55 protein-coding genes and 1 pseudogene (1 of these 56 cut by a window edge) are annotated in these 55,750 nt (G+C 69.6%); 27 read left to right on the forward strand and 29 right to left on the reverse strand.

From position 1 onward, the window contains the following. Nucleotides 1-169: 169 nt before the first annotated feature. On the reverse strand, nt 170-331 hold the full coding sequence (locus tag FFS56_RS20505) for a hypothetical protein (RefSeq protein WP_164734123.1): 162 nt from the start codon (nt 329-331) through the stop codon (nt 170-172). A gap of 85 nt (nt 332-416) precedes the next feature. Between FFS56_RS20505 and FFS56_RS08865 the strand changes: the two genes are divergently transcribed. Next, nucleotides 417-1,391 carry a helix-turn-helix domain-containing protein gene (locus FFS56_RS08865; RefSeq protein ID WP_046748727.1) on the forward strand — a complete coding sequence of 325 codons (975 nt, stop codon included), beginning with the start codon at nt 417-419 and terminating at the stop codon, nt 1,389-1,391. A 116-nt stretch (nt 1,392-1,507) separates the two neighbouring features. Here FFS56_RS08865 and FFS56_RS08870 read toward each other — a convergent pair whose 3' ends face one another. Continuing rightward, nucleotides 1,508-2,212 carry an NRDE family protein gene (locus tag FFS56_RS08870; protein WP_113680457.1) on the reverse strand — a complete coding sequence of 235 codons (705 nt, stop codon included), beginning with the start codon at nt 2,210-2,212 and terminating at the stop codon, nt 1,508-1,510. 68 nt (nt 2,213-2,280) lie between these two features. Between FFS56_RS08870 and coaBC the strand changes: the two genes are divergently transcribed. Then, a complete protein-coding gene (gene coaBC / locus FFS56_RS08875; protein ID WP_046748729.1) occupies nt 2,281-3,480 on the forward strand; it encodes a bifunctional phosphopantothenoylcysteine decarboxylase/phosphopantothenate--cysteine ligase CoaBC in 1,200 nt (399 codons plus the stop codon). 128 nt (nt 3,481-3,608) lie between these two features. After that, nucleotides 3,609-5,837 (forward strand): AAA family ATPase, encoded by a 2,229-nt coding sequence (locus tag FFS56_RS08880; protein ID WP_082108686.1) that lies wholly within the window; start codon nt 3,609-3,611, stop codon nt 5,835-5,837. Between the two features lie 137 nt (nt 5,838-5,974). On the opposite strand, the gene FFS56_RS08885 is transcribed toward FFS56_RS08880, so the two are convergent. From FFS56_RS08885 to FFS56_RS08895, 5 genes and pseudogenes are all read right to left on the reverse strand, one after another. Continuing rightward, nucleotides 5,975-7,822, reverse strand: coding sequence for an ATP-binding cassette domain-containing protein (locus FFS56_RS08885; RefSeq protein ID WP_233437341.1), 1,848 nt, complete (start codon nt 7,820-7,822; stop codon nt 5,975-5,977). Next, nucleotides 7,795-8,250: a hypothetical protein gene (locus FFS56_RS20775; protein ID WP_233437340.1), complete on the reverse strand. Its 456-nt coding sequence runs from the start codon at nt 8,248-8,250 to the stop codon at nt 7,795-7,797. Before FFS56_RS20775 ends, FFS56_RS08885 begins: the two co-directional genes overlap by 28 nt. 64 nt (nt 8,251-8,314) lie before the next feature. Continuing rightward, on the reverse strand, nt 8,315-8,902 hold the full coding sequence (locus FFS56_RS20780) for a nitroreductase family protein (RefSeq protein ID WP_046748778.1): 588 nt from the start codon (nt 8,900-8,902) through the stop codon (nt 8,315-8,317). A gap of 138 nt (nt 8,903-9,040) precedes the next feature. Beyond that, a pseudogene (locus FFS56_RS20785) lies at nt 9,041-9,961 on the reverse strand (transporter); the annotation flags it as partial. A 77-nt stretch (nt 9,962-10,038) separates the two neighbouring features. Next, nucleotides 10,039-10,947, reverse strand: coding sequence for a LysR substrate-binding domain-containing protein (locus tag FFS56_RS08895; RefSeq protein ID WP_046748730.1), 909 nt, complete (start codon nt 10,945-10,947; stop codon nt 10,039-10,041). Nucleotides 10,948-11,094: 147 nt separating this feature from the next. Here FFS56_RS08895 and FFS56_RS08900 point away from each other — a divergent pair, with 147 nt between their 5' ends. Then, nucleotides 11,095-14,565, forward strand: coding sequence for a bifunctional proline dehydrogenase/L-glutamate gamma-semialdehyde dehydrogenase (locus FFS56_RS08900; protein ID WP_127012752.1), 3,471 nt, complete (start codon nt 11,095-11,097; stop codon nt 14,563-14,565). A 108-nt stretch (nt 14,566-14,673) separates the two neighbouring features. On the opposite strand, the gene FFS56_RS08905 is transcribed toward FFS56_RS08900, so the two are convergent. The 5 genes from FFS56_RS08905 to FFS56_RS08925 form a co-directional block, all read right to left on the reverse strand. Next, nucleotides 14,674-15,762: an ABC transporter permease gene (locus FFS56_RS08905; protein WP_058631739.1), complete on the reverse strand. Its 1,089-nt coding sequence runs from the start codon at nt 15,760-15,762 to the stop codon at nt 14,674-14,676. Next, nucleotides 15,759-16,643, reverse strand: a complete 885-nt coding sequence (locus FFS56_RS08910) for an ATP-binding cassette domain-containing protein (RefSeq protein ID WP_127013021.1) — start codon at nt 16,641-16,643, stop codon at nt 15,759-15,761. The genes FFS56_RS08905 and FFS56_RS08910 overlap by 4 nt, the downstream gene beginning before the upstream one ends. 97 nt (nt 16,644-16,740) lie before the next feature. Beyond that, complete coding sequence (locus tag FFS56_RS08915) at nt 16,741-17,913, reverse strand: benzoate/H(+) symporter BenE family transporter (protein ID WP_127012751.1); 1,173 nt, start codon at nt 17,911-17,913, stop codon at nt 16,741-16,743. Between the two features lie 38 nt (nt 17,914-17,951). After that, nucleotides 17,952-18,641, reverse strand: coding sequence for a response regulator transcription factor (locus tag FFS56_RS08920; RefSeq protein ID WP_127012750.1), 690 nt, complete (start codon nt 18,639-18,641; stop codon nt 17,952-17,954). Beyond that, complete coding sequence (locus tag FFS56_RS08925) at nt 18,638-19,927, reverse strand: sensor histidine kinase (RefSeq protein ID WP_046746368.1); 1,290 nt, start codon at nt 19,925-19,927, stop codon at nt 18,638-18,640. The genes FFS56_RS08920 and FFS56_RS08925 overlap by 4 nt, the downstream gene beginning before the upstream one ends. Before the next feature lie 149 nt (nt 19,928-20,076). Here FFS56_RS08925 and FFS56_RS08930 point away from each other — a divergent pair, with 149 nt between their 5' ends. The 5 genes from FFS56_RS08930 to FFS56_RS08950 all read left to right on the forward strand — a co-directional run bounded on the left by FFS56_RS08930 (nt 20,077) and on the right by FFS56_RS08950 (nt 24,448). Continuing rightward, the gene (locus FFS56_RS08930; RefSeq protein ID WP_171011015.1) at nt 20,077-20,514 is read left to right on the forward strand and encodes a VOC family protein; all 438 of its coding nucleotides are present in this window, start codon (nt 20,077-20,079) and stop codon (nt 20,512-20,514) included. Nucleotide 20,515: 1 nt separating this feature from the next. Further along, complete coding sequence (locus FFS56_RS08935; protein WP_046746370.1) at nt 20,516-21,208, forward strand: helix-turn-helix domain-containing protein; 693 nt, start codon at nt 20,516-20,518, stop codon at nt 21,206-21,208. A gap of 15 nt (nt 21,209-21,223) precedes the next feature. Beyond that, nucleotides 21,224-21,877, forward strand: coding sequence for a dihydrofolate reductase family protein (locus tag FFS56_RS08940; protein ID WP_127012749.1), 654 nt, complete (start codon nt 21,224-21,226; stop codon nt 21,875-21,877). A 161-nt stretch (nt 21,878-22,038) separates the two neighbouring features. Continuing rightward, nucleotides 22,039-23,655 carry a carboxypeptidase-like regulatory domain-containing protein gene (locus tag FFS56_RS08945; RefSeq protein ID WP_046746372.1) on the forward strand — a complete coding sequence of 539 codons (1,617 nt, stop codon included), beginning with the start codon at nt 22,039-22,041 and terminating at the stop codon, nt 23,653-23,655. Between the two features lie 367 nt (nt 23,656-24,022). Next, complete coding sequence (locus tag FFS56_RS08950) at nt 24,023-24,448, forward strand: hypothetical protein (protein WP_046746373.1); 426 nt, start codon at nt 24,023-24,025, stop codon at nt 24,446-24,448. A gap of 72 nt (nt 24,449-24,520) precedes the next feature. Here FFS56_RS08950 and FFS56_RS08955 read toward each other — a convergent pair whose 3' ends face one another. Then, the gene (locus FFS56_RS08955) at nt 24,521-25,342 is read right to left on the reverse strand and encodes an HAD family hydrolase (protein WP_046746374.1); all 822 of its coding nucleotides are present in this window, start codon (nt 25,340-25,342) and stop codon (nt 24,521-24,523) included. Beyond that, nucleotides 25,342-26,202: an exodeoxyribonuclease III gene (locus tag FFS56_RS08960; protein ID WP_046746375.1), complete on the reverse strand. Its 861-nt coding sequence runs from the start codon at nt 26,200-26,202 to the stop codon at nt 25,342-25,344. Before FFS56_RS08960 ends, FFS56_RS08955 begins: the two co-directional genes overlap by 1 nt. Nucleotides 26,203-26,404: 202 nt before the next feature. Between FFS56_RS08960 and pyrE the strand changes: the two genes are divergently transcribed. After that, nucleotides 26,405-27,007 (forward strand): orotate phosphoribosyltransferase, encoded by a 603-nt coding sequence (gene pyrE / locus FFS56_RS08965; RefSeq protein ID WP_046746376.1) that lies wholly within the window; start codon nt 26,405-26,407, stop codon nt 27,005-27,007. Continuing rightward, nucleotides 27,004-27,906, forward strand: coding sequence for an ROK family protein (locus FFS56_RS08970; RefSeq protein ID WP_046746377.1), 903 nt, complete (start codon nt 27,004-27,006; stop codon nt 27,904-27,906). Before pyrE ends, FFS56_RS08970 begins: the two co-directional genes overlap by 4 nt. A gap of 47 nt (nt 27,907-27,953) precedes the next feature. On the opposite strand, the gene FFS56_RS08975 is transcribed toward FFS56_RS08970, so the two are convergent. The 4 genes from FFS56_RS08975 to FFS56_RS08990 all read right to left on the reverse strand — a co-directional run bounded on the left by FFS56_RS08975 (nt 27,954) and on the right by FFS56_RS08990 (nt 30,754). Then, complete coding sequence (locus tag FFS56_RS08975) at nt 27,954-28,190, reverse strand: hypothetical protein (protein ID WP_127012748.1); 237 nt, start codon at nt 28,188-28,190, stop codon at nt 27,954-27,956. A gap of 4 nt (nt 28,191-28,194) precedes the next feature. Next, nucleotides 28,195-28,587, reverse strand: coding sequence for a hypothetical protein (locus FFS56_RS08980; RefSeq protein ID WP_127012747.1), 393 nt, complete (start codon nt 28,585-28,587; stop codon nt 28,195-28,197). A 119-nt stretch (nt 28,588-28,706) separates the two neighbouring features. After that, nucleotides 28,707-29,855, reverse strand: a complete 1,149-nt coding sequence (locus FFS56_RS08985) for an MFS transporter (RefSeq protein WP_046747450.1) — start codon at nt 29,853-29,855, stop codon at nt 28,707-28,709. Next, nucleotides 29,852-30,754: a MurR/RpiR family transcriptional regulator gene (locus tag FFS56_RS08990; RefSeq protein ID WP_046747451.1), complete on the reverse strand. Its 903-nt coding sequence runs from the start codon at nt 30,752-30,754 to the stop codon at nt 29,852-29,854. The genes FFS56_RS08985 and FFS56_RS08990 overlap by 4 nt, the downstream gene beginning before the upstream one ends. Nucleotides 30,755-30,918: 164 nt before the next feature. Between FFS56_RS08990 and FFS56_RS08995 the strand changes: the two genes are divergently transcribed. From FFS56_RS08995 to FFS56_RS09035, 9 genes are all read left to right on the forward strand, one after another. After that, the gene (locus FFS56_RS08995) at nt 30,919-32,466 is read left to right on the forward strand and encodes an ABC transporter substrate-binding protein (protein ID WP_127012746.1); all 1,548 of its coding nucleotides are present in this window, start codon (nt 30,919-30,921) and stop codon (nt 32,464-32,466) included. Between the two features lie 66 nt (nt 32,467-32,532). Continuing rightward, nucleotides 32,533-33,504, forward strand: coding sequence for an ABC transporter permease (locus FFS56_RS09000; RefSeq protein WP_127012745.1), 972 nt, complete (start codon nt 32,533-32,535; stop codon nt 33,502-33,504). Further along, nucleotides 33,501-34,388 carry an ABC transporter permease gene (locus tag FFS56_RS09005; protein ID WP_046747454.1) on the forward strand — a complete coding sequence of 296 codons (888 nt, stop codon included), beginning with the start codon at nt 33,501-33,503 and terminating at the stop codon, nt 34,386-34,388. Before FFS56_RS09000 ends, FFS56_RS09005 begins: the two co-directional genes overlap by 4 nt. Then, nucleotides 34,385-35,290 (forward strand): N-acetylmuramic acid 6-phosphate etherase, encoded by a 906-nt coding sequence (murQ, locus tag FFS56_RS09010; RefSeq protein ID WP_061015761.1) that lies wholly within the window; start codon nt 34,385-34,387, stop codon nt 35,288-35,290. The genes FFS56_RS09005 and murQ overlap by 4 nt, the downstream gene beginning before the upstream one ends. Then, a complete protein-coding gene (locus FFS56_RS09015; protein ID WP_046747456.1) occupies nt 35,290-36,480 on the forward strand; it encodes an anhydro-N-acetylmuramic acid kinase in 1,191 nt (396 codons plus the stop codon). Before murQ ends, FFS56_RS09015 begins: the two co-directional genes overlap by 1 nt. Further along, complete coding sequence (locus tag FFS56_RS09020; protein WP_127012744.1) at nt 36,477-37,010, forward strand: GNAT family N-acetyltransferase; 534 nt, start codon at nt 36,477-36,479, stop codon at nt 37,008-37,010. The genes FFS56_RS09015 and FFS56_RS09020 overlap by 4 nt, the downstream gene beginning before the upstream one ends. After that, nucleotides 37,007-38,206: an enolase C-terminal domain-like protein gene (locus FFS56_RS09025; protein WP_127012743.1), complete on the forward strand. Its 1,200-nt coding sequence runs from the start codon at nt 37,007-37,009 to the stop codon at nt 38,204-38,206. The genes FFS56_RS09020 and FFS56_RS09025 overlap by 4 nt, the downstream gene beginning before the upstream one ends. Next, nucleotides 38,203-39,342 (forward strand): serine hydrolase domain-containing protein, encoded by a 1,140-nt coding sequence (locus FFS56_RS09030; RefSeq protein ID WP_052748669.1) that lies wholly within the window; start codon nt 38,203-38,205, stop codon nt 39,340-39,342. The genes FFS56_RS09025 and FFS56_RS09030 overlap by 4 nt, the downstream gene beginning before the upstream one ends. After that, a complete protein-coding gene (locus FFS56_RS09035; RefSeq protein WP_127012742.1) occupies nt 39,339-40,967 on the forward strand; it encodes an ABC transporter ATP-binding protein in 1,629 nt (542 codons plus the stop codon). Before FFS56_RS09030 ends, FFS56_RS09035 begins: the two co-directional genes overlap by 4 nt. Before the next feature lie 44 nt (nt 40,968-41,011). Here FFS56_RS09035 and FFS56_RS20510 read toward each other — a convergent pair whose 3' ends face one another. The 5 genes from FFS56_RS20510 to FFS56_RS09055 are packed head-to-tail and all read right to left on the reverse strand — an operon-like array spanning nt 41,012 to nt 43,904. After that, entirely contained in the window at nt 41,012-41,176 is a 165-nt protein-coding gene (locus FFS56_RS20510) for a hypothetical protein (RefSeq protein ID WP_164734122.1), read from the reverse strand. Further along, complete coding sequence (locus FFS56_RS09040; RefSeq protein ID WP_046747459.1) at nt 41,173-41,751, reverse strand: YdeI/OmpD-associated family protein; 579 nt, start codon at nt 41,749-41,751, stop codon at nt 41,173-41,175. Before FFS56_RS09040 ends, FFS56_RS20510 begins: the two co-directional genes overlap by 4 nt. Nucleotides 41,752-41,754: 3 nt before the next feature. After that, a complete protein-coding gene (locus tag FFS56_RS09045; RefSeq protein WP_046747460.1) occupies nt 41,755-42,576 on the reverse strand; it encodes an HAD-IIA family hydrolase in 822 nt (273 codons plus the stop codon). 32 nt (nt 42,577-42,608) lie between these two features. Next, nucleotides 42,609-43,238, reverse strand: a complete 630-nt coding sequence (locus tag FFS56_RS09050) for a metal-dependent transcriptional regulator (protein WP_046747461.1) — start codon at nt 43,236-43,238, stop codon at nt 42,609-42,611. Between the two features lie 9 nt (nt 43,239-43,247). Further along, a complete protein-coding gene (locus FFS56_RS09055) occupies nt 43,248-43,904 on the reverse strand; it encodes a TetR/AcrR family transcriptional regulator (protein ID WP_046747462.1) in 657 nt (218 codons plus the stop codon). 81 nt (nt 43,905-43,985) lie between these two features. Here FFS56_RS09055 and FFS56_RS09060 point away from each other — a divergent pair, with 81 nt between their 5' ends. Both FFS56_RS09060 and FFS56_RS09065 read left to right on the forward strand, forming a co-directional pair. Beyond that, nucleotides 43,986-45,599, forward strand: coding sequence for an amidohydrolase (locus FFS56_RS09060; RefSeq protein ID WP_127012741.1), 1,614 nt, complete (start codon nt 43,986-43,988; stop codon nt 45,597-45,599). A gap of 62 nt (nt 45,600-45,661) precedes the next feature. Next, nucleotides 45,662-47,107, forward strand: coding sequence for a Na+/H+ antiporter NhaC family protein (locus FFS56_RS09065; protein ID WP_046747464.1), 1,446 nt, complete (start codon nt 45,662-45,664; stop codon nt 47,105-47,107). A 15-nt stretch (nt 47,108-47,122) separates the two neighbouring features. On the opposite strand, the gene FFS56_RS09070 is transcribed toward FFS56_RS09065, so the two are convergent. Next, complete coding sequence (locus tag FFS56_RS09070) at nt 47,123-47,422, reverse strand: hypothetical protein (RefSeq protein WP_046747465.1); 300 nt, start codon at nt 47,420-47,422, stop codon at nt 47,123-47,125. A 19-nt stretch (nt 47,423-47,441) separates the two neighbouring features. Continuing rightward, a complete protein-coding gene (locus FFS56_RS09075; RefSeq protein ID WP_046747466.1) occupies nt 47,442-48,710 on the reverse strand; it encodes an Nramp family divalent metal transporter in 1,269 nt (422 codons plus the stop codon). A 94-nt stretch (nt 48,711-48,804) separates the two neighbouring features. On the opposite strand from FFS56_RS09075, the gene FFS56_RS09080 reads away from it, so the two are divergent. Continuing rightward, nucleotides 48,805-49,443 (forward strand): TrmH family RNA methyltransferase, encoded by a 639-nt coding sequence (locus FFS56_RS09080; protein ID WP_127012740.1) that lies wholly within the window; start codon nt 48,805-48,807, stop codon nt 49,441-49,443. Between the two features lie 19 nt (nt 49,444-49,462). Here the strand turns inward: FFS56_RS09080 and FFS56_RS09085 are convergent, their stop codons facing one another. Together FFS56_RS09085 and FFS56_RS09090 are read right to left on the reverse strand one after the other, a co-directional pair. Continuing rightward, nucleotides 49,463-49,774, reverse strand: coding sequence for a hypothetical protein (locus FFS56_RS09085; protein WP_127012739.1), 312 nt, complete (start codon nt 49,772-49,774; stop codon nt 49,463-49,465). Between the two features lie 118 nt (nt 49,775-49,892). Next, nucleotides 49,893-51,215, reverse strand: coding sequence for an MATE family efflux transporter (locus FFS56_RS09090; protein WP_046747469.1), 1,323 nt, complete (start codon nt 51,213-51,215; stop codon nt 49,893-49,895). A gap of 84 nt (nt 51,216-51,299) precedes the next feature. On the opposite strand from FFS56_RS09090, the gene FFS56_RS09095 reads away from it, so the two are divergent. After that, a complete protein-coding gene (locus FFS56_RS09095) occupies nt 51,300-51,869 on the forward strand; it encodes a DUF1992 domain-containing protein (protein ID WP_061017836.1) in 570 nt (189 codons plus the stop codon). A 66-nt stretch (nt 51,870-51,935) separates the two neighbouring features. Here the strand turns inward: FFS56_RS09095 and FFS56_RS09100 are convergent, their stop codons facing one another. Both FFS56_RS09100 and FFS56_RS09105 read right to left on the reverse strand, forming a co-directional pair. Then, nucleotides 51,936-52,424, reverse strand: a complete 489-nt coding sequence (locus FFS56_RS09100) for a DoxX family membrane protein (RefSeq protein ID WP_127012738.1) — start codon at nt 52,422-52,424, stop codon at nt 51,936-51,938. Further along, nucleotides 52,421-52,876: a DM13 domain-containing protein gene (locus FFS56_RS09105; RefSeq protein ID WP_046747472.1), complete on the reverse strand. Its 456-nt coding sequence runs from the start codon at nt 52,874-52,876 to the stop codon at nt 52,421-52,423. Before FFS56_RS09105 ends, FFS56_RS09100 begins: the two co-directional genes overlap by 4 nt. A gap of 167 nt (nt 52,877-53,043) precedes the next feature. On the opposite strand from FFS56_RS09105, the gene FFS56_RS09110 reads away from it, so the two are divergent. The 3 genes in view from FFS56_RS09110 to FFS56_RS09120 are tightly spaced (at most 10 nt apart) and all read left to right on the forward strand, a layout consistent with a single transcriptional unit that may run on beyond the window. Continuing rightward, the gene (locus FFS56_RS09110; protein ID WP_127012737.1) at nt 53,044-53,778 is read left to right on the forward strand and encodes a response regulator transcription factor; all 735 of its coding nucleotides are present in this window, start codon (nt 53,044-53,046) and stop codon (nt 53,776-53,778) included. Beyond that, nucleotides 53,775-54,929, forward strand: a complete 1,155-nt coding sequence (locus FFS56_RS09115; RefSeq protein ID WP_082738548.1) for a HAMP domain-containing sensor histidine kinase — start codon at nt 53,775-53,777, stop codon at nt 54,927-54,929. The genes FFS56_RS09110 and FFS56_RS09115 overlap by 4 nt, the downstream gene beginning before the upstream one ends. Nucleotides 54,930-54,939: 10 nt before the next feature. Next, nucleotides 54,940-55,750, forward strand: partial view of a M13-type metalloendopeptidase gene (locus FFS56_RS09120; RefSeq protein ID WP_137772109.1) — the start only. 1,154 nt of this gene lie beyond the right edge of the window; only the first 811 of its 1,965 coding nucleotides appear in the window; the start codon lies at nt 54,940-54,942; its stop codon lies off the right edge, out of view.

Below are 55,750 nucleotides of genomic sequence, written 5' to 3' on the forward strand. Positions count from 1 at the left end.
GGGTACTGCGGGGAGGGGTTCTGCGGTGCTGCGGGGTTCTGCGATGCTGCGGGGTTCTGCGATGTCGTCGGGTACTGCGGAGACGCGGGCAGGTGCGGGGCGGGGGGACCGGAAGGTCGCTGAGGCTCGCTCATGACGACGAGCGTAGCCCCCGCGGTCATGGTGCTGGTCAGCGGTAACCGTGCCCCGACTCGGCCTGCTGCCCGACATCGCGTTCTGCGAGGCGCGTCCAGTCGGTCGGGGTGCGACGGTATCCGTCGCGGCGCAGTTCGACGAAGGTGGCGGTCGTGGCCCACGCGGCGAGGGCGAGGAGTGCGATGAGGAGTATCATGGCAGAAACGCTACGTTCGATGCCGAACCGCCACGAGTGGCAGAATAGACTCTGAACGTATGAAAACTGCCAACCGGGAGTGTGTATGAAGACGGTCGCCTGTGTCATCCAGGACGGGTTCGCGCCCTTCGAGTTCGGCGTCGCCTGCGAGGCGTTCGGCCTCGACCGCGCCGATGACGGGGTGCCGAACTTCGACTTCCGCATCGTCGCTCCCCGTGCCGGCGTCGTGACGTCGAAGATCGGCTTCTCGGTGAACGTCGAGCACGATCTGGCCTTCGCCTACGAAGCCGACCTCGTGGTGTTCTGCCCTCTTCCCCGGGAGAACTGGGGCGACGTGGATCCGCTTCTGGTCGACGTCGCCCGCCATGCGGTCGACCGCGGCGCGTGGGTGATGAGCGTGTGCAGTGGATCGTTCATCCTCGCCGCTGCCGGGGTGCTCGACGGTCGACGCGCCACCACGCACTGGATGTACGCGCACGTCATGGCCGACATGTATCCGCAGATCGACATCGACCCCGACGTGCTGTTCGTGCAGGACGGCAAGATCATCACGAGTGCCGGCACCGCGGCGGGCATCGACGCCTGCCTGCATCTGCTCCGGCAGGAGGTGGGTGCCGAGCTCACCAACCGCATCGCCCGCCGGATGGTCGTGCCCCCGCAGCGCGACGGAGGCCAGGCACAGTTCATCGATCGCCCCATCCCCGTCGTCCCCACCGATTCGCTCGCCGCGGTCGCCGACTGGGCTGTCGAGCACCTGCGCGAAGACCTCGGTGTCGACCAGCTGGCGGCCAGGGCCCTCATGTCGCCGCGCACGTTCGCCCGCCGGTTCAAAGCCGAATACGGCGCGACGCCGGCGGCCTGGCTCGCGCGTCAGCGCATCATCCACGCGCAGCGGATGCTGGAGCGCACCGACCTGCCGCTCGAGCACATCGCCGACGAGTGCGGATTCGGTTCAGCGGCTGTGCTGCGGCAGAACTTCGCGAGAGTGCTCGGGCTGACCCCCACCGCCTACCGTGCGCGGTTCTCCTGTGCCGAGGAATCCGCGGTGCCCGCGGCCTGAGCCGGGCGGGTCCATCACGCAGCCGGATTCAGTGTCCAGGCCGGATTCAGTGTCCAGACCGGATTCAGTGTTCAGTCGGGGTCGCTGCTCAGCCAGGGTCAGTGTTCAGGCCGGATTCAGTGTTCAGACCAGTGCGCCGGTGCGGGCAGTGCGACGTCGCGCACCTCGACCCCGTCCTTGGTGACGGCGGCGATGCAGTAGAGCAGGGACTGCGTGGGGTAGCCGTGCGGCCGGTTGTCGCGGATGATCGCCCTGTCGTCTTCCGGAGGGAGCGCGGTCGAAGATGCGAGCAGGGCCGTCCACTCGGCCGTCCAGTCGTCGCTGTCGGCGGTCGGACCCAGGGCGCGGAATTCGGGCAGCCACGCCTGGATCCGCGGAGTCGTCGCATCGTCGAGATCGTCGTGCGCGATCATGTGCGTTCCGGGGTCGATGGGTGTCTCGCGAAGCTCGACGCCGTCCCACGAGAGCACTCTCGCGCCGGCGGGGCCCACCTCGAGCAGGTTGAAGCCGTGCATCGGCAGCGGTGCGACCGGCGATCGGCCCGTCACCGACTCCAGAGCGAGGGCGCCGCGGGACACCGCGTGAGCTGCGGGGAGGTCACGCACGTCCGCGCGGTTCAGCAGCACGGCGAGTCGTCCTTCTGCCGGGTTCGCGGCCAGCCACGCGCCGCCCGCTCGGCGGTCGCGGATACCCACCACGCCCGGGAAGTCGTCCGGCCACCAGGCTCCGAGGGAGTCCCAGGCCCGCAGCGGGTCTTCGTCGCGGACCGCCAGAAGTCGTGCGGATCCGGCATTCTCGACATCGATCACGACCGTGCACACGGCATCAAGTCTAGATCGGCGGAACGATCGTCGGCCCGCGGCGGTGGATGCTGGGGCAGAATCGAGACGTGAACATCGTGGTCGGAGTCACAGGCGGCATCGCCGCGTACAAGACGGTGCATCTGGTGCGCCTGCTCACGAAGGGCGGCCACGACGTGACCGTGGTGCCCACCGCGGATGCGCTGCGCTTCGTCGGGCTGCCTACATGGGAGGCGATCAGTCGTCACCCCGTGACAACGAGCGTGCACGAGGATGTGGCACGGGTGCGGCACGTGGCTCTCGGTCAGGCGGCCGACCTCGTGATCGTGGCGCCGGCGACCGCGAACTCGATCGCGAAGATCACTGCCGGGCTCGCCGACGATCTCCTGGGGACCACCCTGCTCGCGACCGAGGCCCCGGTGCTGATCGCTCCGGCGATGCACGCCGAGATGTGGCGGAACAGGGCGACACAGGCGAACATCGCGACCCTGCGGGAGCGCGGTGTGCACCTGGTGGGTCCTGCCGACGGTGAGCTCGCCGGTGGTGACAGCGGTCCCGGCCGGATGTCGGAACCCGAGGAGATCTTCGCCGCCGCGCAGGCGCTGCTGACTCCCGGTGACCTCGCCGGCGTGCGGGTGGTGGTCTCGGCCGGCGGCACTCGCGAGCCGATCGATCCCGTGCGTTTCCTCGGCAACCGCTCCAGCGGCCGGCAGGGTGCGGCGCTCGCCGCGGAGGCGGCCGCTCGCGGAGCCGAGGTGACCCTGGTGTCGGCGAACATCTCGGGTGACGTGCTCGCCGACGTGCGGCATCCGTCGATCCGCGTCGTCGGCGTGGGCTCCGCGACCCAGCTCGCAGACGCGATGAAGCGTGAGGCCGCAGAGTCGGACGTGATCGTGATGGCCGCCGCGGTCGCCGACTACCGACCGGTCGCGGTCTCGGAGCGCAAGCTCACCAAGGAGGGCGGCGGGGTGCCCGCCATCGAGCTGATCGAGAACGAGGACATCGTCGCAGCCCTGGCCTCTGCACGTCGCCCGGGTCAGCTCGTCGTCGGCTTCGCAGCCGAGACTCCGGAGGACGAGGCCGAACTGCTCGCTCGCGCTCGCGGCAAACAGCAGCGCAAGGGTGTCGACCTGCTGGTGGTGAACGAGGTCGGCTGGGAGCGCGGGTTCGAGAGCGCGGAGAATGCCGTGCACATCCTGGGCCCCGGGGGTGCGGTGGCGGCGACCGTCTCCGGCTCCAAACGCGCTGTCGCGTCCGCGATCTGGGACGCGATCGGACGGGAGCGCTGACGAGGCGGACGGACTGGAGGAGAATCTCGGCGAGTGCTAAACTTGAGTCAATAAGACTCAACTTTGATCCCCGTCCTCCGACTTGGTGGACGGGAGACGACCAGAAGGAGCAACTCCAGGAGGAGCGCATGACCACCCCGCAGACCGGCAACCAGAACCAAGAGCAGCAGTCCGCCCTCGAGCAGTTCGGCATCAACCTCACCGACCGTGCCCGCGAAGGCAAGCTCGACCCCGTGATCGGACGCGACAGCGAGATCCGTCGGGTCAGTCAGGTGCTCACCCGACGCACGAAGAACAACCCCGTGCTGATCGGCGAGCCCGGCGTCGGTAAGACCGCCGTCGTCGAAGGCCTCGCCCAGCGCATCGTCGCCGGCGACGTCGCCGAGTCCCTCAAGGACAAGGAGCTGGTCACGCTCGACATCTCCGCCCTCGTGGCAGGCGCCATGTACCGCGGGCAGTTCGAGGAGCGGCTGAAGCAGGTGCTCAAGGAGATCACCGAGTCCGACGGGCAGGTCATCACGTTCATCGATGAGCTGCACGTGCTGATGGGCGCCGGTGGCGGTGAAGGCTCGGTCGCGGCATCCAACATGCTGAAGCCGATGCTGGCCCGCGGCGAGTTGCGACTGATCGGCGCAACGACCCTCAACGAGTATCGCGAGTTCATCGAGAAGGACGCAGCGCTCGAGCGCCGCTTCCAGCAGGTCTACGTCGGAGAGCCCACGGTCGAGGACACGATCGCGATCCTCCGCGGCCTCAAGGGTCGGTACGAGGCGCACCACGGGGTGACCATCTCCGACAGTGCTCTCGTTGCGGCTGCGGCCCTGTCGAACCGGTACCTGCCCGCGCGTCAGCTGCCCGACAAGGCGATCGACCTGATCGACGAGTCGATGTCGCGGCTCAAGATGGAGATCGACTCGTCTCCGGTCGAGATCGACCAGCTCAAGCGTCAGGTCGACCGGATGAAGCTCGAGGAGCTCGCCCTCAAGCGCGAGAAGGACGCTGCGTCCAAGGAGCGACTGAGCGCCTTGCGCGAGCAGCTCGTCGGCATGGAGCGACAGCTCGCCGAGCTCGAAGCCCGCTGGGCGCGCGAGCGTCAGGGTCTGAACCGGGTGGGCGAGCTCAAGAAGCAGCTCGACGACGCGATCACGCAGCGCGACCTCGCCATGCGCAATGCCGACTACACGAAGGCTTCGAAGCTCGAGTACGAGACGATCAAGCGCCTGGAGCGCGACATCGCGGAGGCCGAGCAGGCGGAGGCCACCGCGTCGAGCGAGCCTCGCATGGTCAACGAGCAGGTGACCGAGGAGGACATCGCGGCCGTGATCGCCGCGTGGACCGGCATCCCCGTCGGCCGGTTGCTGCAGGGCGAGAGCGAGAAGCTGCTGCACCTGGAGAACGAGCTCGGCAAGCGCCTGATCGGGCAGAAGGACGCCGTGAAGGCCGTGTCCGACGCCGTCCGCCGTTCGCGCGCGGGGATCAGCGACCCCGGTCGTCCGACCGGATCGTTCCTGTTCCTCGGCCCGACCGGTGTCGGCAAGACCGAGCTTGCCAAGGCGCTGGCGGAGTTCCTCTTCGACGACGAGCACGCCATGGTGCGCATCGACATGTCGGAGTACGGCGAGAAGCACTCGGTGTCCCGGCTCGTCGGCGCCCCTCCCGGGTACGTCGGCTACGAGCAGGGTGGTCAGCTGACCGAGGCCGTGCGTCGCCGGCCGTACAGTGTGATCCTGCTCGACGAGGTCGAGAAGGCGCACCCCGAGGTGTTCGACGTGCTGCTGCAGGTGCTCGACGACGGTCGGCTGACCGATGGGCAGGGGCGCACGGTCGACTTCTCGAACGTGATCCTGATCCTCACCTCGAACCTGGGCTCGCCCATCCTCATCGACCCCGTGCTCGCACCCGATGAGAAACGCGACCAGGTGATGGCGCTCGTGCGGCAGGCGTTCCGTCCGGAATTCCTGAACCGCCTCGACGACATCGTGATGTTCTCGGCGCTGAGCGAAGACGACCTCGCACAGATCGTGGAGCTCTCGGTCGACCAGCTGCACGACCGGCTGAAGGACCGGCGACTCACCCTCGCGGTCACTCCGGATGCGCGGGCCTGGCTCGCCGAGCGCGGGTACGACCCCATGTTCGGTGCGCGTCCGCTGCGCCGCCTCATCCAGAGCGAGGTGCAGAACAAGCTCGCGACCGCTCTGCTCTCGGGCAACGTGCACGACGGCGACACGGTTCGCGTCGACGTGGCCGCCGACGGGATGGGCCTCGTGCTCACCTCGACGACGCCGGAGCCCGAGGCCGACTCCGACTCCGACTCCGACGAGGATGACGTGATCGAGGCGGAGCTCCTCGAGGACTGACACGCCACGACTGAGCTGAACCGCTCGGACACAGAAGAGGGACCAGCGGGTGATCCGCGGGTCCCTCTTCTCGTGGGGTCTCGGCTTTGACGTGGGGTCTCGGCTTTGACGTGCGGGCTCAGCACTCTCGTGCAGGCTCAGCCGCGCAGACCGGAGGCCGCGGCGAGTGCGCGACCGGTGAGGGAGTCGTCGTCACGCACGATCTCGGACGGCGTCCCGCTGAAGATCAGGCTCCCGCCGTCGGATCCCGCTCCCGGACCGATGTCGATGATGTGATCGGCACGGGCGACCACTCGCAGGTTGTGCTCCACGACCACCAGCGTCGCTCCCTCCTCGAGCAGGTCGTCGAAGAGGAGGTTGATGGTGTCGACGTCGGAGGGGTGCAGGCCGGAGGTCGGCTCGTCGAGGATGATGCGGTCCGCTCGGTCGCGGTGCGGATCGCTGAGGTGGCGGGCCAGCAGCAGACGCTGCTTCTCCCCGCCGGACAGCGTGTCGAGCGACCGGCCGACCGGGATGTATCCCAGTCCGGTGCGTTGCACCCAGGCCAGGGCCTCGACCACGTCGGCATGGGCGGAGAAGAGGGCGCTGACCTCGGCCGGTGGCGCCGCCAGCACGTCGGCGATCGTGGCGCCGTCGACCTGCACGGCCAGAGCGGTCGGGTTGAAGCGCAGCCCGCCGCACGCATCGCAGGGGAGGGACACGTCGTCGAGGAACGCGAGCTCGGTCGTGATGTGGCCGCGGCCGCGACAGGTGGGGCACGCCCCGCGGGAATTGAAGCTGAACCAGGAGGGGTCGAGGCCGGAGGCATCCGCGAACACCGCCCTGACGGTGTCGGCGATGCGAAGGATGCTCAGGGTCGTGGATCGGACGCCGCCGCGCAGCGGTTCCTGTCCGACGACCGTGAAGTCCGGGTGCTGGCGTGGCAGCTCCGCGGTCGCGAACGAGCTCTTGCCGGAACCGGCGACTCCCGTGACGGCCGTGAGCACGCCCAACGGGATGTCGACGTCGAAACCTCGCAGGTTGTGCGAGCGCGCATCCCGCACCGTGATCCGGCCCGACGGTGCCCGTGTCGCTCGACGGATCGGCAACGGCTCGGCGAGCAGGCGCCCCGTCAGTGTGTCGCCGGCGCTGAGCTCGGCCGGCGTCCCCTCGAACTGCACGAGCCCACCGGCAGACCCCGCACCGGGACCGAGGTCGATGATGTGGTCGGCGACCGCGATCACCTGCGGGTGATGCTCGACGACGAGGATCGTGTTCCCGGCATCGCGCAGTCGTTGGAGCAGGGCGACGAGGCGCTGGATGTCGGCGGGGTGCAGCCCGGTGCTCGGCTCGTCGAACACGTAGGTGACGTCGGTGAGCGCGCTGCCGAGGTGTCGCACGATCTTGACGCGCTGCGCCTCGCCGCCGGACAGCGTCGCCGACTCGCGGTCGAGCGCGAGGTAGCCGAGGCCGACCGAGAGCAGGGCGTCGAGCGCATGACGGATCCCCTCGACCGCCGGTGCCACCCGTGGGTCGTCGAACTCCTCGAGCAGCGCGTGCAGCTCGGAGACCGGCATGCGCATCCAGTCCACGATCGAGCGCCCGGCGATGAGGCTGGCCCTCGCGGCTTCGTTCACGCGCGCGCCGCGGCAGTCGGGGCAGGTGTGATGCGTCACGAGTCGGTCGAGCTCTTCGCGCACGGAGGCTGACATCTTCACCGGACGCTGCTTGAGGAACACGTCGCGCATCCGCGTGATGACCCCGTCGAAGCGCGCGCTCTGCGGGAAACGCGGGTCGGGGTCCTCGAGCTTGAGCTTGTCGGCATAGAGGAACTGGTCCATCTCCTCGGCCGTGTAGTCCTTGAGCGGCTTCTCGCGGTCGAACAGTCCACAGTAGGCGAAGCGTTTCCAGCGGTACACGCCTGGACGGAACAGGCTGAACCGCACCGGGCCTTCGTCGATGTTCCTCTCGGGGTCGATCAGTTCATCGATGTCGATGTCGTACACCGTGCCGAGCCCTTCGCAGGTCGGGCACATGCCGGAGGGGTCGTTGAACGAGTACGCGGGGGAGTAGCCGGCCGACGGCTCGCCGACACGGGAGAAGACGAGGCGCACGAGCGAGGCCAGATCGGTCGCGGCGCCACGGTCGAGCGCGCGTTGCCCGTGAACCGACGTTGGTCGATCAGCACCGTGAACGTCAGACCGTCCATCGCCTGCACGTCCGGAGTGGGCAGCTGCGGCAGTCGCGACCGGATGAACGTCGAGTAGGAGTCGTTCACGAGCCGCTGCGCCTCGGCGGCGATCGTGTCGAGCACCAGCGACGACTTGCCCGAACCCGAGACCCCGGTGAAGACGGTCAGCAGCTTCTTGGGGACGACGACGGAGACGTCGCGGAGGTTGTTCGTCCGTGCGCCGGTGATGCGGAGCATATCCATCCGCACACGCTAACGGGGCCCCCGGGCAAACCGGAGACCCCGTTGACAGCGTCGGCGGGAGCGGTCAGGCGCTGAGGACGACCGTCTCGTCGATGGGGCGACGCACGCGCGGGGCGACCTCGCGCTGCTGCAGCACCTCGGGCAGGGCCTCGATGTCGCCGAACTCGCCGACGGCGAAGACCGTGACCGGCACGAACCGGGCCTCGAGGTCCGCGAACTCACGGACCACCTCGGGGTCGAAGCCGCTCATCTGGTGCACGAGCAGGCCGTCGTGGTGGGCCTGCACCGAGAAGTGCGCGACCGCCTGGCCGAGGTCGTAGAGTGCGTGCGTGATCGGGGTGCCGTCGGTGGTGGCGGTCTCCGCGATCGCGACGACGAGCACCGCGGCGTTGCCGGCCCATGCCTGGTTGAAGCCCATCAGGGCATCGACGACCTGGGCGTGGAGTGCAGTGCCGCGACGGGCGACGATGAAGCGCCAGGGCTGGATGTTGTTGGCGGACGGGCTCCAGCGGGCGGCCTCGAGGGCGGTCGCGAGCTTGGCCTCGTCGATCGAGTTCTGCGCGTCGAAGGCGCGGGGGCTCCAGCGGCCGGCGAGGACGTCGAGGACGGGGTGCTCGGTCGGGGCGGTGCGGTCGATCACGGGGGTGCTCACAGAAGTGCCTTTCAGAAGGAGTGGATCGGACTCCTTCGTCCGGGTACACGGGAGCCAACAGATGTATGTGCATGCATATTCCCGGATCGTCCGGATGCCCTCGATGGCCGGATCCCGCAGCGACCGGATGCCGATCGCGGTGACGAACAGCGTGACGGCGATCGCGAGCGCCACGGCCACGGGGCCGGCGGACGACACCTCGGCGACGTCGAGCCAGGAGATCGTGTAGGTCGCGACGGCCGCGACCGGGAAGGTGAACGACCAGAAGCCGAGTGTGAAGGGGAGCCGACGGTAACGCGGAATGGTGGCGACCTGCGCGGCGACGAGGAGCGTCATGAGACCGGCGAACGCGAACGAGAGCGGCGATGCGATGCCGTCGGTCAGGGCGAAGAGCGCGAGTCCGCCGACGGCCGGCGGGGCCATCAGCACCGCCAGGCTGGGGGTGAGCGCATCCGGCAGCGGGGGGCCGGCGACCAGGCGCACGAGCACGAGCGTCGTCATCACGACCCAGAAGAGGCATCCGACGCCGAACGCCGCCCATCCGAGCCCCGGCAGCCCGAGTGCCTCCGCGGCGGTCGCGATGATGAATCCGCCGGCGACCGGCGGCAGGATGTACCCGCCGTGGATCGCGGCGAGCTCGATCCGGCCGGCCATCCAGGTGCTCACCAGCCAGCCCGCCCACACCGCGGTGCTGGTCATCGAGGCGATCACGATCGTCGAGCCCGCGACGGGGAGCGAGGGAAGCAGCCGGATGCCGATGAGCATCCCTACCAGAGGGAGGATCACGGCGAACGGTGCCTGCACGGGGTCGCGGAGCTGCGCGCGCAGAGGTGTGCTGCTGCGCACGCCTCTCACGGTGTGCGCGGCGAGCAGTCCGATCGTCGCCATCGCCGACAGGCCCCAGAAGGCAGGGCCAACGGAAGCGGGCACCGGAGCGACGGCGGTGGCCGCCGACCAGGTCGACGCGACGCCGGCGAGGCCCAGCGCGATCGCCAGGGTGCTCAGCGGGATCCGTGCGGGAGGGTTCCGGCCGGAGCGGGTGCGCGTGGAAGAGGACATGTCGAGGTAACCTCTGACATTTTACTCCGCGGTTCACGAAGGCGGCGCGGATGCCGAAGGCGGCGCAGACCCCGAGGCTAGGCGGCGAGGTCGTGCGAGGCCGCGTCGGCGAGTGCGCTGCGCACGGCGCGGATCGAGGGAGCGTCCGCAGATACACGCCTCGCGGAGGAGAAGATCTCGCGCCGAGGCTCCTGCGGCAGCGGTGCCAGGTCGACCGTCGGGGTGTCACCCGCCCACACGAGCTCCGGCAGCAGTCCCACTGCGAGTCCGGCATGGATCAGCCGCACGTGGGCGGTGAGGTCGGCGATCTCGAAGCGCACATCGGGCTCGAACCCGGCGGTGCGGCACAGCTGCTCCGCCCAGGCGCGCGACGCGGTGCCGGCAGGTTCCAGCACCCAGGGTTCGTCGCGGGTCGACCACAGCGCGGCGACGGCGTCGGGGTGCGCGGGGGTCCCTGGCCGCCGCGCGAGGGCGATCGCGTCGTGTGCGAGCACCACCCGGTCGAGGTCGGCGTGGATCGGGCGTGTGCGGCCCGGGTACTGCTCGGCGAGGATGAGGTCGAAGTCGCGGCTGGACACTCCGACGAGTCCGGTCTCCGGGTCGGACTCCGTGACCTCCACTCGCAGGGCAGGATGACGTTCCTTGAGGGCTTCGAGCCCGCGGGGCAGGAGCGAGTGTGCCGTGGACTGGAAGACCGCGATGCGCACGGTGCCCGTGACCTCGGTCAGGGACTCGGCGACGGCGACCTGGGCGTGCTCGAGCTGGTCGAGGATGCCGATGGCCTCGGCGACGAGCACGTTCCCCTGCGGCGTGAACTGCACCCCGCGCCCGACCCGGCGCAGCAGCGGCACGCCCACGTCGCGCTCCAGCGCACTGAGCTGCTGCGACACCGATGCCTTGCTGTAGGACAGGGCATCGGCGACGGCCGACAGTGTCCCTCGACGCGACAGCTCCACCAGCATCCGCAGTCTGTTCACGTCGAGCACGGCGGGTCCTTCGTTCGGCGCCTATCGTTCAGTGGAACTGAACAGAATCCACGCAAATCGGTTGATAGACGGAGCCTACCGAGCGGCAGGACAATGATCCAGCCGCACACGAAATCCCGGTGTGCGCTCTCTTGGAAGGTCCCACCGATGCCTGTCGCCGCCGACACCACCACCCCCCGCACCGAAGACGTCGCCGCCCTGGTGCAGCGCTGGCTCGCCGAGAGCGAGACCCACCCCGTCGAGCCGGCCGCCCAGCGCCTCTCCGAGGTGCTCAAGGACCCGAACGGACTCGCGTTCACGGTCGGCTTCGTCGACGGCGTCATGCGCCCGGAAGACCTGCGCGTCGCCGGCCGCAAGCTCGCCGAGCTGAGCGACATCACCCCGTCGCTGCTGCCCGGATACCTGCGCGCCGCGATCAAGACCGGCGGCTTCTGGGCGCCGAAGCTCCCCGGCGTTGTCGTGCCGATCTCCCGCCGTGTGTTGCGCGCCATGGTCGGGCACCTCGTGCTCGACGCCACTCCGTCCAAGCTCGGCCCCGCCATCGCGAAGCTGCGCAAGAGCGGCAACCGCCTGAACCTCAACCTGCTCGGCGAGGCCGTGCTCGGAGAGCGGGAAGCCGGACACCGCCTGCAGGGCACCCGTGACTTCCTGGCCCGCGACGACGTCGACTACGTGTCGATCAAGGTCTCCAGCGTCGTGAGCCAGCTGTCGATGTGGTCGTTCGACGAGGCCGTGGCGGACGTCGTGGAGAAGCTCACCCCGCTCTACGAGCTCGCCGCGCGTGCCGAGGCCAAGGGCAAGGCCAAGTTCATCAACCTCGACATGGAGGAGTACCGCGATCTCGACCTGACGATCGCGGCCTTCACGAGCATCCTCGACCAGCCGGGCTTGGAGAACCTCGAAGCCGGCATCGTGCTGCAGGCGTACCTCCCCGACGCGCTCGGCGCGATGCAGCACCTGCAGGAGTGGGCAGCTGCCCGCCGCGCCAAGGGGGGAGCGCCGATCAAGGTGCGCGTCGTCAAGGGCGCGAACCTCGCGATGGAGGAGGTCGACGCCGCGATCCACGGCTGGCCGCTCGCCACCTACGGCACCAAGCAGGACTCGGACACCAACTACAAGCGGGTGCTCGACTGGGCCATGACGCCCGAGCGCCTGGACGCCGTGCGCATCGGGATCGCCGGTCACAACCTCTTCGACATCGCCTACACCTGGCTGCTCGCCCAGGCGCGCGGGGTGGCCGACCCGACCGGCGCCGACCCCCTCGTCGAGTACGAGATGCTGCTGGGCATGGCGACCGGTCAGGCCGAAGCCGTCCGCAAGGACGTCGGCCGTCTGCTGCTCTACACGCCGGTCGTGAACCCGGCGGAGTTCGACGTGGCGATCGCGTACCTGGTGCGCCGCCTCGAGGAGAACGCCAGCCCGGAGAACTTCATGTCGGCGGTGTTCGAACTGGCCTCCAACCCCACGCTCCTCACCCGGGAGCGGGAGCGCTTCGAGCGTTCGCTTGCCGCGCTCGCGAACGACGATCCGCAGTACGTCCCCGCCGCCCATCGGGTGCAGGATCGGACAGCTGAGGCTCCCGCGGGAACGACCACGGGCTTCGCGAACCAGGCCGACACTGACCCCGCCATCGCGGCGAACCGTGCCTGGGGGCGGGAGATCCTCGGCCGCTCGGTCGGATCGACCCTCGGACTCGACACCATCGCGCTCGCCAAGGTCGAGACCGATGCCGAGCTCGATGGCATCTTCTCCGCGGCGACCGCGGCCGCCGAGAAGTGGGCCGCGCTGCCGGCCGCCGACCGTGCCGCCGTGCTGCACCGCGCCGGCGACGAACTCGCCGCGCGTCGCGGTCAGCTGATCGAGATCATGGCCCACGAGGCGGGCAAGACCATCGCCGAGGCCGACCCCGAGATCAGCGAGGCCATCGACTTCGCGCACTACTACGCCGAGCGCGCGAAGGACCTGGAGACCGTCTCCGGTGCCGAGTTCGTGCCGTCGAAGGTCACCGTGGTCACTCCTCCCTGGAACTTCCCGGTCGCGATCCCCGCCGGCGGTGTGCTCGCGGGCCTGGCCTCGGGCTCTGCCGTGATCATCAAGCCGGCCAAGCTCACCCAGCGCTGTGGCGCCGTGATGGTGGAGGCACTGTGGGCCGCCGGGGTGCCTCGGGACCTGCTCGCGCTCGTCGACCTCGCGTCGCGCGACCTGGGCACGCGCCTCGTCGCCGGCCCCGCGGTGGACCGTGTGATCCTCACGGGTGCGTACGAGACGGCGCAGCTGTTCCGCTCGTTCCGCTCCGACTTGCCGCTGCTCGCCGAGACCAGCGGGAAGAACGCGATCATCGTGACCCCGTCCGCCGACCTCGACCTCGCGGCCGCCGATGTGGCCCGAAGTGCGTTCGGCCACGCAGGGCAGAAGTGCTCCGCCGCGTCGCTCGCGATCCTCGTGGGATCCGTCGCCGACTCGAAGCGGTTCGAGCGTCAGCTGGTGGATGCCGTGACCTCGATGCGCGTCGGCCTGCCCGATGACCCCGCCACCCAGATGGGTCCGATCATCGAGCCCGCGAACGGCAAGCTGCTCACGGCGCTCACGAAGCTCGAGAAGGGCGAGCGCTGGCTGGTGAAGCCGCGCAAGCTCGACGACGAGGGCAAGCAGTGGACGCCCGGCGTGAAGACCGGTGTGCGCGAGGGATCGTACTTCCACCTGACCGAGTTCTTCGGGCCGGTGCTCGGCATCATGCACGCCAAGGATCTGGACGAGGCGCTGCGCCTGCAGAACGCGGTCGACTACGGTCTCACGGCCGGCATCCACTCGCTCGACTCCGACGAGGTCGCCACCTGGCTCGACCGTGTCGAAGCCGGCAACCTGTACGTGAACCGCGGCATCACCGGGGCGATCGTGCAGCGTCAGCCGTTCGGCGGCTGGAAGCGCTCGGCCGTCGGCGCCGGAGCCAAGGCCGGTGGCCCGAACTACCTCTTCGGTCTCGGCGAGTGGACGCCGGCCGAGCTCCCGGCCGCGGCGCCGGGTGCGGCCGTCGTCCCCGTCGTGCGGGCACTGCTGGAGGCGGCGTCCTCCGAGGTGGACGCGACCGAGGCCGAGTGGCTGCAGCGTGCTGCCGCATCCGACGAGCATGCCTGGATCGACGAGTTCGGCGCCGTGAGCGACAAGTCCGGCCTCGGGGTCGAGCGCAACCTGTTCCGCTACCGTCCCGTCGCCGTCGACGTGCGCATCGCCGACGACGCTCCTCTGGTGGATGGCCTCCGTGTGCTCGCGGCCGCCCTGCGCAGCGGCAGCCCGTTCACGGTGTCGGCTCCCGCTCTGCCCTCTCGCGTCGAGAAGGCCCTCCGCGCGCACGGCGTGACCGTCAAGCACGAATCGGACGCGGCGTGGACCAAGCGTTACGCCAAGACCGCGAACTCGTGGCACCGCGTGCGTCTGGTCGGCGGCGACGCCGCGGCGCTGCACGAGGCGCTCGACGGAAGCCCGGATGTGGCGGTCTGGTCGCACGCCGTGACCGGGGCGGGACGGGTCGAGATGCTTCCGTTCCTGCACGAGCAGGCCGTATCGATCACGAACCACCGCTTCGGCAACCCCACCACCCTGGCCGACGGCGTGATCTGACCTGACCCTTCGCCGAGACCCATCGGCCACAACGAAACCCACCGTCGCTGACGTCTGCGACGGTGGGTTTCGGCGTGCGGGATGGGTCTCGGCGGCAAGGGAGGGGGGCTAACCCCGCAGCGCCTCGCGGAGCTTGACGCGGGAGCCCATGCGCAGGAGCGAGTTCTCGTAGATCTTCGCGCCGATGACGATCGCGGCCACGCAGCTGGCGAGCAGGATCACGAGGCTCAGCAGCGGCTCCCACCACTGCGCCTCTCCCACGAACAGGCGCATCGGCATGCCGACCGGGGCGGAGAACGGCACGTACGACATGATCGTGAGCACCAGCGGGTTGTCGTTGAAGACGATGACCAGGATGTACGGCGCCATGATGAGCATCGTGATCGGTGTCGTGGTGGACCCGATGTCCTCCTGGCGAGAGACCATCGACGCCGCGGCCGCGAACATCGCCGCCAGCAGGATGAAGCCGAACAGGAAGAAGATCGCGAACCAGATGATGGGCGCCCCCAGCGTCGTGAGCACCTCCCGTTGACCGGTGACGATCAGACCGATGGTGGCGACCGCCGCCAGGGCGAGGATCTGCCCCATCGCGAGCACGGTGTTGCCGATCACCTTGCCCGCGAGCAGTGTGCGGGCCGGGATCGCCGAGAGCAGCACCTCGACCACGCGGGTCTGCTTCTCCTCCACGACGCTCTGTGCGATCGTGCCGCCGAACGTCGCCGCAGCCATCATGAAGACGAGGCCGAACGCGATCGCGATGAAGTACCGCAGCAGCGGGTTCGTGGTCGCGGGCTCGAGGCTGACGATCTCGGGAGCGATCGACAGGGCTGAGACGATCTCGCCCGGGGGATCCTGCATCGCGATGATCGTGTATCCCGACGGTCCGTCGCCTTCGATCACCGCGGCATCGACCTTGTCATCGCGCACGAGCTGTTCGGCTGCGGCCCGGTCGGCGACCGTGGTGACCTCGACGTTCGGGATGGCGGAGACGGCGGAGGCGGTCTCCGCGGTCACGGCGATCGGCGTGGTCTCGGTGTTCTTGCTCGCGAACCCGCCGAACAGGATGCCGGCGAGGGCGAGGACCAGCAGGATGCCGGTGGAGATCAGGAAGGCCTTGCTGCGCAGCTTCGATCCGATCTCGCGCTCGGCGACGAGCCAGATGCCGTTCGAGCTGCGAACGGGGGAGGGGGTGCTCACTGGATGACCTCCTTGAAGATCTGGGCGAGGGACGGATGCTTGGGGGCGAAGCTGGCGACATCGCCACGCTGTACGGCGGACTGCAGCACGCGCTGGGCCGTCTCCGGGCCGTCCGCGTCGAACAGGGCGTAGCCGCCCTCGAAGTCGACCACCGTGACACCGGGCTCGGTGCGCAGCCACCCGGCGTCTCCGGCCGAGACCAGCTCGTACCGGTCGCGCGCGTGCTCGGCGCGGAGTGCGTCGCGCGAGCCCGCCGCGCGGATCGTGCCACCGGCGAGGATGACCAGGTCGTCGCACAGCCGCTCCACCACGTCGAGCTGGTGGGAGGAGAACAGGATCGACGCCCCCTTGGCCGCGCTGGACTGCAGGACACCCGCGACCACGTCGACGGCGAGGGGATCCAGGCCGGAGAACGGCTCGTCGAGGATGAGCACCTCGGGGTCGTGCACGAGCGAGGCGGCGACCTGCGCGCGCTGCTGGTTGCCGAGCGAGAGCGATTCGATGGTGTCGTTCAGCCGCTCGCCGAGCCCGAGTTCCGTGAGCAGCGAGGTCGCCCGCTCCATGGCCTCCTGCTTGCCGAAGCCGTGCAGGCGTGCGAGGTAGACGATCTGCTCGAGCACCTTCATCTTCGGGTAGAGGCCGCGCTCCTCCGGCATGTAGCCGAAGCGGCGCCGGTCGGCAGTCGTCAACGGGGCGCCATCCAGATCGACGCGACCGCCGTCCGACGACAGCAGTCCCAGCACGATCCGCATGGTGGTGGTCTTGCCGGCGCCGTTGCCGCCGACGAAGCCCGTGAGCCGCCCGGGGGCGACCGTGAAGGACACATCATCGAGCACGCGCCGAGAGCCGTAGCTCTTGGTGATGCCGGAGAGTTCGAGCATTCCTGTGGTCATACCCTCACGCTACGGAGCGCACCTGCTCCCGACATCCCCCGCATGGCGGACTCCGCAGGATCACCCGAGCGGGGGAGGAGGGCGGTCAGCGGCGCGCGGTGTGCAGCACCGTGCGCACGAGGAGGCCGGCGACGAGGGCCCAGAATGCGGCGCTGACTCCGAGCACGGCGATTCCTGACGCGGCCACGAGGAACGTCACCACGGCGGGGATGCGCTCACCCGGGTCGTCGATGGCCTGCTGCACGGACGATCCGAACGCGGCGAACAGCGCGAGGCCCGCGACCGCGGGGATGACGGCGGCAGGTGCCAGCACCACGAGCGCGGCGAAGGCCGCCGAGAACACGGCGAGCACGAGGTAGGACACTCCGGTCGAGACCCCGGCGACCCACCGCCGTTTCGGGTCGGGGTCGGCGTCCGGCGAGGCGGCGAGCGCGGCGCTGATCGCGGCGAGGTTGATGGCGTGCCCGCCCGCCGTCGCACCGAGCGCCGTGCCGACCCCGGTGACGAGCATGGCCGGGCGCCACGGCACCTCGTATCCGAAGCTGCGCATGATCGCGACGCCAGGGACGTTCTGAGACGCCATCGTCACGATGAACAACGGCAGCGCGAGACCCACGAGGGCGCCCACCGTGAACGTGGGAGCGGTGAACTCGAGGCGCGGCAGCAGCAGACGCGGATCGAACGAAGCACCATCGCCGATCAGGGACACCGCGACCACCACGGCCGTAGCGGCGAACGCGAGCGGCACGGCCCAGCGCGGGGCGAGCCGCGCGAACACCAGCCAGGTGAGCACGACGGGCACCACGCCCCAGGGGTTCGCCACCAGGCCGGTGATCGGGGCGAGGCACAGGGGCAGCAGCACTCCGGCCAGCATCGCCTGCGCGATGGACGGAGGGATGCGAGCGATCAGGGCGCCGAGTGCGGGCCAGAGCGCGGTGAGCAGGATGAGCGCGGCGGTGACCAGGAACGCACCGACCGCGGCAGACCAACCGCCTTCGACCGTGCCCGTGGACACGAGGAGGGCGGCCCCCGGCGTGGACCAGGCGACGGTGATCGGCATCCGATACCGCCATGCGAGCACGACGCATGCGAGACCCATCATGAGGCTGACCGCGAGCAGCCCGCTGGCCGCCTGCGCCGCGTCCGCCCCGACGGCGTCGAGTCCGGTCAGCACCACCGCGAACGAACTCGTGAACCCGACGAGTGCCGTCACCACTCCCGCCAGGATCGGGCGGGACAGGGGTGCGGCGTCGGGCATGGCTCCGAGGCTACCGCGGAGTCGGGGCCGACGCCGTCCTAGGCGAGGCCCATGCGATGCGCGAGCACCACCGCCTGCACACGGTCGCGTGCCCCCAGCTTCTGCAGGATGCGCGAGACGTGCGTCTTCACGGTGGCTTCCCCGATGAACAGCGCCTGCCCGATCTCGGCGTTGCTCCTGGCATCCGCGAGCAGGGTCAGCACCTCGGCCTCGCGCTCGGTGAGGGGCTCGGCGATGACGACGTTCGACACACCGCCGCCCCCGGTCGGCGCCGTGGGCGAGACCGTCGGAGCAGGTGTCGCGGTGAAGCGGGCGAGCACGCGGCGGGTCACCTCGGGCGCGAGCATGCCGTCCCCGGCGGCGAGCGCCCTGACGGCGGCGATGAGGTCTTCCGCACCGGCGTTCTTGAGCAGGAAGCCGCCAGCTCCGGCATCGAGCGCCTGGTACAGGTAGTCATCGCGATCGAAGGTGGTGACGATCGCGATCGCCGCTTCGGTCGCGGGGTCGGCCACGATGCGTCTCGTCGCCTCGATGCCGTCCATATCGGGCATCTGCACGTCCATCATGATGACGTCCGGGCGGAGGGCGGATGCCTGCTCAACGGCCTCTGCCCCGGTGGATGCCTCGCCGACCACCTCGATGTCGGGCTGCGTGTCGAGGATCGTGCGGAAGCCCGCGCGCAGCAGCGCATGGTCGTCGACGAGCAGCACGCGGATCGATCCGGTCATCGGCGCACGCTCGCTTCGTGTGCGACGGATTCGCGTGTGACCGAGGCGACGGGAAGGGGCACACGGGCGCGCACGCGCAGTCCTCCGAAGGGACGCGGCGTCACCTCGAGCGTGCCGCCGGAGGCCGCGGCACGCTCCCGCATCCCCAGCTGTCCGAGTCCAGGACGCAGCTGCGAGACGGGGCGCCCCGTGTTCACGATCTCGACCTCGACGCCGTCGCCGTCGTAGCGCACTCGGACGTCGGCGGTCGCATCGGGTCCCGCATGACGGCGAGCATTCGTGAGCGACTCCTGGGTGATGCGGTATAGGTTCACGGCGACGAGAGACGGGACGGGTGTCGGGTCTCCGATGACCGTGTACGCGGTCGGAAGCCCCGCTTCGGTCGAGGCCTCGACCAGTTCGGCGACGTCGTCGAGGTTCAGGGTCGAGGCGGCGTCCGAGGTCTCTCCGCCCGGTGCGCGCAGAGTCTCCAGCAGTTGGCGCAGCTCGTGGATGGCGTCGCGCGCCGACCCCTCGATGCCCGTGAGGATGCGAGAGGCCTCCGCCGGATCCCGCTCCAGCACCAGGCGCGCGGCCCCGGCCTGCACGCCCATGACGGACACGTGATGGGCGACGACATCGTGCAGCTCTCTGGCGATGCGCACCCGGTCGAGCGCGACGGCCTGGGCCGCGGTGACCTCGCGTTCGCGCTCGAGCTCGGCGGTCCGCTGCTCGAGCACGGCCAGCTGTGCCGCCGCTGCCCACGAGCGCTCGCCGAAGTAGTAGGCGCCGCCGAAGTAGAGCCCGTTCAGCAGCAGTTGGATGAGCATGAAGGCCACGTAGGGCGACATGGCTCCGGCGATCACATCCGCCTTGTCCGCCTCGCGGATCGCGTCGCGGTACATGGTGATCAGCAGCCACACGAACATGCTGACGATGATCCCGACGCGCACGATGAGCGCACGCCGGCGGTTGTTCATCCAGGCGCCGACCGTGTAGATCGCGATGAACATGGCGATGTTGCCGACGTAGATCTCGGGGATGCGGATCGTCACCGCGGTGAAGTAGGTGGCCACCACGATGACGGCGACGGTGCCTGGCCAGCGCCGGCGCACGGCCAGGGGAGCGGTGACGACCGCCGCGTACACGAGGGCGGTCCACAGCGGCGCCTGTTCGTCGCCGTACATCTCCGCGATCGAGGAGAGCGCTGCGCTCAGCACGGCACCGACGAACAGCACGGTGGCGAGCACGAGATCGCTGCGCCGTTCGCGCTCGGTCGGCGTGCGGATGAACGGGGCGGCGGACATCCCTCCACCGTAGGGCGGGCCGTGGCGGCGCCGCATCCCCCGTGTGGGGGATCGACTCGAACTTGCTATTGACAAGCGTGATTGTTTTTAACAAGCTCTACCTCAACGGGCTCACCGACCGATGAGCTCACACCTCCGGAGGAGCCATCATGACCAAGGTGTTCGTCAACCTGCCCACCACCGACCTCGAGCGCGCGAAGGCCTTCTACACCGCGCTCGGCTGCGAGATCAGCCCCCAGTTCACCGACGAGAATGCGGCGTGCGTCGTGTGGAGCGAGGACATCTACTTCATGATCCTCAAGCGCGAGTTCTTCTCGACCTTCACCGACAAGCCCATCGCCGACCCGAACGAGGTCGTCCAGGTCTCGGTGGCGTTCAGCCAGGACTCCCGCGAGGAGGTCGATGCGATCCTCGCGAAGGGTCTGGCGGCCGGTGGCGCCGAGCCGAAGCCCGTACAGGACTACGGCTTCATGTACTCGCGTGACCTCGACGACCCCGACGGCAACTCGCTCGGCTTCCTCTACATGACGCCCGAAGCCATCGAGAACGGCCCGGATCACGTGGCCGACACCGCCACGTCGGCCTGACATGGCGGCGCGCAGCTACGGCCAGTACTGCGGTGTGACGACGGCCGTCGAGCTGATCGGGGAGCGGTGGGCGCTGCTCATCGTCCGTGATCTGCTCGTCGGACCGCGTCGGTACACCGACCTCAAGCAGGGTCTGCCGCGCATCCCCACCAACATCCTGTCCACGCGACTGAAAGAGCTGCAGGAGGGTGGGGTCGTGCGACGTGTGCCGCTGTTGAACTGCGGACTCGTGTACGAGCTCACCCCGTACGGGCGCTCCTTCGAACCGATCATGCTCGCCCTCGGACGCTGGGGCTTCCAGGCGATGGGAGACCCGGACGAGGGCGACGTCGTCACGGCCGATTCCCTCACGATGGCGCTGCGCACGGCGTTCGTCGCCGAGAGCGCGCTGGACGCGGAGTACGAACTGCACGTCGGCGATGTCGCCCTCCGTGCATCGGTGCGCGACGGCGAGCTCCGCGTCGCGCAGCTCGCCCCTCCGGCACCTCCCGTCGGCGGGCGCATCCCCGAAGGAGAACCGGATGCGGTGATCGTTGCCGGCCCCGGCATCCGTCGGTTGATCGGCGGCGAGGTCACCCCGGCGGAAGCGCTGGCACAGGACCTCGTCGCTGTGATCCGCGGCGATGAAGCGCTGCTGGAGTCTTTCGCAGACACCTTCCACATCCAACGATTGACAGTAGGGAGCACGACATGAACGACCAATATGCTGATGAACAACAGACACCCGGATGAACAACAGACACCCGGTCGCATCCTGATCGATCTCTTCACCTCTCTCGACGGAGTCGCCCAGGGTCCCGGCGGCACCGATGAGGACACGTCGGGCGGATTCCGGTTCAGCGGGTGGCAGGCCGGATACCCCTCCTCCGGCGTCGGACCCGAGATCGAGAAGGGCATGCGCGGTCTCGATGCGCTGTTGCTCGGTCGGCGCACGTACGACATCTTCGCCTCGTACTGGCCGCATCACACCGAGGGCGAGTCCGGCGACATCGGCACGCTCTTCAACCGCGTGCCGAAGTACGTCGCGACCCGGGATGCGGATCTCGCGCTCGACTGGGAGGGCAGCACGCGCGTCGGTGTCGACCTCGCCGCGGAGATCGCGGCGATACGGGCGGCCCATCGCGAAGTGCATGTGATCGGCAGCATCGATTTCGTGCACACGCTGCTCACTGAGGGTCTCTTCGACGAGCTGAACCTCTGGGTGTATCCGCTGCTGCTCGGCGCGGGCAAGAAGGTGTTCGACGATGGTGCGTCGCCGAGCGTGCTGCGTCTACTCGAGCCGCCGATCACCGACGACGCCGGAGTGACACTGCTGCGCTACGCACGGACCGATCGGGTGCCGGAGGTCGGCACTTTCGGGTGATCACGGACAGGTAACGCCGACACTCGAGTGTTCCCAGAGTGTTCCCTCCCGGCGGCTCGTGGGATATCGTCGGGCGCACGGTGCGGGGCCCACTCCCCGCACGGGGTCGCGAGGGCAGAGCCGCTCGCGCGATTCGAATCCCATCGTGAGGGGAATCACCGATGAAGTCACGTCATGCCGTCCGCCGGGCGCGGCTGCGAGGACTGAGCGCGGGCGCTCTCGCGGCGGTGCTGGTCGTCGGGGGCGCAGCCGCTTCAGCCCCGGCCGACGTCATCGCCACGACGACGATCACCGGGAGCGTCACCCGCGAAGACAGCGGGCTTCCCGTCGAAGGCGTCAGCGTCGACATCTCCGACAGCGAGGGTGGGTCTACGTACGACGCGATCACGGACGCGAACGGAGACTATACCGTCGGCGACCTTCCCGCGGGCGAGTACGTCGTTCGCTTCGCACCTGCTTCCGCTGCCCCCGACCTCGTCTCGGAGTTCTGGAAGGATGCCGCCGACTGGAGCGGCGCACAGCGCATCGTCGCCGTCGGCGGGGAGATGATCGACGACATCGATGCCTCGCTCCGCGTCGACGAGTCCGCCGCGGGTACGGTGACCGTCGACGGTGAAGGCGACGTCGGGTCGGTCGATCCCGTCGACGTCACGGCGACCGCGGGTCAGGTGGTCGCCATCGCGGCGGCACCCGCCGCGGTGACGGCGATCACCGGCACAGTGCGCGCGGACGGCGCCCCCGCTGCGGGGCTGGTCGTCGAGGCATTTGCCGACGGCCAGGTGGCGGGCACGGCCACGACTGCTGCGGACGGCGCTTACCGGCTCGACCTTCCCTCGGGGGTGTACACCGTGCGCGCTTCGGGAGCGGCTGCCGGTCTCGTCTTCGCCCCCCAGTACTACCCGACGGCGACGACGCCGGGAGTCGCCGCTCCGGTAGAGCTCACTGCGGACGCCGACCGCATCGGTGTGAACTTCGACCTCGCGCGCGGAGGCAACATCCAGGGGACCGTGGAGAGCGACGGCGGCGCGCTCCCCGCGGGCGGGGCGCAGGTCACGGCCTACCTCTTGGGCGGGTCCGGCTGGTACCCGATCGCGACGACGACAGCGGCAGGCGCTTACATCTTCGGCGGTGTCGATCCTTCTGTGCCTCAGAGCGGGGGACCGCTTCCCGCCGGCACCTACCGCATCGGAGTCGAAGCGGAGGGATTCTGCACTCAGTTCGTGGGGGGCGCGCACACGCTGGAGAACGCGACGCCCTTCGAACTCGGAGCTGGCGGGAATCTCACCGACCTCGATGTGACGTTGACCGTGGAGTGCGGGACGGGGCGCGTCCCGACGATCACGCTCTCGCCCACCAGCGTGCGCGCCGGTGAGCTGCTCCAGATCTCGGGCATTAACTTCGTCCCGGGGACGCTGCTGGAGTTCTTCGTGGAGCCCGAGCAACTGAGGTTGGGTACTCTGACCGCGGACGCCGACGGCAGCTTCACGGGAGCCTTCCGGATCCCCCTCGACGCCGTCGTCGGCGAGCACTACATCCTCGCCCGGCTCGGAACGTCGAAGTTCGCCAGCGGACCCCTGATCATCATGGCGGCGGCCGATCCTGCAGGCGGTGCGGTAACGCCAGGTGCAGGGCTGGCCGACACGGGCGGAGAAGCTCCGGTCTCGACCGTGACGATGGCACTCGGCCTCGCGGCGGTCGGGCTGCTGCTCATGCTGAGACGAGGTCGACGGCTCAGGAACGCGTCGTCCGTGCCATCTCAATCATCGACGAGAGAGTGATGAAACGGGTCTTCCACCGTGGTATCGAGCGGATGTAGGGAGCGCCACTGGCCGACGATCTGACGCCACCCGAGACGAGCCCGATGAGGATGCTCGTGGTGGGTATCCTCTTCATCGGCTTCGGAATCTTCACTGGCGCGGATGCGTTCCTGAGCTGAGAAGACTTCGAAGGGGCATTCAAGAGCACCCTTGCTGCAGCGCGTTGCTTCCGGGACCTGCCGCTCATGTTCAGCCTGCGATCATGGGGGAGGGCTGGATGCCTCAACCCGATCGAGAGATCGGCGCTTCCAGGAGGAGGGTACGAGCGATGCGGCTGATGCGAACGCGCTCACATCGTGTGATTGCGCTAGCCTCCGTGGCAGGAGCAGTGCTCGTTCTCGCGGGATGTGAGACCGCATATCAGCACGGGCCGTACGAGTTGGGCACTGACGGTGAGAACCTCTTGGTCGCGGTATGCGAGGCTCGAACGATCACCGAGGTCTATGTGGAGGAACGACCTGACCTTCCCGGTGTTCAAGGACGCCAGCACATCTGGGATGCGTCCGGAGACCTCTCGGTCGCATCCCGCGAGATCCTCCTGGTCGGCGGCGACAATCCGGGTCTTGTCGACAGTGTCAGCCTGAAGCCGACCCTTGAACCCGGCGTGCGCTATTTCCTGGACATGAACGAAGCGCTGGGACAGGTTACGTCTGCGCTCTTCAGGATCCCGGAAGGCGGCCTCGCTCCCGGTGAGTGGCTGACACCGGAAGGCGATGTATCTTCCGAGCCCTGTTCCCGGCGCGACACGACCTGACTCGCGTTTCGCCGGCTCCGTTGGCATATGAGTCGAAGGCACCCGCACTGACGACCTGCGGGGCAATGCTCGTCAGCCGAGTAGCCGCTCGATCACCTGCGCCACACCGTCCTCGTCGTTCGAGGCTGTCGTCTCGTCGGCCGCATCCTGCACCAGGGGTTCGGCGCCTGCCATCGCGACGCCGTGCCCTGCCCAGCGGAGCATCTCGACATCGTTGAGCGCATCGCCGAAGGCCGCCACGGCGGCGCGGTCGATGTCGAGATGCTCGCAGAGTCGTGCGAGGCCGGTGGCCTTGGAGACGCCCTCCGCCATGACCTCGACGAACGGGGCGCCCGACAGTGTCGCCTCGAAGCCGGTGAGTCCGAGCGAGCGCAGGGTGTCGAACAGGGCGGCGGGGGCGAGCTCGGGGTGGCGGATCACGAACTTCAGGCTCGGCGCGGACAGCACCTGCTCCAGTGGGACACCGCCCATCGTGGCGGGGTCGCGCTTGTGGTCGGAGAGGGCGGCGATCGCGGCGTAGCCGTCCTGGGCCACGAACGTCTCTCCGGCATCGCGCACACTCGCGAACAGCAGGCCGGGGATGCTCGCGCGCAGAGCTTCGGCGAGCGCGCGGATCGTCTGGGGTGGCAGCTCCTCGGCGAACAGCATCCGCCCGTCGTCGAGGCGCACGGCATAGGCGCCGTTGCTGCACAGCGCCCACTTGTCGAACCCCGCATCCGCAGCGATGGCACGCAGGCCGATCGGCTGGCGCGCAGTGACCGGGACCACGTGGATCCCGCGGGCTCGGGCGGCGTCGAGCGCGGCGCGGGTGCGCGGAGTGACGGCCGACGACGAATCGAGCAGGGTGCCGTCGAGATCGGTGGCGATCAGCCGCACGCGCACGTGATCGGCCATCAGGAGAAGATCATCGGCATGTCGTCGTCGTCATCGGCGCCGCCCGTCCCGAGACGACGGCTGTCGAGGTCGACGACCACCGGGACATGGTCGCTGGGCTGCTCGCCCTTGCGCTCGTCGCGGTGGATGGACGCGCCCTGCACGGCCTCGGCCAGCGTGCGCGAACCGAGCACGAAGTCGATGCGCACACCCTCGTTGCGCGGGAACTTCAGGCGCTGGTAGTCCCAGTAGGTGAAGCCCTCCGGGATCAGGGGGCGTACCACGTCGGTGACCCCGGCATCCTGGAACGCGAAGAACGCGTCGCGCTCCTGCGGGGACACGTGGGTCGAACGGCCGACCACGATGTCGGGGTCGCCGTTGTCGACGTCGAACGGGATGATGTTGAAGTCGCCCACCAGGGCGAGGGGCAGATCGGGGTTCGCCGACAGCTCGGCTGCCGTCGATCTCTTCAGCTGCTCGAGCCAGTGCAGCTTGTAGAGGTAGTGCGGGTCTTCCAGCGAGCGGCCGTTCGGCACGTACAGGCTCCACACCCGCACGCCGTCGACCATCACGCCGAGCGCACGTGCTTCGAGCGGCGCATCCGGCCCCTCATGCCCCTTCGCGAAGCCCGGCATGCCGTCGAACGAGGTGCGCACGTCGGTGACCGGGAGGCGGCTCGCGATCGCCACGCCGTTCCACTGGTTCAGCCCGTGCACCTCGACGTGGTACCCGGCCTCCTCGAACGGTCCGTAGGGGAACTGCTCCGGCTTGCATTTGATCTCCTGCATCGCCAGCACGTCGATGTCCTCGCGGACGGCGAACTCGACGGTGCGGGTGACGCGGGTGCGGATGGAGTTGACGTTCCAGGTGGCCAAGCGCATGCGTCAAGCCTAGTTGCGGGATCCGACACCCGAGCCTGCACTGGGTCCGTCGCCCGCGACCTGTGTGGCGGCCACCTGCATGACGGCCACCTTGCATGACCACCACCTTGCATGACCACCACCTGCATGGCCACCACCTGCATGGCCACCGAACGGATGCATGAGCCGCATGGCCGGACGTTCATGCATGCGGTCAAACCTCATGCATCCGCGCAGTGCGCCCCAGGCTCCTACACTGGATGCCGTGACCGCACTCGACGCAGACCGCCAGACGCTCCTCGACCTCATCAAGGACGAGGCGGTGTTCCACGGCGACTTCACCCTTTCCAGCGGCAAGAAGGCGACGTACTACGTCGACATGCGAAAGCTCACGCTGGACCACCGCGCCGCTCCCGCGATCGGTCGCATCATGCTCGACCTGATCGGCGACCTCGACGTCGTGGCCGTCGGTGGCCTCACGCTCGGTGCCGATCCGATCGCGAACTCGGTGCTGCACGCTTCGGTCGCAACCGACACCCCGCTCGACGCGTTCGTCGTGCGCAAGGAGCCCAAGGACCATGGGCGCGGCCGCCAGATCGAAGGCGCCGACGTCAAGGGCAAGCGTGTCGTCGTGCTCGAAGACACCTCGACCACGGGGCAGTCGGCGCTCAAGGCCGTAGAGGCCCTGCGCAAGGAAGGCGCAGAGATCGTTGCCGTTGCCGTGATCGTCGACCGCAAGACCGGGGCGCAGGCCGCGATCGAAGCCGAGGGTCTCGAGTGGCGTGCCGCCTTCGACCTCGACGACCTCGGACTCGACCCGCAGTGACGCGCTACGCCCTGGCCGTCGACGTCGGCGGAACGAAGATGGAAGCCGCGCTCGTCGGCGAAGACGGCCGGCTCGTCGAGGGAAGCCGGAGTCGACAGGCGACGGGTCGCGAAGCCACTCTCGATTCACTCGATGCGTCGGTGGTCGCGATCGTCGAGCACGCGCTGGCGGCTCTACCCGCGGACGCCGAACTCGTCGGGGCCGGCGTCGGCAGCGCCGGACCGATCGACCGCACGGTCGGGGCGATCATGCCCGTGAACATGCCCCTGGCACGCGGGTTCCGTCTCGAGGACTCGGTGCGCGCGGCGGCGTCCACGGTGCTGGGGCGCGACGTGCGCACTCTGCTCGGTCACGACGGCGGTGCGCTCGCCCTCGCCGAATCCTGGCTCGGGGCCACGCAGGGCGCCGGCGCCTCGCTGTCGATCGTCGTCTCGACAGGTGTCGGCGGCGGGTTCGTCGCGAACGGCGCCTATATCCCCGGGGCCACCGGCAACGCCGGCCACCTGGGTCAGGTGCGTCGCGAGGGTGGTCTGACCCTGGAGGAGATCGCCTCCGGGCCGGCGAGCGCCGCCTGGGCGCAGACGCAGGGCTGGAGCGGTGCCACCGGGGAGGATCTGGCCCGTGACGCAGCCGCCGGAGACACTGTCGCTCGTGCGGCGATCGAGCGCTCCGCCCGCGAAGTAGGCGGTGCGTTGGCGGATGCCGCGACCCTCGTCGACCTCGACGTCGTCGCGATCGGCGGCGGATTCTCGCGGGTGTCCGAGGACTACATCGACCTCGTGCAGACAGCGCTCACTGCCAGCGCGGCGCACGAATACTCGCGGCGCGCCCGAGTCGTGCGCTCTGGGCTGGGCGACGAGGGGCCGCTCATCGGCGCCGCCGCGCTCGTGCTGCGGTAGCCGCCGCCCTCGTGCTGCGGTAGCTCCCTCCGACTGCGCTGCTCAGCTCAGCGGTGGGCGCTGAGCAGGTGCCGGGGTGGCCCTTCGAGGCGGGCCACGGAGATCTTGAGATCGGTGACGTCGGCGGCGACGGCGTCGATGCGGGTGCTGAGCTTCTCCTCGACGGCGTCGATACGGTCGTCGATGCGGCGGACCATCCAGGCGCCCGCGGCGAACAGGCTCGTACCGAGGGTGAGCACGGCGCCGATCGCGCTGAGGACGATGGTGACGGTCTCCGTGCTCACTGTCTCATCCTCGTCCCGCGGTGAGCAGGTGCCGGGGTGGCCCTTCGAGGCGGGCCACGGAGATCTTGAGATCGGTGACGTCGGCGGCAACGGCGTCGATGCGGGTGCTGAGCTTCTCGTCGACGGCGTCGATGCGGGTGCTGAGCTTCTCGTCGACGGCGTCGATGCGGGTGCTGAGCTTCTCGTCGACGGCGTCGATGCGGGTGCTGAGCTTCTCCTCGACCCCGTCGATCCGGGTGCCGAGTCTCTCGTCGACGGCGTCGATGCGGGTGCTGAGCTTCTCGTCGACGGCGTCGATGCGGCGGACCATCCAGGCGGCGCCGACGAACATGCTCGTGCCGAGCGTCACCACGACGCCGACGGCGCTCATGATGGTCGCGAGGATCTCCGTGGACACGCGTGCTCTCCTTACTCGGCCGGGTACATCGACGACGTTACGCCGCTCATCCCGGTGTGCGCGCCGGTATTCCAGCATCTGTGAAGAGGTCGCGGAGGTTGCGCGATGTGGAGAAGAGGTCAGTGCGCCGCAGGCGTCTTCCGCGGCGCCCGGCCGGCGACGAGCATCAGCACCGGCACCAGCGCGCACAGCACCGCCGACACGAAGAACGTCGCGCTCGACGCGGGGTCGCGTCCGATCAGGAGGATCACCGTCGGCACGAACGTGCCGCCGACGGCGCCGCATGCGACGAGAGCACCGGTTACGGCGGCGCTGCGAGCGGGATCGAGGCGGTCGAGCGCGAGGCCGAGGATGAGCCCGTAGCTGGGGGCCAGCAGCACGACCACCACAGCCAGCGCGACGAGCGCGCCCCCGGGGGCGGACTCCACCAGCATCCCGGTGACGGCCATCAGCACCGCAGCGGTGCTCGTTGCGGCGACCAGGATCCCCACCGGCGACACCGCGAGTCGGCGCAGGGTCGCGGCACCGAAGCGCCCGATCGCCATGAGCGCCCAGAACGCCGAGGTCCCCAGGGCCGCCACACCGGGGTCGAGCGCGAGCGTCCGTGCCGGGATCACGGCCGACCACCCCGAGAGTACGGTCTCCACGCCGACGTAGAGCGGCAGCGCCACCGCGAACGGGAGCAGCGCGAGCAGGCCACGCGCATCGCGATGGGTCGGCTTCTCGGAGCGCGTGAAGGCGGTCGCCGGCCCTGCGAGCATCACGACGGTCAGGAGGGGTACGAGTGCCAGCACTCCGAGCACCGGCCGGATGTCGGATCCGGCGGCGACAAGCAGTGGCGTGACGGCCGCGCTCACGGCGACCGTGCCGAGGAGGGCGCTGAGCAGACCCGTCGCGCTGCCGACGGCCACGGACTTCGCCGCCACGGATCCCGAGGCCTCCACCAGTCCGAATCCCAGCCCCGCGACGACGGCAGCGGCGGTGAACACGGCGGGCGTGCCGGCCAGAGCCACCACGACGATGGCAGCGGCCTGGAGCGCGCTGCCGAACATCAGAGCGCTGCGCGGCGGCCGGTGCATCAGCAACGGCCCGGACACCAGCACTCCGACGAGGAGCCCGGCGAACAGTGCGGGCACCGCGACGCTGAGGTCGGCCGCCATCGCCCGTTCGGCGGAAGGCAGGATCGCCGGCAGGAAGGCGGCCGTGACGCCGAGTCCCGCGAAGGCGGTGAACAGCCCGGCCCGTGCGCGTCGGGCGTCGTCGATCACGCCCCGCTCGTCCGCACGCGGTGCACGGCGGCGAAGGTGTCGCGCAGCGCCTCCATCGAGCGGTCGTAGTTCGACTGGGCGACACCGATGAAGATGCAGTCGACCACCATCAGCTGGGCGATCCGGCTGCCGAGAGCTCCGGAGCGGAAGCCGGTCTCGCGCGCGGCGGTCGTGAGCACGATGTCGGCCTGATCGGCCAGCGGAGCGCCGGCGTGGTTGGTGATCGCGATGGTGGTCGCTCCCGCCTGACGGGCCAGCAGCAGGAACTCGATGGTGTCGGTCGTGGCGCCGGTGTGGGAGACCGCGATCGCGACGTTGCCCGGCCCGAGTGTCGCCGCCGAGGTCCAGGCGGCATGCGGGTCAGACCACTCCAGAGCGGTGCGCCCGATGCGCGTGAGCTTGCGCTGCAGGTCGAGCCCCACGATGGAGCTGGCGCCGACACCGAAGATGTCGACCCTGGTCGACGAGGTGATGGCGTCGACGGATGCGCGCAGCGATTCGGTGTCGAGCACCTTGGCGGTGTCGGCGAGGGAGAGGGTCTCGGCGAGAGAGACCTTCGCGACGATGTCGGTCAGGGTGTCGTTGCGATCGATGTCTCCGGAGACGGCGGGCAGCGCGGCCGTGTCGAAGGTCTCGCGCTCGACGTCGCGCAGCACGTGATTGCGGAGTTCCCGCACGTGCTCGTAGCCGAGGCGCTTGCAGAACCGGACGACCGAGGTGGTGGACGTGTCGCAGCGCTGGGCGAGCTCGGCGACCGAGAGGCCCGCGGTTCCCCCGGGGTCGGAGAGGAAGAGATCGGCGATGCGCTGCTCGCTCGGACGCAGCTCGGGGCGGATCGCCCGCATGCGGACGAGCACGGGGTGTGCGCCGGCTTCGTCGCGGGCGGCTTCATGAGGCATGGGGTCTCCGATCACTGTTCATAACAGTAGAGGAACTTCTGTTACATCAGTAGTGACGTTCGTGTACTTTTGGTACCAACCAAGACCGACGACGTTCACGGGGCGGCAGGCAACAGCGCCTGACCCGACGCCACGGCGGCCGTCACACTCAGGAGGATCCAGCAATGAGCACAGCACGCTGGGCGTCACTCGGCGCTCTCACGGCGACGGGCCTCGCCTTCGCCCTCGTCATCACCGGGTGCTCCGCACCCGCATCCGACCCGAAGCCCTCAGAAGGCGCTGCCGGAGGCGACCTCGTCATCGGCGTCACCAGCGACCCCGACACCCTGTTCCCCTGGAAAGCCACCCAGTTCCAGGCCGTCAACGTGCTGCAGAACCTCTACGGCACGCTGACCGAGTTCGACGAGGACCTGAACGTGGTCCCCGGCCTCGCCGAGTCGTGGGACGTCTCCGAAGGCGGCCTCACCCTGACCTTCCACCTGCGCGAGGGCGTCACGTTCGCCGACGGCAGCACGTTCGGTTCGGAAGACGTGAAGTACTCGCTCGACGCGATCGCGGCCGAGGCCACGGCTGCCGTCGCGCGCAGCTCTCTCGCCTCCGTCACCGCGGTCGAGGCCACGGACGAGAACACCGTCACCCTCACGCTCAGCGCTCCGGACGCCGCCCTGCCCGCCAACCTCGCCGTGATCAACATGGCGATGCTGTCCTCGGACGACACCGAGGAGGGTCTGAACACCACGCCCAACGGCACCGGGCCCTTCATCCTGGATGACCGCAAGGCCAGCCAGTCGCTCACGCTCGCCAAGAACGACGACTATTGGGGTGACGCCGCACTGCTCGACACCGTCGAGTTCCGCGTGATCCCCGACGAGTCGTCGATCGTCTCGGCGATGCAGTCCGGCAATGTGCAGCTGGCCGTGTTCGACGACCCGCTCGTCGCACAGACCGCGGAGGGCGCCAACGTCGAGGTCGCCACGACCCCGCAGCTGAGCTACCACGCCCTGCAGCTGAACGCGCAGCGCGGCGACCTCGCCGACGTGAACGTCCGCCTCGCCATCCAGTGCGCGATCGACCGCCAGGAGGTGCTCGACACCGCAGCCCTCGGCGAGGGCGAGGTCACCGGCCCCATCACCTCTCCCGCATACAAGTCCGACCCCGATGCACGCCCCTGCCCGGAGCGCGACCTCGACAAGGCCGCCGAGTACCTGAAGAAGGCGGGCAAGGAGGACGGCGTCACCATCAAGACGATCGTCTCCCAGGGCGAGTACGCCACCTCGGTGAACGAGGCGCAGAACCTGAAGGCGCAGTTGGCCGACGCCGACATCACCCTCGACCTCGAGGTGCTCGAGTCCGGTGCGTTCGTCGACCGCTGGATCGCGGCCGACTTCGATGCCGCGGTCGCCCTCAACGGCGGTCGTCCCGACCCCGATGGCATGTACGGCCGCTACTTCACCAGCACCGGAAACCTGAACAAGGTCGCCGGCTACTCCTCGCCCGAGCTCGACGCGCTGTTCGCGGAGGGACGCCAGACGGCCGACCCCGACAAGCGCAAGGACATCTACGCGCAGGTCTCCGAGAACCTCGAGGACAACGCGGCGTGGATCTGGCTGTTCACGAGCTACACCTACACGGCGACCGCGTCGACCGTCGACGGCTTCGTCCCGATGGTGAACGGCTCGCTGCAGTACCTGCGGACCACCTCCATCAAGTAGCGGATCGAGGGGGCGCGGCCGCCCCGCGCCCCCTCCTTCCCCGACGACAGGCACCCACACACGCGCATGTTCAGACAGCTCCTCCGCAACAGCGTGCTGCGACGCATCCTCGCAGCCCTCGGCACGCTCCTCGGCGTCGCCATCTTCGTCTTCCTGATGCTGCGCGCCATCCCCGGCGACCAGATCAGCTCCGGCCTCGGCACCGAGGCAGCCGCGCTCACGCCCTCGCAGCGCGCCGCCCTCGAGTCGTACTACGGCCTCGACCAGCCGCTCATCGTGCAGTTCTTCTCCTGGCTCGGCAACATCTTCACGGGCAACCTCGGATTCTCCTCCCGGGCACAGACGAGCGTCCTCGACCTCACGGCCGCAGCCCTGCCCGTGACGTTCGAGCTCGCGATCATCTCGATCGTGATCGCGCTGGCCATCGGCATCCCGCTCGGCATGCTCTCCGCCTCGAAGCCCGACTCGTTCCGCGACGGCGTCGGACAGGTGGTGGGTCTCGCCGGTCTCTCGATCCCCGCGTTCCTGCTCGGCACCGCGTTGCTCGCCATCCTCGCCCAGTCGTTCGGATTCAACCCCAACGGGCAGGCGTACGCGACGCTCTTCGAGGACCCGCTGCTGAACCTGCAGCAGATGCTGCTGCCCTCGATCGTGCTCGGCTTCGGCATCGCCGCGCCGATCATGCGCACGACCCGCACCGCGGTGCTCGAGATCCGCTCCAACGACTTCATCCGCACCGCCAGGGCGAAGGGCGTGCCCCCACGTCGACTGCAGGTGCGCCATGTGCTCGGCAATGCCCTGGTGCCGATCGTCACGATGACCGGTCTGCAGTTCGGCTACCTCCTCGGAGGTGCGGTCGTGGTGGAGCAGATCTTCTCGCTCCCCGGCATCGGACGCCAGGTGCTGCTGGGCATCCAGCAGAAGGAGTACGCGCTCGTGCAGAGCACCGTGCTCGTGATCGCCCTCGCCTTCGTCATCGTCAACCTGCTCACCGACCTGCTCTACCGGGTCATCGATCCTCGGGTGCGTGCCGCATGACCGACATCTCTCAGACTCCGACCATCGCGCCCGGCGGCGGGCGCACCATGGAGCGCGTGCGTCTCCTGCTGCGCAGCCGCAGCGGTCTCGCCGGCCTCATCATCGTCGTGCTGCTCGCGGTGCTGAGCCTCGTCTCGGCGTTCGGCCTGCTGCCGTTCGATCCGCTCGCGCAGGATCCGCCGTCCCGTCTGCAGCCGCCGTCCGCCGTGCATTGGTTCGGCACCGACCAGTTCGGCCGTGACGTGTTCTCGCGCGTCGCAGCCGGCGTCGCCAACTCGGCGCTCATCTCCGTGGTCGCCGTGGCGTTCGCGACCGTCGTCGGCACGGTCTGCGGACTCATCGCCGGGTTCTACCGCGGGTTCTCCGACGGGGCGATCACCGCGATCACCAACGTGCTGTTCGCCTTCCCGCCGCTGCTGCTCGCCCTGTCGCTGGCGTCCGTGTTCGACCGCAATTGGTTCACCATCGCCGTGGCCATCGCGATCGTCTACGTGCCGATCTTCATCCGCGTCACGCGCGGACCCGTGCTGTCGCTGCGCGAGGTGGAGTACGTCAGGGCGGCCAAGAGCACGGGGCAGAGCCGCATGGCCACCATGTTCCGACACGTGCTGCCGAACATCACCTCGATCATCATCGTGCAGGTCACCCTCTCCCTCTCGTGGGCTGTGCTGACCGAGGCCTCGCTGAGCTTCCTCGGACTCGGCACGCCGCCGCCGGCGCCCTCGCTCGGGTCGATGATCTTCGAGGCGCGGACGCTCGTCACGATCGCCCCGTGGACGATGATCGCGCCGGGCGTGATCGTCGTGCTCCTCGTCGTCGGTCTGAACCTGCTCGGCGACGGCCTGCGCGACAGCCTCGACCCTCGGAACAGAGGAAAGCGATGACCATGGAGGATCTCGGCGCACTGGCCACCGAGGCCAGCGACCCCCGTTACGCGGAGCTCGACCGGATGAGCGTCGCCGAGCTCGCGCAGACCATGAACGAGGCGGATGCGACGGTGCCGGCCGCGGTGCAACGCGCTCTGCCGCAGATCGTGCCGGCGATCGAGGCGACGGCCGCCCGCATGGCGCAGGGCGGACGCCTGGTCTACGTCGGCGCAGGAACTCCCGGACGCATCGGCGTGCTCGATGCCTCCGAGTGCCCACCCACGTTCAGCACCCCGCCTGAGCTCGTGTTCGCGATCATGGCCGGCGGTCCGGGTGCGATCGTGAACCCGGTCGAGGGTGCGGAAGACGACGCGGAGGCGGGAGCTGCGGCCATCGACGCGGCGGGGATCGGTCCGCTCGACACCGTGATCGGCATCGCCTCCAGCGGACGCACGCCGTACGTGATCGCGGCAGTGCGCCGGGCACGCGAGCGCGGAGCGCTCAGCATCGGCCTGTCGTGCAACGTCGACACCGCGCTGAGTGCCGCCGCCGAACACGGCATCGAGGTCGAGGTCGGTCCGGAGGTGCTCTCCGGCTCCACCCGTCTCAAGTCGGGTACCGCGCAGAAGCTCGTGCTCAACATGTTCTCGACCATCTCGATGGTCCGGAACGGCAAGGCCTACGGCAACCTGATGGTGGATGTGAAGGCCACCAACCACAAGCTGCGCGAGAGGGCGATCCGGATGGTGCAGACCATCGCGGACGTCGACCGCCCCGCCGCCGTCGCCGCCCTCGAGGCCGCGGCCTATGACGTGAAGCTCGCGTCGATCATGATCCGCCGCGGTGAGGACCTCGCCGCGGCCACCGCACGACTGGACGCGGCCGATGGTCGGCTGCGCACCGCACTGGAGGAGAACTGATGCGCGTCCTCGGACTGATCTCCGGCACCTCGCACGACGGGATCGATGCCGCCGTCGTCGACTTCACGACCAGCGGAGGGTTCACCGACCACGGCGTGGATCTGCGCGGGAGAGTGCTCGCGGCGACGAGCGTGCCCTATGCGCCCGAGCTGCGGGCACGGCTGATCGCGGCACTGCCGCCGGCGCAGACCACCCTTGCCGAGGTCGCCGAGCTCGACACGCTCATCGGCCAGGCGTTCGCCGAGGTCGCCGCCGACATCGCCGCAGAGGTCGGCGGCGTCGATGCGGTCTGTTCGCACGGTCAGACCGTGTACCACTGGGTCGACGGCGCCCACGCGCTCGGCACCCTGCAGATCGGTCAGCCCGCCTGGATCGCCGAGAAGGTCGGCGTGCCCGTGGTGTCCGACATCCGTATCCGCGACATCACCGCGGGCGGACACGGAGCTCCGCTGGTGTCGTTCCTGGACGAGCTGCTGCTGCGCGGCCGCGCCGGCGTCTCGGCGGCGCTGAACCTGGGTGGCATCTCGAACATGACCGTGGTGCGGCCCGACGGCCTGGTCGCCTATGACATCGGACCGGCGAACGCGCTGGTCGACGCGGTCATCGTGGAGCACGGCCTCAATCCGCTCGGCTACGACGACGACGCCGCGATCGCCCGCACCGGACAGGTCGATGAGGCGCTCCTGGCCGCGCTGCTCGACGACCCGTACTACGCGCTCACGCCGCCGAAGAGCACCGGCAAGGAGCACTTCCACCTCGGCTACGTGCACGAGCACCTGGCAGCGCAGGGCCGCGAGCTCGCGGTCGCCGACGTCGTGCGCACCCTCACAGAGCTCACGGTGCGCACGGTCGCGCGCGACGTGGAAGCTGCCGGGATCGGATTCCTCGCCGTGTCAGGTGGCGGCTGCCGCAACCCGCTGATCCTCGAGGGGCTGCGCGCCGCGCTCCCCGGGACCGAGGTCGTGCTGGCGGACGAGCTGGGGGCTGCGGCCGACAGCAAGGAGGCGATCCTCCTGGCGCTGATCGGCTGGTCCACGATGCACGGCGTGCCCGCGATCGTCCCCGGCGGCACGGGAGCGCGCGAGCCCCGGATCCTCGGCGCCATCACGCCGGGCGTCGGCCCGCTGCAGATGCCGGAGCCCGTCGCGTCGATCGACTCCCTCGTGCTCACGGAGGCCCCGGCATCGTGAGTCTCCAGGTGCGCCCAGCCACCCCGGATGACCTGTCCGGGGTGCTCGGCGTGTTCCTCGCCTGTTGGCGGGAGAGCTATCGCGGCGTGCTCTCGGATGCGGCGATCGATGCGATGACCGACGAGCGGGCGGAAGCGCTGTGGCGTCGGGTGCTCGCCGACCCGCGGGGCGTCGTGCTGCTGGCCGAACGCGAGGGCGAGATCGTCGGGATCACCCGCTACGCCGCCCCCACCGGTGACGACACCACCGGTGATGACACCACCGCAGACGACGACCGTGTGGACGGGGCCGTGCACTCGCTGTACGTCTCGCCCCGAGCCCACGGCGGCGGGATCGGCGGCGCACTGCTGGCGCGCGCGTCCGACGACCTGCGGGCGGCGGGGGCCGAGGCGGCGACGCTCTGGGTGTTCGCGGCCAATGCCCCCTCGATCGGGTTCTACGAGTCGAAGGGCTGGCACGCAGACGGGGCCACCCGCACGCAGCCGGAGTTCGGCGAGCCGGAGCAGCGTATGCGCAAGGAGTGGGCATGAGCGCGGGATCGAACGCCGTGGTGGGTCTCCGCGTGCTCCGGGTTTCGTCGCCCCTGGTGCGCCCCTTCGTCACGGCCGTGCGCCGCACCGACCACCTCGACGTCGTGCTCGTCGAGGTCACGGATGCCGACGGTCGCCACGGATACGGGGAGGCCGCCACGAGCTGGCGTGTCACGGGGGAGAGCCCGCCGAGCGTGGCCGCTGCCGTGGCGGGGCCGCTCTCCGAGGTCGTCCTCGGCCGTCGCGCCGATGACGCAGGGATCGCAGCCGACATCGCACGGTCCGTCTGGGGCAATGTCGCCGCCCGCAGCGCGGTCGAGTGCGCCGTCGCCGACCTCGCCGCCCGGCAGCGGGGATCGTCGCTCGTCGCCGACCTCTCTCGCAGCCCCGCTGCCGTGCACAACTCCTCAAGACCGTCGCGCATCCGCACCGACATGACCCTGTCCGCGGGGGAGCCGTCGGCGTTGGCGCTGCTTTCCGAGGAGCACGTCATCGCCGGCTTCGGCTGCCTCAAGATCAAGGCCTCCGCCGCGCACGACACCGTCGCCGGACTCCGTGCCGTCCGCGCCGCGGTCGGGCCCGAGATCACGCTGCGCGTCGACGCGAACCAGGCCTGGGACGCCGAGACGGCGATCCGCATCATCCGTGCCGCAGAGGACGCGGGGTTCGGGGTCGAGCTGGTCGAGCAGCCGGTCGCCGCGCACGACCTGGACGCGCTCGCCGCCGTGACCGACGCGGTGGACACCCCGATCATGGCCGACGAGTCGGTGCGTACGGCGCGCGATGTGCGTCGGATCTCCGACCGCGGTGCCGCCGACCTCGTGAACATCAAGCTCGCCAAGACCGGCGGTCTCGCCGAGGCGCTCGCTGCCGCTGAGGCTGCGCGTGCGGCCGGACTCGGCCTCGTGATCGGCTGCATGATGGAGTCGCACGTCGGAGTGAGCGCCGCCGCCCATCTCGCGGCCGCCGTCGCCCCGGATGTCGTGCACGATCTGGACGCGGCGTTCTGGCTGCAGAGCTCGCCGGTGACCGGCGGAGTCGCGCTGACCCGGGATGAGCTCGATCTCGGCATCGACCTCGGCATCGAACTCGGCATCGACCTCGGCAGGGGGAACGGCATCGGCATCACGGGTCTCGTCGCCGAAGAGTCGGAGATCCTCCTCGACCTCTCCACGGGAGCAGGGGTGAGTGCATGAGCGCCGACGCAGCGGTCTCCGTGGTCCTGGCCGCACCCTCCGCCCCGCGCGGCGTCGTCGCGGGTGTCATCACGGACGCCGGGCGGGATGTCGCCGCCGGCGGTCTGGCCGACCTCGCCGGGACCGCTATGACCACCGGCACCGCCTTCGACATCGCCTCGGTGTCGAAGGTCGCCGCGACCACCACCGCGGTCCTCCGGCTGGTCAGCGGCGGCGAGCTGGGCTTCGACGACCCGGTCGACCGCTTCGTCCCCGGCACCGCCTGCGCGCCCGGGACGACCGTCCGCCACCTGCTGCAGCACCGTGCCGGTCTCTGGGAGTGGCAGCCGCTGTACCTCGACCGCGCGCATGCCGGGGATCCGGCGAGGGCGATCGACGCGATCCCGCTCCGATACGCCCTCGACGAAGGTCGACACTACTCCGACCTGGGATTCATGCTGCTCGGTCGAATCATCGCCGCGATCGCCGGACAGCCCCTGGACGCCGCAGTGCGGGAACTCGTCACCGCGCCGCTCGGTCTCACCCGCACCGGCTACGGTCCCGTCGGTCAGCCCGTCGCCTCCTCCGCTGTCGGCGATGCCGCCGAGCGCCGAATGGTCGCGACCGGAGTGCCGTACCCCGTGCTCACCGCGGACACCGACTTCGCCTGGCGCACCGACGAGATCAGCGGTGTCGTGAACGACGGGAACTGCTTCCACGCCCTCGGTGGCGTGTCCGGGCATGCGGGGTTCTTCAGCACCGCCGACGACCTGTTGGCCCTCGGTGCCGCGCTCGCCGCACCCGAACGGCACCCGGAGCTCTGGGAGCCGGATGCCGTGGCCGAGCTGTTCCGAGACGGCCCCGACACCGGCCAGGCACTGGGGTGGCGCAGCGACACGGTGGCCGTCGCCGGTCGGCCCACCCGGATGCTCTGGCATCCCGGCTTCACCGGATGCGCGCTCGGGATCGTGCCGGGGACCGGTACGTCCGCGGTGCTGCTGACCAACCGACTCTTCGCCTCCGAACCCGTGCCGACCGAGACGCTGTGGCGCGCAGCGCTCCCTGCGCTCCTGCCCGGCGGCACCGATCCCGGCAACAACGCTTCTGACAACGCTTCTGACAACGCTTTCGACACTGAAGGAACGAGTACCCCATGAGCACCACCGAGCCCGTGCTGAGCATCAGCGGCCTCGCCGTCGCCTTCCGGACCGGTTCCGAGCTGGTCACCGCGGTCAGCGACGTCACCATCGACATCGCCGCAGGTGAGACCGTGGCGGTCGTGGGGGAGTCGGGGTCGGGCAAGTCGACCACTGCGGCCGCGGTCAACCGTCTGCTGCCGGAGAACGGCGTGATCACGGCCGGCAGCATCCGCTTCGACGGTCGTGAGCTGACCGATCTGCCCGAGAACGCGATGATCTCGCTGAGGGGCGCCGGGATCGGGCTCGTGCCGCAGGATCCGATGTCGAACCTCAACCCGCTCATGCGCGTGGGCGAGCAGATCGGCGAAGCGCTCGAGGTGCACGGGTACACGCGCGGCGACGCCACCAAGGCACGGGTCGTCGAGCTGCTGGAGATGGTGGGGATCGCCGATGCCGCGCAGCGCGCGCACCAGTATCCGCACGAGTTCTCCGGCGGCATGCGTCAGCGTGTCCTGATCGCGATGGGCCTGGCCTGCAAGCCGCGCCTGCTGATCGCCGACGAGCCCACCTCTGCGCTCGACGTGACCGTGCAGCGCCGCATCCTCGACCAGCTCGATTCGCTCACCGACGAACTCGGCACTGCGGTCTTCCTGATCACGCACGACCTGGCCCTCGCCGCCGAGCGCGCCGACCGCATCGTGGTGATGTTCCGCGGTCGTGTGGTCGAGGAGGGCACCTCCGCCCAGGTGCTCGGCGCCCCGCAGCACGAGTACACCAAGCAGTTGCTCGCCGCGGCTCCGAGCCTCGCCTCGCACCGTGACGCCCTGCCGCAGCGCGAGACCTCCACGGGTACACCGTTCGTCGAGATCCGCGACCTCCGCAAGGAGTTCGCCCTGCGCGCGCCCAAGCCGGGGGAGCCCGAGACGTTCACCGCCGTCGACGGGGTCAGCTTCGAGATCCGCCGCGGCACGACGGTCTCGATCGTGGGCGAGTCGGGATCCGGCAAGTCGACCACGGCGAACATGGTGCTCGGCCTCGAGGATGCCACGTCGGGGTCGATCCTGTTCGACGGGCTCGACCTGACCACGCTCCGGCGCAAAGAGCTGTTCGCCCTGCGCCGTCGCGTGCAGCCCGTGTTCCAGAACCCCTACGCCTCGCTCGACCCGCGTTACACGGTCGAGCAGTCGATCGCCGAGCCCCTGCGCGTGCACCGCATCGGCACCGCGTCCACCCGGCACTCGCGCGTGCTCGAGCTGCTGGAGCAGGTGGCCCTGCCCGCGGCCATGGCCGAAAGACTGCCGCATGAGCTCTCCGGAGGGCAGCGTCAGCGCGTGGCGATCGCCCGGGCACTCGCTCTCGAACCCGAGCTGGTGGTGCTGGACGAGGCGGTGTCGGCCCTCGACGTGCTGGTGCAGGCGCAGATCCTCGACCTGCTCGCCGACCTGCAGAAGCGGCTCGGGCTCAGCTATCTCTTCATCAGCCACGACCTCGCGGTGGTGCGCATGATCTCCGACGAGGTGCACGTCATGCAGCGCGGTGTCGTGGTCGAGAGCGGCACCCCCGAGCGCATCTTCGATGCCCCGCAGCACCCGTACACGCGAGAGCTTCTCGCCGCGATCCCCGGGGCGTCTCTGGCGTCCTGATCGCGCTCGGTCGTCGACCACCGCCGTCGTCGACGACCGCAGGTTCAGCGCTTACGGTCGTCGTCGTCCCAGGGGCCTTCCCACCAGCCGGCGCGGTCGTCGTCGCCGGGGCCGCGCCGACGGGAGCGGACGAACTGCACGATGAAGACCGTCAGCGTCGACAGCAGGATCACGAACATCACGAGGAACAGCAGGTCGCTCTGGTTCATGGGCGTCTCCCTTCCGCAGCGTCCGCCACGATCTTGGCGATGCGCGCCGCCCGGGTCTCCGGTCTCTTGGCCATCGCGATGTGGGTGAGTCCGAACTTCTTCACCGACTTCGGGAATGCGTCCCAGTTCGCGCGCGCGACGGGCAGAGCATCGAGCGCGGTGGTGAGTTCGTCCGGCTCGATACCCGCCTCCGGTCCGTCGAGCACGGTCCACGAGCCGTTGGCCTTCGCCGTCTCCAGCGCTCGGATGCCGGCGGGTGCGAGCATTCCTGCCGCTTCCAGTTCGGCGATGCGCGCCTTGTTGGTGGCCGCCCACCCGCTGCCGGGACGCCGCGGCGAGAACCACTGCCCGTTGGCGCGGTCGTCCGTCCCGTCGCCGAACACGCGCACGGGGCCGTCGATCCATCCGAAGCAGAGCGCCTGACGGACGGCATCCTCGTAGCCGACGCCGTCCGACGCCCCGCGCACGCTCAGCAGCCAGACCCCCGCCGTGCGCTCGTGATTCTCCTCGAGCCAGGCGCGCCACGCCGCCGCATCAGCGGCCCGGAACCGTTCCCCCTCGTCCAGCGCGCCCACGGGCTACTTCTTCGTCTTGCCCGGCTTCACCGTCGTGATCGTCTCGGTGATCCGCGGCAGCAGGTCGGCCACCGACTGCACGATCTCGTCGGGGCGGAACGGGTACTTCTCGATCTCGGCCTGGTCGCTGATCCCGGTGAGCACCAGCACGGTGTGCAGGCCCGCCTCGATGCCGGCGACGACGTCGGTGTCCATGCGGTCGCCGATCATGCCCGTTCGCTTCGAGTGCGCGCCGATCTTGTTCAGCGCCGAGCGGAACATCATGGGGTTCGGCTTGCCGACGACGTAGGGCTCCTTGCCCGTGGCCTTCGTGATGAGGGCGGCGATGGCTCCGGTGGCCGGCAGTGGACCGTCGGTGCTCGGGCCCGTGGCGTCGGGGTTCGTCACGATGAAGCGTGCGCCGCCGATGATGAGCCGGATCGCCTTCGTGATCGCCTCGAAGGAGTAGTTGCGCGTCTCGCCGACCACCACGAAGTCCGGGTTCGTCTCGGTCATGATGAAGCCGGCGTCGTGCAGGGCGGTGAGGATGCCGGCCTCGCCGATCACGAAGGCCGAGCCGCCGGGGAGCTGCTGCTTCAGGAAGTCGGCTGTCGCGAGCGCCGAGGTCCAGATGCGCTCCTCCGGCACATGCAGACCACTGATGCGCAGGCGTGCGGACAGGTCGCGTGCGGTGAAGATCGAGTTGTTGGTGAGCACCAGGTACGGGATGCCGGCGCTCTCCCATCCGGCGAGCAGTTCGGATGCTCCGGGGATGGCGTCGTTCTCATGGACGAGCACGCCGTCCATGTCGGTGAGCCAGCATTCGATGTCGTCACGTTTTGCCATGTGCACAGCCTAGGGGCCGCACCTTTCCGGCGTCAGGCCGTGAGCCAGATCGCGTCGGCGGCGTGCGCGACCTCGGCCTCCGCGCCACCGACGGAGAAGCCGCCGTCGGTCACCTCGACCTCGACGCCCACGGCGATCCCGGCAGCTTCGACGGCGCGGAGCACCTCGGGGTCCTGGTCGCTCACCCGCAGCACGCGGCCGACGTGTCCGACCGGGGCATCGGCGAGCAGCACGAACGGAGCGCGTTCGATGCGGCCCTCGGCGTCCGGGATCGCGTCGCCGTGCGGGTCGAAGCGGGGGCGTCCCAGGCGCGCATCGATGCCCTCCAGCAGCCGGTCGCTGATGGTGTGCTCGAGCACCTCGGCCTCGTCGTGCACCTCGTCCCAGCCGTAGTCGAACTCCTGCACCAGCCAGGTCTCGACCAGGCGGTGCCGACGCACCATGGCCAGCGCGCGCTTCGTCCCTGCCTCGGTCAATCGCACCGCTCCGTAGGGCACGTGCGAGACGAGTCCGGCGGCGGCGAGCTTCTTCACCATCTCGGTGACCGACGACGGCGCGATACCGAGCTTCGCGGCCAGCACCGAGGGGGTGATCGGTGCGTCCTGCCACTCGGTATGCGCGTAGACGGTCTTCAGATAGTCGTCAGCTGCAGGGGATGCCACCCGCCCAGCCTACGTGGTGCTCTCGCGCGCCCATGCGGTGAGTCCGTGGATGAGCGCCCGCACCCCGATCTCGAACGTGCGGCGGGCGGGGTCGGTGCTGAGCCGGGCCCTGGCGGCCTCGGCCTCGGCGAAGGTCGGGAACTGCGGGGCGAGCTCTCCCGGTGCCATGTTATCGGCGGGGGCGAGGGCGTCCAGCGCGGAGCCGATGATGAACGACTCCAGTGCCACGATGGCGTCCACGATGGTCTCGGTGGGCCACCCGTCGTGCGCGAGCAGGCGTGCGATCTGGTCGTAGTCGGCGAACGAGCCTTCGTCGGCATCGATCGGCGAGGTGGCGAGCATCACCATGGCCTCCGGTGCGGCGATCGCGGCGTCGCGGTAGCTGTGCGCCCAGGTGAGCAGTGCGTCCTCGACGGGCAGCTCGTGGAGGACGGGGGAGACGAGCGCACGGCTGACCTGCCCGCGCATGGCCCGGATCACGGCGTCCCGGTTGGCGAAGTGGTGATAGAGCGCGGAGGTGCGCACACCGAGAGATTCCGCGAGTGCGGTCATGGTGAACTGTCGCGGCGTGCGCTGGGCGCTCAGCCGGAACGCGGCCTTGAGGATGCGCTCCTCGGTGAGCACCTGGGTCGACGGCCGCCCGACGCTGCGCGGAGATTTCGTCATCGTGCTCGATTCTGCTCAGGTGTCTGGTATTTTATTGAAACTCTTTCAATACTGAACTCTTCAACGGACGAAGGCACAGTCATGACCGGTTTCGACGCCGACACCATTGTCACCGGCGCACGCGTGGTGACGATGGACCCGCGCCGCCCGTTCGCCACAGCCTTCGCTGTGCGCGAAGGGCGCTTCCTCGCGGTCGGGGACGATGCGCTGGTCCGAGAGCTGCGCGGACCTCGCACGCGCGTACGCGATCTCGGTGGAGCGGCCGTCACGCCTGGCCTCATCGACGCGCACCTGCATCCGATCCAGGGGATCGAGCTGACGGCGGGCATCGACCTCGGCGGTCTGACCACCGGGGCGGCGCTGCTCGCCGCCCTTCGCGTCGAGGCCGACCGCGCGCTCGCCGAAGATGCGGACCCGTGGGTGCGCGGCTGGAATCTCGACTACGACGTGTTCCACGACCTGCCGATGACCGCCGCCGCGATCGAGGACGCGGTGCGCGGACTCCCGGCGCTGCTCATCGTGTTCGACGGGCACACCGCTCTCGCCAGCCGCGCCGGCCTGGCCCGGGCGGGCATCACCGGCGCACGCGCGTTCGAGGATTCGTCGTGCGTGGTCGTCGATGCCGACGGCCACCCCACAGGGGAGCTGCGCGAACTCGGCGCCTACGAGCCGGTACGTCTGAGCGCGCCCGCCCGGACCCGTGAGCAGAGCCTTGCCATCGGGCACGACCTGCTGCGCGGACTGCGCGACTCCGGACTCACCGGCGGCACGATCATGGACGGCGGCTTCGCCACGCTCGATCTGCTCGATGCTCTGGAGCAGGGTCCGGGTCTTCCCGTCCGCATCGTCTCGGCGATCGACCACGAGCCCGGCTTCGACGAGGAACGGACGATCGAGAACCTGCGGATGCGGGACCGACGCGGCGAGCGCTGGCGGGGCGGATCGGTCAAGCTCTACGCCGACGGCGTGGTCGAGACGGGGACCGCCTGGCTGCACGCGCCCGATTCCGCCGGCGAGGGACTGGAGCCGTTCTGGAAGGACGTGGCCGCGTACGGCCGCACCGTGCGCCGATACACCGAGGCCGGGTTCCAGGTCGCGACGCACGCGATCGGCGACCGGGCGGTGGGCGAGGTCGTCGACGCGTACCTCGCGGCCGGCGTACGCAGCGCTTCCGGCGCCCCGCATCGTATCGAGCACCTCGAGACGACGACCGACCGCGATGTCGCTCGCATCGCCGCCGCCGGGATCACCGCCTCGATGCAGCCCCTGCACATGCAGTGGCGCAAGGCGGACGGCTCGGACGACTGGTCGCACCGGCTCGGACCCGAGCGTGCCGCGCGCGCGTGGCGGGTGCGCGACTACTGGGATGCGGGAGCCCCTCTCGCCCTCGGGTCGGACTGGCCCATCGCGCACAACGATGCTCGTATCGGCCTCGCATGGTCGATGCTGCGCCGGCGGCCCGGTGACCCTGATGCGCCCGTGTTCGAGCCCGACCAGGTGCTCACCCCGTACCAGGCGCTGCACGGCTACACCGTGGGCGCCGCCCTGGCTCAGGGAGATGCCGACCTCGGCCGCATCGCCCCCGGGTTCAAGGCCGACTACGCCGTGTGGGCGGAGAACCCGCTGCACGTCTCCCCGGACGACCTCCCCGACCTTCCCGTACAGGGGACGGTCGTCGGCGGCGTCGAGCCCTGACCCCGGCTCGCCGCCCCCTCGCGCCCGCATCCTCCACACTCCTTCACACTGAGGTGACCCCCATGCCCGAATTCGGCGCTCTCGCGCTCCTGCCCATCGTGGTGATCCTGATCGTCGCGGTCGCCACCAGACGCACCCTGTTCGCCCTCTTCTGCGGAACCGTCGCCGGGGCGCTGATCCTCGGCGGCTGGGGCGGCTTCGACGTCTGGGTCGAGTACACCGGCACAGCCCTCTCCAACGAGACGGCGCAGTGGCTGCTGCTGATCGTCGCGCTGTTCGGCATGCTGATGATGCTGTTCGAGAAGTCGGGCATCGTCACCGATTTCGCCGACTGGGCCGAGCGGTTCGTCACCTCCCGGCGCAAGTCGCTGGTGCTGACCTTCCTGCTCTCGATCGTGCTGTTCGTCGACGACTACCTCAACGTGCTCACCACCGGCACATCGATGAAGCGGGTCACCGACCGCTACCGGGTTCCGCGCACCCAGCTCGGCGCGATCATGAAGATGACGGCCGCGCCGATCGCCGTCCTCATCCCCGTCTCGACGTGGGCTCTGTTCTTCTCCGGGCTCTTCGAGGCGCAGGGGGTGACCGTCGGCGGCACCGGCTTCGGGGCGTACCTGCAGGCGATCCCGTTCATCTTCTTCGGCTGGGCAGCCCTGGCCGTCGCCCTCCTGATGAGCGTCGGCTGGCTGCCGAGGTTCGGCGCGATCAAGCGCGATGCGATCCGTGCCGAGCGCGATGGCGACGTCTTCCCGGTCGGCACGACCGACGAGGAGCGCAGGGCCGAGGGGGCGGCTCTCCTCGCCGAGCTGAAGGCGGACGACCCGGACGGCTCGACCGCGCAGCGGGTGGCGACAGCCCTCGCGACGTCGACCGAGACCGGGAGAAAGCCGCAGCCGTGGGGATTCCTGATCGCCATGGCCGTGCTCGTCGGAGTGACGATCGCGACGAACGCCAACGTGGTCGCCGGCACCGCCGCGTCTCTCGCGGTGACGATCGTGATCGTGCTCGTGCAGCGCCGACTCCGCATCCGCGGGGTGCTGGACGCCGCGCTCGAGGGCATCGAGAGCATGCTGTTCGTGATGGTGCTCACCGTGCTCGCGTTCATGGTGCAGGAGATGAACATCACCCTGCAGCTGGCGGAGTTCGTGATCCAGGTCACCGAGCCCGTGCTCACTCCGGCCCTACTGCCGGCGATCGTGTTCGCGGTGTGCGGCGTCTACGCCTACGCGACGGGATCGTTCTGGGACCTGGCCGCCGTCATCACCCCGGTCGTCCTCCCTCTCGCGATCGCGCTCGGAGCGGATCCGATCCTCGCGGGTGCCGCCGTGTTCTCCGGTGCGGCGCTCGGCAGCACCACGTGCCTGTACGGCGACGGCATCATCCTCGCGTCGCGGTCGATCGGCATCAAGCCGATCAATCTGATGCTCGCGATCCTGCCCTACGCGGGGATCGCGGCCGGATTGTCGTTCGTGCTCTACCTGGTGACGGGATTCGTCACGGCGTAGTGCCGTCAGCGCGGGTCAGTTCGCGACGGCGACCAGGATGCCGAACGCGGCCTGACCCGCGAAGAAAACGACGAGGAACCCGAGGAGCGCGGCGGCCAGAGACAGGCGGCCGTCGAAGTCCTCGATGTCGGCCATGCCGATCTTGCGTGCCCGGAACGCCAGCACGAGTGTGGCGATTCCGAGGGCGAGCTGCACCCACGGGCTCGCGAGGTCGATGACCTTCGGGAAAGCGATCAGCACGGCGCCGATCACGCCCGTCGCGAAGCCGGTCCAGGTGAGGATGCGGACGTTGCGGCGGGCGTTCTCGGCAGACATGTGTCGAGCCTATCCGGGCTCAGGCGCCCGTCAGCACCAGCCAGAGCAGGGCGCCGTTGAGCGCGATCAGGAGCACGGAGGCGATCACACCTGCCGCCGTCGTCCAGCGGCTGTTCACCCAGGAGCCGAGGGTGCGTCGCTGCGCGGTCAGGGCGACCAGGGGGATCAGTGCGAACGGGATCCCGAACGACAGCACCACCTGGCTGAGGACCAGCGCGAGCGTCGGGTCGAAGCCGATGCCGAGGATCACGAGCGCCGGGATCAACGTGACCAGTCGACGGGCGAGCAGGGGGATGCGCACATGCAGCAGGCCGTGCATGATCTCCGCCCCGGCGTAGGCGCCCACCGAGGTCGACGCCAGCCCTGAGGCGAGCAGACCCACGGCGAAGAATGTCGCCACGACCGGCCCGAGTCCGGCAGCGAGCGCGGCGTGCGCGCCCTCCAGGGAGTCGGTGCCCTCGACTCCCGCGAGGTTCGCGGCGGCGAGCAACAGGATGCACAGGTTCACGGAGCCGGCGACCACCATGGCGATCGACACGTCCCAGCGGGTGGCCGTGAGCAGGCGGCGGATGCGCGACGCCTCGGTGCGCACGGCCTCGTCGCCGATGTGGTCGGTCGCGGCGCCGAAGCGGTCGCGGGCCAGGGAGGAGTGCGCGTAGATCGCATGCGGCATGATCGTCGCGCCGAGGATGGAGGCGGCGAGCAGGACCGAGCCGGTGTCTTCGAACCGGGGCACCATGCCGCCGATGACGCCCGCCGGGTCGGGGGGCGCGACGAACACGCCTGCGACGAAGCCGATCGTGATGATCGCCATGAGCGCGATGATGACGAACTCGAACGGACGGGCACCGCGACGGCTCTGCACCGTGAGCAGGATCATCGAGACCGCGCCGGTGATGAGGCCGCCGAGCAGCAGCGGCACGTCGAACAGCAGGTTGAGGGCGACCGCGCCTCCGATGACCTCGGCCAGGTCGGTCGCCATCGCGACCAGCTCCGCCTGCAACCAGTATGCACGGCGGGCCCAGGGGCGCGTGAGCCGTGAGCCCAGCAGCTCCGGGAGGCTCTGCCCGGTGACGACCCCGAGCTTGGCCGACAGGTACTGGATCAGCCAGGCCATCACGTTGCCCGCGACCACGACCCACACCAGCAGGTAGCCGTACTGCGCCCCTGCGGTCATGTTGCTGGCGACGTTGCCGGGGTCCAGGTACGCGACGCCCGCGACGAGGGCAGGCCCGAGCAGCCACAGACTGCGCGGAGCCCTGGCCGGGGGAGCGGTCGGGTTCGTCATCGGAGCAGAAGCATTTTTAGGCACACCGAAACCGTAGCGTATTTTTCGGTGGGCCTAAATATCCCCGGACGTGTGGCGGCGCTAGCCTGGCGGGATGGATGACGCGAGCACAGGATCGATCGCCCAACCCGGGTACGGCGTGGGCCCGTGGCCCGGAGGCGAGACGGCCTGGCCGGAGGGCGAGCAGTACGACCCTGAGCTCCTGGCGGCGGGGGACACCCGCAACGTGATCGACCGCTACCGCTACTGGCGGATGGAGGCGATCGTCGCCGACCTCGACACCCGGCGGCATCCGTTCCACGTCGCGATCGAGAACTGGCAGCACGACATGAACATCGGGTCGATCGTGCGCAGCGCCAATGCGTTCCTCGCCGACACCGTGCACATCATCGGTCGCCGCCGCTGGAACAAGCGCGGTGCGATGGTCACCGACCGCTACCAGCACGTCGTGCACCACGAAGACGTCGAGACGTTCGCCGCCTGGGCTGTGGCCGAAGGAGTCCCGATCATCGCGGTCGACAACGTCCAGGGAGCGGTACCCGTCGACAAGGCCGATCTGCCGCAGCGCTGCGTGCTGCTGTTCGGGCAGGAGGGTCCCGGCCTCTCAGCCGAGGCGCTCGCCGCTGCGTCCGCCCACATCGAGATCACCCAGTACGGATCCACGCGCTCGATCAACGCCAGCGCCGCGGCCGCCGTGATCATGTACGAGTGGTGCCGGAGATACGCAGCCTGACCCCGGCTCGTGTGATCGGTCAGCCGCGGTCGATGCCGAAGATGTGGCGATAGATCGCGCTCACGTCGCGATCGAGATGATCCATGCGCTCATGCACCGCCCGGATCTCCGTGCGCACGCCGGTGAACTCGCTGCCCGTCTCGGTGCGCACACTCGCGAACTCGTTCCTCATCTCGGTGCGCACGCTCGCGAACTCGTTCCGCATCTCCGTGCGCACGCCCTCGAATCCGTTCTGCATCGTGCGCAGGAACATCGTCGAGATCAGTGTGATCGTGCCGAACATCCCCGCGGCGAAGACGCCGATCAGAGTCCATGCCTGTGGCTCCGTCATCCCCAACATCCCTTCAGTGTCCCTCGATCCTCGTCGGGGGCGCCAGGGGGCGGAGACCTAGTATTCCGCGGATTCCGGGCGTTGTGGAGAAGTCGTGATCGCCGGGTTCGGTGCAGTGTCAGGCTGTGGCGGAGAGCCAGCGCCCCGAGCGCACCCGCCAACCCAGAGTCCCGAGTCGCGCGAACAGGTACACGCCGAAGAAGGCGACCGCGAGCCACACGAGTCCCGCAGTGCCGTCGACCCCCGTCGCCGTGACGATCCACAGGGCGGGGAGGAACGGCACGAGGTTCAGGCCGCCGGCGATCGCGAGGTATCGGGCGTCGTTCGCGCCCATGAGCACCCCGTCGAGCACGAAGACCACACCGGCGATCGGCTGGGCGACGGCGAGCACGAGCAGCGCCGGTTGCACGAGGGAGGCGATCTCCGCTGATCCGGTGAAGACGATGCCGAGCACCCCCGACAGCGCGGCGATCAGCGCGCCGACGATCACGCCGAACCATGCGCCCCAAGCGACGGTGCGGGCCAGCACACGGTGCACCTGCTGCTCGTCTCCGGCTCCGAGTTCCTTGCCGATGAGCGCTTGCGCTGCGATCGCGAGGGCGTCGAGCGCGAACGCGGCGGCCGAGAAGATCGTGAAGACGATCTGCCATCCGGCCAGCTCGTCCGTGCCGATTCCGGTGGCGACGCCCACGGTCGCGAGCAGTGCGACGCGCAGGCTCACGGTGCGCAGGAACAGCCAGCCGCCCGATGTCGCGGTGCTGCGAAGACCCGCGCCCTGTGCGCGCAGCGAGGCGCTGTGCCGGGTGGCGAGACGACGGACGACCAGCACGTAGGCGGCGACCATCCCCCATTGCGCGGTCACGGTGCCGGCGGCGGAGCCCGCGATGCCCCAGCCGAGTCCGTAGATGAAGAGCCAGTTGAGCAGGGCGTTCGCGCCGAACCCGAGGCCCGCGATCCACAGCGGCGTCATGGTGTCCTGCATTCCGCGCAGGAGTCCGGTCGCGGCGAACACGATGAGCATGGCGGGAAGGCCCCACATCGAGATCACGAGGTACTCGTTCGCCTGGGCGGCCACGGCTTCGCTGGCACCGAACAGCGAGACCAGCCACGGCGAGGAGACCGCTCCGATGACCGCGAGCACGGCGCCGAGCCCGAGGGCCAGCCACATGCCGTTGACTCCCACCGAGACGGCCTCTCCCGGCTGCCCCGCTCCGAAGCGCCGGGCGACGGCCGGCGTCGTGGAGTAGGCGAGGAAGACCATGAGTCCCACGATCGTCTGGAGCACGGCTCCTGCGATGCCGAGCCCGGCGAGCGGTGTGGTCCCGAGGTGCCCGACGAGCGCGGCATCCACGATCAGGAACGCGGGCTCCGCGATCAGCGCGCCGAGAGCGGGGATAGCCAGCCTCAGGATCTCTCGGTTGAGGGAGGCGCGCGCGGTCATCCTCCGAGCCTATGACCTGGCGCCGACCTCGCCCGCTGCCATGGACGTAGGGTGAAGGAGACCCGGATGTCACGGAGGCGCATCATGACGGACCCCAGAGACGCGGCGGCGCGGTACCTCGCACGCAGGAGTGAGCGTGCGGACGCCGACGGGAGCGCGGACGGCGACGCGAGCGAGGAGTCGGGGGCCGCACCGGGATTCGCCGCTGCCGTCGATCCTGCGGCGTTCATCGAGACGGCGATCCAGGTGGCGATCCGTCGCGGAGAGTTCGACGATCTCCCCGGCGCGGGCAAGCCTCTCGAAGGGCTCGGGACCCACCATGATCCCGACTGGTGGATCCGCCGCAAGATCCAGACCGAGAACCTGACCGGTCTCGGGCCGCCCGCGATCCTGCTGCGCACCGAGGACAGGGAGTTGGACGACCAGCTCGACCTGCTCGGGCGCGAGTCCGATGTGCGCGACGTGCTGGAGGACTTCAACCGTCGCGTGCGGGAGGCGCGTCGCCAGCTTCAGGGCGGTCCGCCGGTCGTGACACCCCTCCGTGACGTGGATCACGAGGTGGCCGCCTGGGCCGAGCGCCGTGCCGCACGCCCGGCCCCCGCCCCTGCCGAGCAGCCGCGTCGCCGACGCTTCCGCGCGCGACGACGCGACTGACCCGGACGCCCGCCCCTCCGCGACGCGATCCGGTCCCCTCTCGGCACGTTCAGCCCTCCCGTCGCTTCAGCCCTCCCACAGGCCTGAAGTCGTCTCGGTGCCTTGTGCGCGACGCGCACGAAGCCATCCATCCATTCCGAGCCGTGCAGCGGCCCGGACGAGGAGCACGACGGCGGAGAGCATGACCATCGCCGGATACTGGGCGATCAGCTGATCGGCGCTCCAGTAGAGCATCAGTGTTCCGATCGACAGGAAGGCGGTGATCCTGGTCAGCAGGCCCGCGACCAGCAGCACGCCGAGGGCGACCTCGAGGGCGGGCATCACCACGCCGAACAGCTCGGGCGCCGTCCCCATGAACGACCCGAGCGGGGCGAAGAACCACGGCACCCGAGGGTTCCCCTCCGTGCTCTGTGCCACCAGCTCGATGTCGGCCGCCCCGAACCCCGCGCGGTACTTGAGGATGCCCTCGATCAGCCAGAGCACCCCGACCGCCACCCTGGCCCCGCCGCCGAGCAGCGAGAGGACCAGGGCGCGTGCCGGCCGCGCTCCGCTCATGAGAGCTCGGCTGCCCCGAACACGGCCTTCGCCTTGTCGCAGTGGATCACGACGTAGGAGTACTCGGACGTATCGATGCCGTCGAGGGCGAAGGTCTGCGTCGCGGTGTCGAACGAGACGGCATCCACGAGCATGCCGGCGGACACCGCGGCCTCGTCGGTGCCGTTCGTGAGGTAGACGTGCAGGTCGGGTCCCTCGTCGGACGAGAACCCGGACAGGGCGATCTCGTCGTCGGACACGGTCACGGTGCCCGAAACCTTCTTCTCGTTCAGACCCATGAAGGTGCCGGTCTTCTCGGACATCTTCATCTCGGTCGTCGAGGTACCGGAATCCGTACTCTGCGAGGCCGACGACGAGGGCTTGGTGTCCTCGGTGGCGGCGGGGGAGCTGCACGCCGCGAGGGCGAGAGCGAGGGTGACGGCCGCGGTGGCGGCGAAGGCGGTCTTGCGCATGAGGTTCTCCTGTTCACGGTGCGTGCGACTGTGTGTCCGGAGCGACGGAGGCCGCGGCGGATCGCACTTCGAAGAACGCTACGAACGCGCGGAGGGCGATAGGGGAGACCTTTCAGAACCGTAAGGAACCGCCCGACGGCGCTGAGCCCGCGACTAGTGTCGACCCCATGCAGCAGGAGACCCCCAGGGGGCAGGAGGCACGCGGGCAGCAGACGACCGAGGTGGTGGTCGTCGAGGACGACCCCACCGTCAGAGCGGCCGTCGGCGCGTACCTGCGGGCCAACGGCTACGAGGTGTCGAGTTTCGGAGACGGTGTCTCGGCGCGCACAGCCCTGCGCGAGAGGACGCCGGACGTGGTGATCGTCGACCGCATGCTGCCGGGGATCAGCGGGGACGAGCTCTGCCGCGACCTGCGCTCGTTCTCCGATGTGCCGATCATGATGCTGACCGCTCTCGGGCAGGTGGACGACCGCATCGAAGGGTTCGAGTTCGGCGTCGACGACTACCTTGCCAAGCCCTTCTCGCTGCGGGAGCTGTCGATGCGCGTCGGCGCCCTGGTCCGCCGCGCGCAGGCCGTCCAGGCCGCGGCGGGCGAGGTGCGCGCCGGAGTGTTCGCGATCGATCCGCTGCGTCGCCGTGTCTGGGTGCGTGGCGAGGAGATCGCCCTCACCGGCCGCGAGTACGATCTGCTGCTCTTCCTCGCGCGCAACGAGGGGCGAGCACTCGGGCGGGAGGAGCTCTTGCGCGAGGCGTGGGGGTGGAGCTTCGGCGAGGCATCGACCGTCACGGTGCATGTGCGCCGGCTCCGGGAGAAGATCGAACAGGATCCGCGCGACCCCGTCCACCTGCGCACGGAGTGGGGCGTCGGCTACCGGTTCTCGAGCGACGGGGATCGATCATGATCGTGCTCGCCGCACCCGATGTGCTGCTGATCGTGCTGACGTGCCTGCTGGCGGCCGTGGTCGTCGCGGCGCTCACCCTCGCCCTGTTGCGAATGCTCCGGCGCCGGTCGGTCCGTGCGCAGCTCATGCTGGTCGCCAGCGCAGGGGTCGTCACGATGGCGGCTTCGGTCGTCGCGATCGCGGTGGAGATGTACATCTCCACACACGACCTCACGGTGCTGCTCGCCGTGATCGGGGTGTCCCTCGTCCTGGGGCTGGCGACCGCCTGGGTCGCGGCGAGAGCGATGAGGGCGTCGTTCGACCGTTTCTCGGCATCGCTCGAGGAGATGGGCCGCGGCGGAGTGATCGTCGCGGGAGCCGGCGGATCCCGCGAACTGGACGGCCTGTCGATGCAGCTGGCCGAGGTCTCGGCGAAGGTGGATGCCGCCAACGCCGAGCTGGAGCGTCTCGATTCGGCCCGGCGGCGCTTCTTCGCCTGGATCTCTCACGACCTCCGCACTCCCCTGACGGCGGTGCGCGCGCTCGCCGAGTCGATCGAGGACGGGGCTGCCGACGCACCGGAGCGCTTCGCCGGGCAGGTGCGGGCGCAGGTGGAGACGATGAGCCGCATGGTCGACGAGCTGTTCGAGCTGTCGAAGCTGACATCCGGCGCCGTGCAGCTGCAGACGCAGCAGGTCGAGCTGCTCGATGTGGTCTCCGACGCGGTCGCCGACGTCGCGGTCGCGGCTGCCGCACACGACGTGCGCATCGTCGAGCGCGGGGTGGGTGGGCACGTGCTCTGGGCCGACCCGCATCAGCTCGGGCGCATCATCGTCAATCTGCTGACGAACGCGATCCGGCACGCGCCACGCGGCACGGAGATCGTCATCTCCGCCACCGAGGCGGACCGGAACAGACTCGTGCTCGGCATCCTCGATCACGGAGCCGGAGTGGCGGTGGAAGACCTCGACCGCATGTTCGACGTGGGCTGGCGCGAGGACGCCGCCCGCACCTCGGCCGGCGATCAGGGCGGTGTCGCCTCCGGAGCGGGGCTCGGACTGTCGATCGCCCGCGGCCTCGCCCGTGCCCACGGCGGCGAGGTGTTCGCCGAGCGCACCGACGAGGGATTCCGCATGAACGTGCTCCTGCCGTTCGGGGGAGGCGGGTCATAGGCTGGAGCGCATGACTGACGTTCTTCCCGTGGGCCTCGCCCTTGATGAGTTCAGCTCCGACATCCGCCCCCAGGACGACCTGTACCGCCACGTGAACGGCGCCTGGCTCGCCCGTACCGAGATCCCGGGCGACAAGGCGCGCTGGGGCTCGTTCCACCTTCTCGCCGAGCAGGCGGAGAAGGATGTGCGCGCCATCATCGAGGAGTCGCAGGACGCCGCGGAAGGCACGCTCGCCCGCAAGATCGGCGACCTGTTCGCGAGCTTCATGGACACCGAGCGCATCGACGCCGCCGGGGTCGCCCCGCTCGCGGAGACCCTCTCCGAGATCGACGCGATCGACGACGTCCCGGCATTCCTGCGCACGGTGGGCGCCTACGACCGCGACGGCCGCGCCTCGATCATCGGTCGCTACGTCGACGGCGACCCCGGCGACCCCGAGCGCTACCTCCCCGTGCTCGTGCAGGCGGGTCTGTCGCTTCCCGACGAGAGCTACTTCCGGCTCGACACCTTCGCCGACACGAGGACCGCGTACCGCGCGCACCTCGAGCGTCTGCTGACCCTGGCCGGCGTGGGCGATGCCGCGGCGAACGCCGACCGCGCGATCGCTCTCGAGACCGAGTTGGCGGGCCACCACTGGGACAACGTGCGCAGCCGTGACGCCGTGGCGACGTACAACCTCAAGACCTGGGACGAGCTGCAGGCACTCGCGGGCGTCGACCTGGCTCCGTGGCGCGAGGCGGTCTCGCCGTCGAACCCCACCGCTTTCGACGAGGTCGTCGTCGCGCAGCCCAGCTTCTTCGAGGGGCTCGGTTCGCTGCTGA

Origin of the sequence: Microbacterium sp. Beta, from assembly GCF_005502545.1 — a bacterium.
Classification (GTDB): domain Bacteria; phylum Actinomycetota; class Actinomycetes; order Actinomycetales; family Microbacteriaceae; genus Microbacterium; species Microbacterium oxydans.

Bases quoted from the DNA above. Each gene is read 5' to 3' on its own strand.
- FFS56_RS20505 (WP_164734123.1), bottom strand. From the start codon at position 331: ATGATACTCCTCATCGCACTCCTCGCCCTCGCCGCGTGGGCCACGACC.
- FFS56_RS08865 (WP_046748727.1), top strand. From the start codon at position 417: ATGAAGACGGTCGCCTGTGTCATCCAGGACGGGTTCGCGCCCTTCGAG.
- FFS56_RS08880 (WP_082108686.1), top strand. From the start codon at position 3,609: ATGACCACCCCGCAGACCGGCAACCAGAACCAAGAGCAGCAGTCCGCC.
- FFS56_RS20775 (WP_233437340.1), bottom strand. From the start codon at position 8,250: ATGGATATGCTCCGCATCACCGGCGCACGGACGAACAACCTCCGCGAC.
- FFS56_RS08900 (WP_127012752.1), top strand. From the start codon at position 11,095: ATGCCTGTCGCCGCCGACACCACCACCCCCCGCACCGAAGACGTCGCC.
- FFS56_RS08910 (WP_127013021.1), bottom strand. From the start codon at position 16,643: ATGCTCGAACTCTCCGGCATCACCAAGAGCTACGGCTCTCGGCGCGTG.
- FFS56_RS08915 (WP_127012751.1), bottom strand. From the start codon at position 17,913: ATGCCCGACGCCGCACCCCTGTCCCGCCCGATCCTGGCGGGAGTGGTG.
- FFS56_RS08920 (WP_127012750.1), bottom strand. From the start codon at position 18,641: ATGACCGGATCGATCCGCGTGCTGCTCGTCGACGACCATGCGCTGCTG.
- FFS56_RS08925 (WP_046746368.1), bottom strand. From the start codon at position 19,927: ATGTCCGCCGCCCCGTTCATCCGCACGCCGACCGAGCGCGAACGGCGC.
- FFS56_RS08930 (WP_171011015.1), top strand. From the start codon at position 20,077: ATGACCAAGGTGTTCGTCAACCTGCCCACCACCGACCTCGAGCGCGCG.
- FFS56_RS08935 (WP_046746370.1), top strand. From the start codon at position 20,516: ATGGCGGCGCGCAGCTACGGCCAGTACTGCGGTGTGACGACGGCCGTC.
- FFS56_RS08940 (WP_127012749.1), top strand. From the start codon at position 21,224: ATGAACAACAGACACCCGGATGAACAACAGACACCCGGTCGCATCCTG.
- FFS56_RS08945 (WP_046746372.1), top strand. From the start codon at position 22,039: ATGAAGTCACGTCATGCCGTCCGCCGGGCGCGGCTGCGAGGACTGAGC.
- FFS56_RS08955 (WP_046746374.1), bottom strand. From the start codon at position 25,342: ATGGCCGATCACGTGCGCGTGCGGCTGATCGCCACCGATCTCGACGGC.
- FFS56_RS08960 (WP_046746375.1), bottom strand. From the start codon at position 26,202: ATGCGCTTGGCCACCTGGAACGTCAACTCCATCCGCACCCGCGTCACC.
- pyrE (WP_046746376.1), top strand. From the start codon at position 26,405: ATGCATCCGCGCAGTGCGCCCCAGGCTCCTACACTGGATGCCGTGACC.
- FFS56_RS08990 (WP_046747451.1), bottom strand. From the start codon at position 30,754: ATGCCTCATGAAGCCGCCCGCGACGAAGCCGGCGCACACCCCGTGCTC.
- FFS56_RS08995 (WP_127012746.1), top strand. From the start codon at position 30,919: ATGAGCACAGCACGCTGGGCGTCACTCGGCGCTCTCACGGCGACGGGC.
- FFS56_RS09000 (WP_127012745.1), top strand. From the start codon at position 32,533: ATGTTCAGACAGCTCCTCCGCAACAGCGTGCTGCGACGCATCCTCGCA.
- FFS56_RS09005 (WP_046747454.1), top strand. From the start codon at position 33,501: ATGACCGACATCTCTCAGACTCCGACCATCGCGCCCGGCGGCGGGCGC.
- murQ (WP_061015761.1), top strand. From the start codon at position 34,385: ATGACCATGGAGGATCTCGGCGCACTGGCCACCGAGGCCAGCGACCCC.
- FFS56_RS09015 (WP_046747456.1), top strand. From the start codon at position 35,290: ATGCGCGTCCTCGGACTGATCTCCGGCACCTCGCACGACGGGATCGAT.
- FFS56_RS09025 (WP_127012743.1), top strand. From the start codon at position 37,007: ATGAGCGCGGGATCGAACGCCGTGGTGGGTCTCCGCGTGCTCCGGGTT.
- FFS56_RS09030 (WP_052748669.1), top strand. From the start codon at position 38,203: ATGAGCGCCGACGCAGCGGTCTCCGTGGTCCTGGCCGCACCCTCCGCC.
- FFS56_RS09035 (WP_127012742.1), top strand. From the start codon at position 39,339: ATGAGCACCACCGAGCCCGTGCTGAGCATCAGCGGCCTCGCCGTCGCC.
- FFS56_RS20510 (WP_164734122.1), bottom strand. From the start codon at position 41,176: ATGAACCAGAGCGACCTGCTGTTCCTCGTGATGTTCGTGATCCTGCTG.
- FFS56_RS09045 (WP_046747460.1), bottom strand. From the start codon at position 42,576: ATGGCAAAACGTGACGACATCGAATGCTGGCTCACCGACATGGACGGC.
- FFS56_RS09055 (WP_046747462.1), bottom strand. From the start codon at position 43,904: ATGACGAAATCTCCGCGCAGCGTCGGGCGGCCGTCGACCCAGGTGCTC.
- FFS56_RS09060 (WP_127012741.1), top strand. From the start codon at position 43,986: ATGACCGGTTTCGACGCCGACACCATTGTCACCGGCGCACGCGTGGTG.
- FFS56_RS09065 (WP_046747464.1), top strand. From the start codon at position 45,662: ATGCCCGAATTCGGCGCTCTCGCGCTCCTGCCCATCGTGGTGATCCTG.
- FFS56_RS09070 (WP_046747465.1), bottom strand. From the start codon at position 47,422: ATGTCTGCCGAGAACGCCCGCCGCAACGTCCGCATCCTCACCTGGACC.
- FFS56_RS09075 (WP_046747466.1), bottom strand. From the start codon at position 48,710: ATGACGAACCCGACCGCTCCCCCGGCCAGGGCTCCGCGCAGTCTGTGG.
- FFS56_RS09080 (WP_127012740.1), top strand. From the start codon at position 48,805: ATGGATGACGCGAGCACAGGATCGATCGCCCAACCCGGGTACGGCGTG.
- FFS56_RS09085 (WP_127012739.1), bottom strand. From the start codon at position 49,774: ATGACGGAGCCACAGGCATGGACTCTGATCGGCGTCTTCGCCGCGGGG.
- FFS56_RS09090 (WP_046747469.1), bottom strand. From the start codon at position 51,215: ATGACCGCGCGCGCCTCCCTCAACCGAGAGATCCTGAGGCTGGCTATC.
- FFS56_RS09095 (WP_061017836.1), top strand. From the start codon at position 51,300: ATGACGGACCCCAGAGACGCGGCGGCGCGGTACCTCGCACGCAGGAGT.
- FFS56_RS09100 (WP_127012738.1), bottom strand. From the start codon at position 52,424: ATGAGCGGAGCGCGGCCGGCACGCGCCCTGGTCCTCTCGCTGCTCGGC.
- FFS56_RS09105 (WP_046747472.1), bottom strand. From the start codon at position 52,876: ATGCGCAAGACCGCCTTCGCCGCCACCGCGGCCGTCACCCTCGCTCTC.
- FFS56_RS09110 (WP_127012737.1), top strand. From the start codon at position 53,044: ATGCAGCAGGAGACCCCCAGGGGGCAGGAGGCACGCGGGCAGCAGACG.
- FFS56_RS09115 (WP_082738548.1), top strand. From the start codon at position 53,775: ATGATCGTGCTCGCCGCACCCGATGTGCTGCTGATCGTGCTGACGTGC.